This window comes from Rudaeicoccus suwonensis, assembly GCF_007829035.1.
Classification (GTDB): Bacteria; Actinomycetota; Actinomycetes; order Actinomycetales; family Dermatophilaceae; genus Rudaeicoccus; species Rudaeicoccus suwonensis.
Window position 1 is genome coordinate 114,378 of record NZ_VIVQ01000004.1, and the last position, 56,804, is coordinate 171,181.

General features: G+C 66.5%; 56 protein-coding genes (2 of these 56 cut by a window edge). 21 read left to right on the forward strand and 35 right to left on the reverse strand.

The annotated features are described in order from the left end of the window. The 4 genes from glgB to BKA23_RS16240 all read left to right on the forward strand — a co-directional run. Positions 1-687, forward strand: the 3' end of a protein-coding gene (gene glgB, locus BKA23_RS16225; protein ID WP_145230410.1) for a 1,4-alpha-glucan branching protein GlgB. 3,027 nt of this gene lie to the left of the window's left edge; only the last 687 of its 3,714 coding nucleotides appear in the window; its start codon lies beyond the left edge, outside the window; the stop codon is at positions 685-687. Then, a complete protein-coding gene (gene pgm, locus BKA23_RS16230) occupies positions 665-2,302 on the forward strand; it encodes a phosphoglucomutase (alpha-D-glucose-1,6-bisphosphate-dependent) (protein WP_145230412.1) in 1,638 nt (545 codons plus the stop codon). Before glgB ends, pgm begins: the two co-directional genes overlap by 23 nt. A gap of 83 nt (positions 2,303-2,385) precedes the next feature. Continuing rightward, entirely contained in the window at positions 2,386-2,988 is a 603-nt protein-coding gene (locus BKA23_RS16235; protein WP_145230414.1) for a nucleoside/nucleotide kinase family protein, read from the forward strand. After that, positions 2,985-3,509, forward strand: coding sequence for a P-loop NTPase family protein (locus BKA23_RS16240; protein ID WP_145230416.1), 525 nt, complete (start codon positions 2,985-2,987; stop codon positions 3,507-3,509). Before BKA23_RS16235 ends, BKA23_RS16240 begins: the two co-directional genes overlap by 4 nt. Here BKA23_RS16240 and BKA23_RS16245 read toward each other — a convergent pair. The 7 genes from BKA23_RS16245 to BKA23_RS16275 all read right to left on the reverse strand — a co-directional run bounded on the left by BKA23_RS16245 (position 3,475) and on the right by BKA23_RS16275 (position 10,296). Next, positions 3,475-3,936 (reverse strand): purine-cytosine permease family protein, encoded by a 462-nt coding sequence (locus tag BKA23_RS16245; RefSeq protein WP_145230418.1) that lies wholly within the window; start codon positions 3,934-3,936, stop codon positions 3,475-3,477. The genes BKA23_RS16240 and BKA23_RS16245 overlap by 35 nt on opposite strands. Positions 3,937-3,952: 16 nt before the next feature. Further along, the gene (locus tag BKA23_RS16250; RefSeq protein WP_145230420.1) at positions 3,953-5,191 is read right to left on the reverse strand and encodes an ATP-grasp domain-containing protein; all 1,239 of its coding nucleotides are present in this window, start codon (positions 5,189-5,191) and stop codon (positions 3,953-3,955) included. A 33-nt stretch (positions 5,192-5,224) separates the two neighbouring features. After that, complete coding sequence (locus BKA23_RS16255) at positions 5,225-5,971, reverse strand: esterase family protein (protein ID WP_425473784.1); 747 nt, start codon at positions 5,969-5,971, stop codon at positions 5,225-5,227. A 5-nt stretch (positions 5,972-5,976) separates the two neighbouring features. Beyond that, positions 5,977-6,984, reverse strand: a complete 1,008-nt coding sequence (locus tag BKA23_RS16260; RefSeq protein ID WP_145230424.1) for an alpha/beta hydrolase — start codon at positions 6,982-6,984, stop codon at positions 5,977-5,979. 9 nt (positions 6,985-6,993) lie between these two features. Then, the gene (locus BKA23_RS16265; RefSeq protein WP_145230426.1) at positions 6,994-7,941 is read right to left on the reverse strand and encodes a tetratricopeptide repeat protein; all 948 of its coding nucleotides are present in this window, start codon (positions 7,939-7,941) and stop codon (positions 6,994-6,996) included. A 27-nt stretch (positions 7,942-7,968) separates the two neighbouring features. Beyond that, entirely contained in the window at positions 7,969-9,681 is a 1,713-nt protein-coding gene (icmA, locus tag BKA23_RS16270; RefSeq protein ID WP_145230428.1) for a coenzyme B12-dependent isobutyryl-CoA mutase large subunit, read from the reverse strand. A gap of 75 nt (positions 9,682-9,756) precedes the next feature. Beyond that, a complete protein-coding gene (locus tag BKA23_RS16275) occupies positions 9,757-10,296 on the reverse strand; it encodes a MarR family winged helix-turn-helix transcriptional regulator (protein ID WP_145230430.1) in 540 nt (179 codons plus the stop codon). A 564-nt stretch (positions 10,297-10,860) separates the two neighbouring features. Between BKA23_RS16275 and BKA23_RS16280 the strand changes: the two genes are divergently transcribed. The 7 genes from BKA23_RS16280 to BKA23_RS16305 all read left to right on the forward strand — a co-directional run bounded on the left by BKA23_RS16280 (position 10,861) and on the right by BKA23_RS16305 (position 17,492). After that, complete coding sequence (locus BKA23_RS16280) at positions 10,861-11,661, forward strand: DeoR/GlpR family DNA-binding transcription regulator (RefSeq protein WP_145230432.1); 801 nt, start codon at positions 10,861-10,863, stop codon at positions 11,659-11,661. Then, positions 11,658-12,605, forward strand: a complete 948-nt coding sequence (gene pfkB / locus BKA23_RS16285; protein ID WP_145230434.1) for a 1-phosphofructokinase — start codon at positions 11,658-11,660, stop codon at positions 12,603-12,605. The genes BKA23_RS16280 and pfkB overlap by 4 nt, the downstream gene beginning before the upstream one ends. 35 nt (positions 12,606-12,640) lie before the next feature. Beyond that, a complete protein-coding gene (locus tag BKA23_RS17735) occupies positions 12,641-13,090 on the forward strand; it encodes a PTS sugar transporter subunit IIA (RefSeq protein ID WP_342783627.1) in 450 nt (149 codons plus the stop codon). Next, positions 13,087-14,631 (forward strand): PTS fructose transporter subunit IIC, encoded by a 1,545-nt coding sequence (locus BKA23_RS16290; RefSeq protein ID WP_170226639.1) that lies wholly within the window; start codon positions 13,087-13,089, stop codon positions 14,629-14,631. Before BKA23_RS17735 ends, BKA23_RS16290 begins: the two co-directional genes overlap by 4 nt. Positions 14,632-14,667: 36 nt before the next feature. Beyond that, entirely contained in the window at positions 14,668-14,946 is a 279-nt protein-coding gene (locus BKA23_RS16295) for an HPr family phosphocarrier protein (RefSeq protein ID WP_145230436.1), read from the forward strand. Positions 14,947-14,953: 7 nt separating this feature from the next. After that, positions 14,954-16,630, forward strand: coding sequence for a phosphoenolpyruvate--protein phosphotransferase (ptsP, locus tag BKA23_RS16300; protein ID WP_145230438.1), 1,677 nt, complete (start codon positions 14,954-14,956; stop codon positions 16,628-16,630). Positions 16,631-16,703: 73 nt separating this feature from the next. After that, complete coding sequence (locus BKA23_RS16305; protein ID WP_145230440.1) at positions 16,704-17,492, forward strand: DUF2127 domain-containing protein; 789 nt, start codon at positions 16,704-16,706, stop codon at positions 17,490-17,492. Positions 17,493-17,495: 3 nt separating this feature from the next. On the opposite strand, the gene BKA23_RS16310 is transcribed toward BKA23_RS16305, so the two are convergent. From BKA23_RS16310 to BKA23_RS16325, 4 genes are all read right to left on the reverse strand, one after another. Continuing rightward, positions 17,496-18,023, reverse strand: coding sequence for a GNAT family N-acetyltransferase (locus BKA23_RS16310; protein ID WP_145230442.1), 528 nt, complete (start codon positions 18,021-18,023; stop codon positions 17,496-17,498). Further along, positions 18,020-18,331: a thiamine-binding protein gene (locus BKA23_RS16315; protein WP_145230444.1), complete on the reverse strand. Its 312-nt coding sequence runs from the start codon at positions 18,329-18,331 to the stop codon at positions 18,020-18,022. The genes BKA23_RS16310 and BKA23_RS16315 overlap by 4 nt, the downstream gene beginning before the upstream one ends. A gap of 79 nt (positions 18,332-18,410) precedes the next feature. Beyond that, the gene (locus BKA23_RS16320) at positions 18,411-19,796 is read right to left on the reverse strand and encodes a hypothetical protein (RefSeq protein ID WP_145230446.1); all 1,386 of its coding nucleotides are present in this window, start codon (positions 19,794-19,796) and stop codon (positions 18,411-18,413) included. An 8-nt stretch (positions 19,797-19,804) separates the two neighbouring features. Next, positions 19,805-21,166, reverse strand: a complete 1,362-nt coding sequence (locus BKA23_RS16325) for a condensation domain-containing protein (RefSeq protein ID WP_145230448.1) — start codon at positions 21,164-21,166, stop codon at positions 19,805-19,807. A gap of 163 nt (positions 21,167-21,329) precedes the next feature. Between BKA23_RS16325 and BKA23_RS16330 the strand changes: the two genes are divergently transcribed. Next, positions 21,330-22,172: a glycosyltransferase family 2 protein gene (locus BKA23_RS16330; RefSeq protein ID WP_170226641.1), complete on the forward strand. Its 843-nt coding sequence runs from the start codon at positions 21,330-21,332 to the stop codon at positions 22,170-22,172. Between the two features lie 59 nt (positions 22,173-22,231). On the opposite strand, the gene BKA23_RS16335 is transcribed toward BKA23_RS16330, so the two are convergent. Then, positions 22,232-23,053 (reverse strand): ABC transporter permease, encoded by an 822-nt coding sequence (locus BKA23_RS16335; RefSeq protein ID WP_145230452.1) that lies wholly within the window; start codon positions 23,051-23,053, stop codon positions 22,232-22,234. Next, positions 23,050-24,066, reverse strand: coding sequence for an ATP-binding cassette domain-containing protein (locus BKA23_RS16340; RefSeq protein ID WP_145230454.1), 1,017 nt, complete (start codon positions 24,064-24,066; stop codon positions 23,050-23,052). The genes BKA23_RS16335 and BKA23_RS16340 overlap by 4 nt, the downstream gene beginning before the upstream one ends. A gap of 66 nt (positions 24,067-24,132) precedes the next feature. Here BKA23_RS16340 and BKA23_RS16345 point away from each other — a divergent pair, with 66 nt between their 5' ends. The 3 genes from BKA23_RS16345 to BKA23_RS16355 all read left to right on the forward strand — a co-directional run bounded on the left by BKA23_RS16345 (position 24,133) and on the right by BKA23_RS16355 (position 28,264). After that, on the forward strand, positions 24,133-25,440 hold the full coding sequence (locus BKA23_RS16345) for a glycosyltransferase (RefSeq protein ID WP_211841773.1): 1,308 nt from the start codon (positions 24,133-24,135) through the stop codon (positions 25,438-25,440). Positions 25,441-25,539: 99 nt separating this feature from the next. Then, the gene (locus BKA23_RS16350) at positions 25,540-26,940 is read left to right on the forward strand and encodes a condensation domain-containing protein (RefSeq protein WP_170226643.1); all 1,401 of its coding nucleotides are present in this window, start codon (positions 25,540-25,542) and stop codon (positions 26,938-26,940) included. A gap of 4 nt (positions 26,941-26,944) precedes the next feature. After that, entirely contained in the window at positions 26,945-28,264 is a 1,320-nt protein-coding gene (locus BKA23_RS16355; protein WP_170226645.1) for a condensation domain-containing protein, read from the forward strand. A gap of 46 nt (positions 28,265-28,310) precedes the next feature. Here BKA23_RS16355 and BKA23_RS16360 read toward each other — a convergent pair whose 3' ends face one another. From BKA23_RS16360 to BKA23_RS16375, 4 genes are all read right to left on the reverse strand, one after another. Beyond that, positions 28,311-29,789 carry a condensation domain-containing protein gene (locus BKA23_RS16360; RefSeq protein WP_170226647.1) on the reverse strand — a complete coding sequence of 493 codons (1,479 nt, stop codon included), beginning with the start codon at positions 29,787-29,789 and terminating at the stop codon, positions 28,311-28,313. A 121-nt stretch (positions 29,790-29,910) separates the two neighbouring features. After that, positions 29,911-31,605, reverse strand: a complete 1,695-nt coding sequence (locus BKA23_RS16365) for an NAD(P)/FAD-dependent oxidoreductase (protein ID WP_145230462.1) — start codon at positions 31,603-31,605, stop codon at positions 29,911-29,913. Between the two features lie 54 nt (positions 31,606-31,659). After that, entirely contained in the window at positions 31,660-32,619 is a 960-nt protein-coding gene (gene meaB, locus BKA23_RS16370; protein WP_145230464.1) for a methylmalonyl Co-A mutase-associated GTPase MeaB, read from the reverse strand. A gap of 26 nt (positions 32,620-32,645) precedes the next feature. Beyond that, positions 32,646-33,893 carry an acetyl-CoA C-acetyltransferase gene (locus BKA23_RS16375; protein WP_145230466.1) on the reverse strand — a complete coding sequence of 416 codons (1,248 nt, stop codon included), beginning with the start codon at positions 33,891-33,893 and terminating at the stop codon, positions 32,646-32,648. 23 nt (positions 33,894-33,916) lie between these two features. On the opposite strand from BKA23_RS16375, the gene mce reads away from it, so the two are divergent. Continuing rightward, positions 33,917-34,357 (forward strand): methylmalonyl-CoA epimerase, encoded by a 441-nt coding sequence (mce, locus tag BKA23_RS16380; protein WP_145230468.1) that lies wholly within the window; start codon positions 33,917-33,919, stop codon positions 34,355-34,357. Positions 34,358-34,474: 117 nt separating this feature from the next. Here mce and BKA23_RS16385 read toward each other — a convergent pair whose 3' ends face one another. The 3 genes from BKA23_RS16385 to BKA23_RS16395 all read right to left on the reverse strand — a co-directional run bounded on the left by BKA23_RS16385 (position 34,475) and on the right by BKA23_RS16395 (position 37,419). Further along, positions 34,475-35,227: an alpha/beta hydrolase gene (locus tag BKA23_RS16385; protein WP_145230470.1), complete on the reverse strand. Its 753-nt coding sequence runs from the start codon at positions 35,225-35,227 to the stop codon at positions 34,475-34,477. Between the two features lie 99 nt (positions 35,228-35,326). Next, complete coding sequence (locus tag BKA23_RS16390; RefSeq protein WP_145230472.1) at positions 35,327-35,644, reverse strand: hypothetical protein; 318 nt, start codon at positions 35,642-35,644, stop codon at positions 35,327-35,329. A 38-nt stretch (positions 35,645-35,682) separates the two neighbouring features. Next, positions 35,683-37,419: a 3-hydroxyacyl-CoA dehydrogenase family protein gene (locus BKA23_RS16395; protein WP_145230474.1), complete on the reverse strand. Its 1,737-nt coding sequence runs from the start codon at positions 37,417-37,419 to the stop codon at positions 35,683-35,685. A gap of 67 nt (positions 37,420-37,486) precedes the next feature. Between BKA23_RS16395 and nucS the strand changes: the two genes are divergently transcribed. Both nucS and BKA23_RS16405 read left to right on the forward strand, forming a co-directional pair. Continuing rightward, the gene (gene nucS / locus BKA23_RS16400; RefSeq protein ID WP_145230476.1) at positions 37,487-38,182 is read left to right on the forward strand and encodes an endonuclease NucS; all 696 of its coding nucleotides are present in this window, start codon (positions 37,487-37,489) and stop codon (positions 38,180-38,182) included. Between the two features lie 16 nt (positions 38,183-38,198). Further along, on the forward strand, positions 38,199-39,731 hold the full coding sequence (locus BKA23_RS16405) for a gamma-glutamyltransferase (RefSeq protein WP_145230478.1): 1,533 nt from the start codon (positions 38,199-38,201) through the stop codon (positions 39,729-39,731). A gap of 37 nt (positions 39,732-39,768) precedes the next feature. Here BKA23_RS16405 and BKA23_RS16410 read toward each other — a convergent pair whose 3' ends face one another. Then, a complete protein-coding gene (locus BKA23_RS16410; RefSeq protein WP_145230480.1) occupies positions 39,769-40,122 on the reverse strand; it encodes an STAS domain-containing protein in 354 nt (117 codons plus the stop codon). Between the two features lie 267 nt (positions 40,123-40,389). On the opposite strand from BKA23_RS16410, the gene BKA23_RS16415 reads away from it, so the two are divergent. Next, on the forward strand, positions 40,390-41,025 hold the full coding sequence (locus BKA23_RS16415) for a cob(I)yrinic acid a,c-diamide adenosyltransferase (RefSeq protein WP_145230482.1): 636 nt from the start codon (positions 40,390-40,392) through the stop codon (positions 41,023-41,025). Positions 41,026-41,046: 21 nt separating this feature from the next. On the opposite strand, the gene BKA23_RS16420 is transcribed toward BKA23_RS16415, so the two are convergent. Both BKA23_RS16420 and BKA23_RS16425 read right to left on the reverse strand, forming a co-directional pair. Continuing rightward, the gene (locus BKA23_RS16420; RefSeq protein WP_145230484.1) at positions 41,047-41,475 is read right to left on the reverse strand and encodes a DUF2550 family protein; all 429 of its coding nucleotides are present in this window, start codon (positions 41,473-41,475) and stop codon (positions 41,047-41,049) included. 9 nt (positions 41,476-41,484) lie between these two features. Beyond that, positions 41,485-41,754 carry a F0F1 ATP synthase subunit epsilon gene (locus tag BKA23_RS16425; protein ID WP_145230486.1) on the reverse strand — a complete coding sequence of 90 codons (270 nt, stop codon included), beginning with the start codon at positions 41,752-41,754 and terminating at the stop codon, positions 41,485-41,487. Between the two features lie 147 nt (positions 41,755-41,901). Between BKA23_RS16425 and BKA23_RS16430 the strand changes: the two genes are divergently transcribed. Then, positions 41,902-42,693: a TerC family protein gene (locus BKA23_RS16430; protein WP_246104708.1), complete on the forward strand. Its 792-nt coding sequence runs from the start codon at positions 41,902-41,904 to the stop codon at positions 42,691-42,693. Positions 42,694-42,766: 73 nt separating this feature from the next. Here the strand turns inward: BKA23_RS16430 and asnB are convergent, their stop codons facing one another. After that, complete coding sequence (asnB, locus tag BKA23_RS16435) at positions 42,767-45,409, reverse strand: asparagine synthase (glutamine-hydrolyzing) (RefSeq protein ID WP_145230490.1); 2,643 nt, start codon at positions 45,407-45,409, stop codon at positions 42,767-42,769. A 101-nt stretch (positions 45,410-45,510) separates the two neighbouring features. Between asnB and BKA23_RS16440 the strand changes: the two genes are divergently transcribed. Further along, positions 45,511-46,347 carry a hypothetical protein gene (locus BKA23_RS16440; protein WP_145230492.1) on the forward strand — a complete coding sequence of 279 codons (837 nt, stop codon included), beginning with the start codon at positions 45,511-45,513 and terminating at the stop codon, positions 46,345-46,347. A gap of 355 nt (positions 46,348-46,702) precedes the next feature. On the opposite strand, the gene atpD is transcribed toward BKA23_RS16440, so the two are convergent. The 11 genes from atpD to BKA23_RS16495 form a co-directional block, all read right to left on the reverse strand. Then, a complete protein-coding gene (gene atpD, locus BKA23_RS16445; RefSeq protein ID WP_145230494.1) occupies positions 46,703-48,181 on the reverse strand; it encodes a F0F1 ATP synthase subunit beta in 1,479 nt (492 codons plus the stop codon). A gap of 27 nt (positions 48,182-48,208) precedes the next feature. Continuing rightward, positions 48,209-49,123: a F0F1 ATP synthase subunit gamma gene (locus BKA23_RS16450; RefSeq protein WP_145230496.1), complete on the reverse strand. Its 915-nt coding sequence runs from the start codon at positions 49,121-49,123 to the stop codon at positions 48,209-48,211. Between the two features lie 44 nt (positions 49,124-49,167). Then, positions 49,168-50,805, reverse strand: coding sequence for a F0F1 ATP synthase subunit alpha (gene atpA, locus BKA23_RS16455; protein WP_145230498.1), 1,638 nt, complete (start codon positions 50,803-50,805; stop codon positions 49,168-49,170). A 78-nt stretch (positions 50,806-50,883) separates the two neighbouring features. After that, positions 50,884-51,699 (reverse strand): F0F1 ATP synthase subunit delta, encoded by an 816-nt coding sequence (locus BKA23_RS16460; RefSeq protein ID WP_145230500.1) that lies wholly within the window; start codon positions 51,697-51,699, stop codon positions 50,884-50,886. After that, positions 51,699-52,271, reverse strand: a complete 573-nt coding sequence (locus BKA23_RS16465) for a F0F1 ATP synthase subunit B (protein ID WP_211841774.1) — start codon at positions 52,269-52,271, stop codon at positions 51,699-51,701. Before BKA23_RS16465 ends, BKA23_RS16460 begins: the two co-directional genes overlap by 1 nt. A 31-nt stretch (positions 52,272-52,302) precedes the next feature. Then, positions 52,303-52,566 carry a F0F1 ATP synthase subunit C gene (locus tag BKA23_RS16470; protein ID WP_145230502.1) on the reverse strand — a complete coding sequence of 88 codons (264 nt, stop codon included), beginning with the start codon at positions 52,564-52,566 and terminating at the stop codon, positions 52,303-52,305. Positions 52,567-52,693: 127 nt separating this feature from the next. Beyond that, positions 52,694-53,530 carry a F0F1 ATP synthase subunit A gene (atpB, locus tag BKA23_RS16475; RefSeq protein ID WP_145230504.1) on the reverse strand — a complete coding sequence of 279 codons (837 nt, stop codon included), beginning with the start codon at positions 53,528-53,530 and terminating at the stop codon, positions 52,694-52,696. Continuing rightward, positions 53,527-54,009 (reverse strand): ATP synthase subunit I, encoded by a 483-nt coding sequence (locus BKA23_RS16480; RefSeq protein WP_145230506.1) that lies wholly within the window; start codon positions 54,007-54,009, stop codon positions 53,527-53,529. Before BKA23_RS16480 ends, atpB begins: the two co-directional genes overlap by 4 nt. Continuing rightward, positions 54,002-54,211 (reverse strand): AtpZ/AtpI family protein, encoded by a 210-nt coding sequence (locus tag BKA23_RS16485; RefSeq protein ID WP_170226649.1) that lies wholly within the window; start codon positions 54,209-54,211, stop codon positions 54,002-54,004. The genes BKA23_RS16480 and BKA23_RS16485 overlap by 8 nt, the downstream gene beginning before the upstream one ends. Positions 54,212-54,390: 179 nt before the next feature. Further along, positions 54,391-55,485 (reverse strand): MraY family glycosyltransferase, encoded by a 1,095-nt coding sequence (locus BKA23_RS16490; protein ID WP_145230510.1) that lies wholly within the window; start codon positions 55,483-55,485, stop codon positions 54,391-54,393. Between the two features lie 87 nt (positions 55,486-55,572). Beyond that, positions 55,573-56,804, reverse strand: the 3' portion of a protein-coding gene (locus BKA23_RS16495) for a serine hydroxymethyltransferase (protein ID WP_145230512.1). Its footprint extends 43 nt past the window's final position; 1,232 of the gene's 1,275 nt are visible here — the last part of the coding sequence; its start codon lies off the right edge, out of view; the stop codon is at positions 55,573-55,575.

The window sequence follows — 56,804 nt, forward strand, 5'->3', positions numbered from 1 at the left end:
GACGAGGTCGTGCACGGCAAGGGTTCGCTGCTGCGCAAGATGCCGGGCAACCGGTGGGAGCAGCTTGCCGGGGTGCGCTCCTATCTGGCCAACATGTGGAGCCACCCGGGCAAGCAGCTGATCTTCATGGGCACCGAGTTCGCCCAGGAGTCGGAGTGGGCCGACGGGCGCAGCCTCGACTGGTGGCTGCTGGACCAGCCCGCCCACCACGGGGTGCTCGCGCTCGTGCGCGATCTCAACAACCTCTACAAGCAGCATCCGGCGTTGTGGGAGCTGGACAACTCCCCCGCCGGATTTCAGTGGATCGACCCCTCCGGCGGCGACACCAACACCGTGTCCTACCTGCGCTACGGGCACGCGCCGGACGATGCAACCGCCGAGGAACGCCCCGTCGTCGCTTCGGTCGTGAACTTCAGCGGCGCCGAACACCGCGACGTGCGTGTCGGCCTGCCGCGCCCCGGCCGGTGGCTCGAGGTGCTCAACACCGACGCCGAGCTGTATGGCGGAGCCGGTCGCGGAAATCTCGGAAGCGTCACCGCCGAGCCGGTTCCGTGGAACGATCAGCCGTATTCCGCGGTGATGACGCTGCCTTCGCTGGCGGCCGTGTGGTTCGTCCCCGACACCGAGGTCACGGCCGAAAGCACCGACGACGAAGGAGCAGCCGATGACGACGTCACGAGCCGGTGAACCGGCGCAGCCACGCGACCTGGTCGACGTGGCCCATCTGGTCACGAGCTACTACACCGTCGACCCGGATCCCGACAACGTCGACCAGCAGGTCGTTTTCGGCACCTCCGGCCATCGTGGGTCCTCACTGAAGGGCGCCTTCAACGAGGCGCACATTCTGGCCACCACGCAAGCGATCGTCGACTACCGACGGTCCCAGGGGTATGACGGCCCGCTGTTCATCGGCCGCGACACCCACGGGCTGTCCGAGCCGGCGTGGGCGTCGGCTCTTGAGGTGCTCGCCGCGAACGACGTTGCGGTGCTGGTGGATTCCGGTGATGCCTACACTCCGACGCCGGCCGTCTCGCACGCGATCCTGCGAGCGAACGGTGGTCGGACCACCGGCTCCGGACTTGCCGACGGCATCGTCGTCACGCCGTCACACAATCCCCCGGCCGACGGCGGTTTCAAATACAACCCACCGCACGGCGGGCCTGCCGACAGCGATGCCACCAAGGTGATCGCTGCGACGGCCAACGACTACCTGCGGGCGGGTCTCGCTGGTGTGCGACGCATCCCGTTCGCGCGCGCCAGAGCGGCAGCATCGTCATACGACTTCATGGGCACCTACGTCGACGACCTGCCGAATCTCATTGATCTGCAAGCGATCAAGGCGGCCGGTGTACGCATCGGCGCGGATCCCTTGGGTGGTGCATCGGTCGACTACTGGGCTGCGATCGCCGATCGGCACGGTCTCGACCTGACCGTCGTCAATCCGTTGGTCGACCCGACGTGGCGGTTCATGACACTGGACTGGGACGAGAAGATCCGGATGGACTGCTCGTCACCGTCCGCGATGGCCTCGCTCATCCGGCGCCGCGACGACTTCGACATTGCCACCGGCAATGATGCCGACTCCGACCGGCACGGCATCGTGACGCCGGACGCGGGCCTGATGAATCCCAACCACTATCTGTCCGTCGCGATCCAATACCTGTATGGCGGAGCACGTCCTGGCTGGTCCAGCGACCGGGTCGGCAAGACGCTGGTGTCGTCGTCGATGATCGACCGCGTGGTCGAGTCGGTGGGAGCCACGCTCTGGGAGGTGCCTGTCGGTTTCAAGTGGTTTGTGCCCGGATTGCTCGACGGCACAGTCGGTTTCGGCGGTGAGGAGTCCGCGGGAGCATCCTTCCTGCGCAAGGACGGCACCGTGTGGACCACTGACAAGGACGGCATCGTGCTCGCGCTGCTCGCGTCCGAGATCCTGGCCACAACCGATCGTTCACCGAGCGAGCACTACGCCGATCTCGTTCAGCAGCATGGAGACCCGGCATACGCACGCATCGACGCAGCGGCCACCCGAGAGGAGAAGGCCAAGCTCGCGGCGCTGTCTCCGGACGATGTCAGCTCGACCACTCTCGCCGGCGAGGCGATCACCGCGAAGCTGACAGCCGCGCCGGGCAATGACGCGCCCGTCGGCGGGCTCAAGGTGACCACCCAGAGCGCATGGTTCGCGGCCCGACCGTCGGGCACCGAGGATGTCTACAAGATCTACGCAGAATCCTTCCACGGCCCGGACCATCTGTCACAGGTGCAGCAGGAGGCCAAAGAGATCGTCGCTGCTGCACTGCGCTGACAGTTTGCTGACATGCCACGTGCCGCAATCTCCGCAACGGCCAGGAGCGCGGCACGGCCGTGGTCGTCGGATAGCGTGGACCGGTGAGCAACTCGAGTGAAACACAGGCGCTGGGCAGGCTTTTCGTCATCTCCGGTGCCCAGGCTGCTGGCAAGTCGACCGTCGGGCAGGCCCTCGCGGCCGGTCTGACCAGGGCCGTCTTCATCGACGGCGACACCGTCGACGGTGTGGTGGTGTCCGGCAGTGAACCGATGACCGAGCCCGCGACCGTGGGCGCGGTCGAGCAGTTGTTTCTTCGGTATGCCGGGGCTCTCACCCTCGCCGACGTCTACCGCTCGGCCGGCTTCGACGCAGTGATCGCCGACAACATCTTCGGCGACTTTCTCGACGACTTCCTCGTGCTCGCCGCACCAGAACCGCTGCACTTCGTGATGCTCACTCCTAGCATCGATGCGATCTACGAGCGCGAGGAAGCCCGCCGCAAGAACGCCTACCGCGACGGCATCACCGTTGAAGGTCTGGTCGACACCATCGAGCGCGACACCGACCGCGTCGGGCTCTGGCTCGACAACACCGACCTGTCGGTGGCCCAGACGATCACCACGATCCTGCAGCGCCAGGACGAAGCACTCGTCGACACTGCGGAGTTCGAGCCCGAGTCGGCAGAGGCTGATCCAGTGCGGTGACACAGTCCACCGGATCCGCCACCACGCATCTTGTCGTCATCCGAGGCAACTCCCGGACCGGCAAGAGCACGCTGTCGATGGCACTTCGGGAGCGACCGATGTCGGTCGTCGGACAAGACCATGTGCGACGCATTGTCCTGAAGGAATCGCTCTCCGGAGAACATCTCGACACGGTCGAACTGCTTGACCTGATGGTGCGATTCTGCCTCGACTCGGGTCGCGACGTCGTCCTGGAGGGCATCCTCTACGCGGATTTGTACGGAACGATGCTCACCCGGCTGCTGGCCGACCATGTCGGCCACAATCACGTCTACTACCTGTCGGCGCCCTTCGAGGAGACAGTGCGACGGCACCGACTCAGCCCGGATACTGCCAATTGGACGTCCGACGACATGCGTCAGTGGTGGCATGACGAGGACCTGCTGGGGTTACCTGACGAGATCGTGCTTGATGCCGATGCGCCTGCAGCACAAGCGCTTTCGCGTATCACCGCAGATCTCGATGCTGAGGGCTCACGGTGACGTCGCGAGCGTATCGACGGTTCGGGCGCGACGCCGTGCTGAGTACAGACCCGACGAATCCGATCACCAGAGCCACAAGCACGCCGAGACCTGCACCAGCCCAACTGCCGGTCGCGTCACCCAGGCCGACCGGCCTGAGCAGAAAACCCTGCCACTGCAACCAACTGGTGCCTGTGGACTTGGTCACCAACTCCCATCCGACGGCTGTGCCGATCACGAGACGCGCCAACGGAATGGGCCGGATCGAGCCATAGCGACCACGCGCGTCATACAGATCGGCATCGGCATACGTGCGCCGCCGGACCAGATCGCCCAGGAAGACTCCGCACCATGCGCGATCGGCACGCCGACCGTCGTCAGGAATCCTTCGAACGGCCCGAGGAAGTCGCTGGCGAAGAAGACAACGACGATCCGTCGTGTCGGTCATCAGCGCAGCACTTCGGTCATCCCAGGAGCTTTTCCTCGTCCTTGGCCCACAGCCCGGTCAGCCCGCGGAAGTGCGCGAGGAAACGCTCGTGCTCGTGCGCCGGATAGGTCGATCGCACCGTCTCGACCAGCAGTCGGTCGAACTCGTCCGACAGCACCCAGTCCAGCACGAGTTCGTCGACATGCCCGAGCGATGTCTCGACGAACTCCCGGTAGTTCTCGACTTCGAAGTATTCGTCCGAAAGACGCTGGTAAGCATGCAGTTTCGCTGCATAGTCATCGCCACGATCGGCCACTGCGAACCACGGGTCGGTGTCGACCTGCGTGCGACAACGACGGTCGGTCACGGTGCAAAAGATCGACCATTTCAACAGCGACTTGATCGCCCAGGGGAAGTAGTAGTGCAGCGAGGTGATCGCGACATCCGGGCAGGCATTGGCGTAGTCGATCGGATAGACCACACCGTCCTTCACCAGCATCTCGCAGCTGTTGAACTCCCACCGGAAGAACGCGTTCACCGTCTGGGCGATCGTGCGCGTCTCCGCACCCACCTCGGGGGTGAGGAAGTCGTAGGCAACCTCGTAGCGATCGTGCATCGGCTCGTCGGGGCGGAACTTCATCACCATCGTCTCCGGCCCGATGGTGAGCGCCCTTGCAAACACTTCGAATCCGTCGACTGCCTTCTGCAGGTGCATCAGCATCTCGCCGGAATCGTCATACGCCGCGTGCAGCGCCTGCTCGTCCTTGATCATCGACACGCCCCGCCACGCGCCACCGTCGAAGGGCTTCATGAACATCGGATACCCGAGTTCGGCAGCGATGGCATCCAGGTCGAACGAGCGGTTGTACTTCGAAGACGTGTATGCCCAGCGAACGTTGTCGAGCGGGTTCTTGTAGGGCACCAACACCGTCTCGGGCACGTGCATCCCGAGCCGCATCAGCGCGCAGTATGCCGAGTGCTTCTCCATCGACTGAAAGGTGAACGGGGAGTTCAGCAGATAGACGTCGTCCATCAGCGCGACCTTCTTCAGCCACTCGCGCGGGTGGTAGTACCAGTGCGCCAGGCGGTCGATGACCAAGTCGGTGCGCGGCCGGTCACGCAGGTTGAACGGCTCGATGCTCAACCGCTCGGTGCGTATGTCGTGGGTCGTGCCGTCCGGCGCGGTGACCGGACCCACCCGCCGTGTGAGCTCCTCGAACGCTCGCGGCCAGTCCTCCTCTGCGCCGAGCAGCAAGCCGATCAGGTGCTCCGTCATACCGACAACCTCTCCTCGTGAACGATCACTGGGTCAGCAGAACCGTGGCAGGTGGTGCGCCAACTGCCGCTGCCACCACGGCCAGTCGTGCGCACTGTCGTGGCCCCACACGTCGATCTCGTGGGGAATTCCCTTGTCCGACAATACTTTTGCGAAGTCGATGGTCGACTGCAGCGACCTCGTCGGATGCGTCTCGAATGGCCCCTGACCCACCACCAGCAGGATGCTGGCGTTTGCGCGCACCCAGTCCAGGTGGTCGCCGGACATCCCGGACACGTAGTCCATCGGGTTGGCGAAATAGGTGGCGTCGCCGTGTTCGCCGTGACCGTTCCAGGTCTTGACGTCGTAGTTGCCGGACATGCCGATCGCGAGCGGTGCCAGATGCGCATGAGTGAGCGTGAAGTGGACCGCGTGATAGGCGCCCATCGAGACACCGGTCGTGATGAGCGGCGCGGATCCGCCGAGTTGCTCGTGCACCCATGGAACGACGGATTCCTCAAGCCAGCGCGTGTACAGCTGGTGGCCTTTGGCGCGCTCCTCGGTCGTCTGGGCATTGTCCGACCACGTCCACCTGTCAGCGGAATCCACGCAGAAGAAGCTGACCCGACCGGCATCGACCAACGATCGCACCGCGTCCACCATGCCATTGCCCGCGAAGTCCTCGGCCCGCCCGGCCTCGCTGGGAAACACCAGCACCGGTCGACCGTAGTGCCCGTGCCGAATGACGCCGAGGGTCGCGTCCGTTCCGGGCACAGGCAGTTCAACTCGTTCGTGGCTCACGTCACTCATCCTTGCGCACACCAGCTGTCCCGCAACAGCTTCGGCAGAATCGGATCCAGCCCGTCCCGCCAGTCGGTCATCGTGTGCTGGCCCGGTAGCTCGGCGGCGCGCACGTCCCAACCGTGCCGGGTCAGGGCGGCAGCCATCCGCTCGTTGTTGCCGCGGTTGCCCTCGGCTGCTCCCCAGGTCAGTGCGACCGACAACGTATGCCGCGGCGGTGGTGCCGACTTCAGTTGTCGCACAAGGGAACTGATCCGCGGATACCACCGGAAACCGGCATCTGAACGACCGCGCGGACCCGGTTCGAAGAACGACCCGGACTGACTCAGCACAGCACCGATCCGCGGGTCACCGGCCGACAGCAGCAGCGACGTGAGACCACCGAGACTGGAGCCCAAGACACCGACCGGGCCGCGCACGGCATACCGATCGGAGAGGGCGGTCAGCGCATCACGTGCCGACCGCAGATACGCGGCGGAGCCGGAATACCACGACATCCGCTGCCGGGCATCGGCGAGCACCAGCCGGAACGGCGGCAGATCGCCGGCGGCGATGTGCGCACCCGCCCACTGTGTGATGTCAGCGCCGTCGAGGTAGCCGCTGCCGTCGTGGCACCACAGCAGCGGAGCCGGGTCCGCGGCGCGCAAGCCGACCGGAATCCACACCCGTGCGGGGATTCCGCCGGCGAGCGTCGACGGAAAGACCGTCGTGGTCATCCGGCCCCTGACAGCGTCGGCGGAGAGCCATTGCGGTTCGCGATAGCCCCGGGCACGCCATTCGGACTTGTCACCGAAGCCGGTGCGAACGACGTTGCGGCACAACGGATCAAGCATCGAACTGCGCTGACCATCGTGGGTCGTCACCCAGAACTTGTACTCCAGGCGACGCACGCCCGCGGTCTCGACGCTGCGCGTCCACCAACCGTCGCGCCAACGACACGGACCGCCATACAGCGCGGCGTCGAGGGCGACCGCGGACCATCGCCGACTTTCGTCGCGCAGCCGCAGTTCCATCGCCTTGCGTCAGTACAACGCCGACATCAGCGCCGTGCGCGCCTTCTTGACGCGAGGGTCGGCAGGCCCGACGACCTCGAAGAGTTCGAGCAGATGCTGCCGCGCGGCATTGCGTTCGTCGCCGGTGGTCGCACGCACCAGGTCCACCAGCCGGGCGAAGGCATCCTCGACGTGGCCACCGAGCAGGTCGAGATCGGCCACGACGGTCTGCTTGTCGACATCGGTCGGTGCCTCGGCAGCGGCCTGTCGAGCCTGGGCGAGGTCGACACCGTCGGTGCGCTGCAGCAGCTTGACCTGGCCCAGGCCGAGCTTGGCGTCTTCGTCCTGCGGGTCTGCCTTGAGCGCTTCCTCGTAGGCCGCGACCGCAGCGGCGTAGTCGCCCCGCTCGATCGCGTCGAACGCACGCTGGTGGGTCTCCGGCAGCTCCGGCTCGGCGGGCTGATCGTCGTCGGCGGCGCCTTCGCCCGACACCTCGACACGGCCGGTGACTCCGTTGGCCGCCGCGGCCTCGAGGACCTTGTCCAGCACTTGCCGGATCGCGTCGTCGGGCTGGTCACCGACATACAGCGGCACCGGCTGACCCTTGAGTATGCCGAGCACCATGGGCACCTGCTGCACCTGCAGCGCCGAACGGATCTGCATCGCGACGTCGATGTCAGCGGTCGCCAGGATCAGCCGGCCGGCATACGAACGCACAAGTGCCGCAAGGGAATCCACATGGTCACGGCTCTGTTGCCTGCTGCCGGAGTAGACCGCCAGGATGACAGGAACCTGCACCGAGGACTCCACGACGTCGCCGAAGCTCGCGTCGTCGACCTCGATCACGACATTGTCGGCCGTTGCGCCACCGGGCTGAGCGCCGGCGCCGGACTGGGCACGGGAGGCTGCCGGCCGCGCGAGGCTCGACAGATCGACAGCGCCACGCAGCGACGCAGGAGTGATCGGCTTGTCAGTCATGTCCCTATTGTCTGCGTCGGCGGTTGCTCAGAAACGAGCGGGTTCGCGGTAGACGCCCCACACATCGCGCAGCGCGTTGCAGATCTCGCCCATCGTGGCCTCGACGCGGACCGCCGCCAGCATCGGTTCGATGAGATTGCCGTCGCCGCGAGCGACCTGCACCATCGTCGCGAGCGCCTGCTCGACGGCAGCGTTGTCGCGAGCAGCCTTGCGCTCGCTGAGCATTCGCACCTGCTCGCGCTCGACCTCGTGCGACACACGCAAGATCTCCAAGTCACCGGCGAGCGATTCGGTGTGCACATTGACCCCGACAACCTTCTTGTCGCCCTTCTCGAGTGCGACTTGGTACTGGAACGCAGCCTCGGCGATCTCGGACATGAACCAGCCGTCCTCGATGCCACGCAGCAGACCCGAGGTGATCGGACCGATCTCGTGCTGCACCTCGCCCTCCGCAGTGCGGGCACGGTCGAGCTCGCCCATCGCGCGGATCTTGTCGAAGATCGCCTCAGCCTCCGCCTCGATCTTGTCGGTCAGCGCTTCGATGTACCACGAACCACCAAGCGGGTCAGCGACATTCGTGATGCCGGTTTCGTCCATCAGCACCTGCTGCGTGCGAAGCGCAACCTCGGCCGACTGGTCGCTCGGCAGTGCAAGCGTCTCGTCGAGTGCGTTGGTGTGCAAGGAGTTGGTGCCCCCGAGGACGGCCGCGAGCGCCTCGACCGCGGTGCGGACGACGTTGTTCATCGGCTGCTGGGCGGTCAGCGAGACGCCTGCGGTCTGGGTGTGGAAACGCAGCCACTGGGCTTTGGCGGTCTTGGCGCCATACTCGTCGCGCATCCAGCGAGCCCAGATCCGGCGAGCCGCGCGGAACTTGGCGATCTCCTCGAAGAAGTCGATGTGGCTGTCGAAGAAGAACGACAGGCCGGGCGCGAAGACGTCGACATCGAGGCCGCGGGACAGGCCGAGTTCGACGTAACCGAAGCCGTCGGCGAGGGTGTAGGCGAGCTCCTGCGCGGCAGTCGAGCCGGCCTCACGGATGTGATAACCCGACACCGAAAGCGGTTTGTACGCAGGGATTTTCGCGGAGGTGTACTCCATCAGGTCACCGATCAGACGCAGATGCGGCTCGGGGGCGAAGAGCCACTCCTTCTGAGCGATGTATTCCTTGAAGATGTCGGTCTGCAGGGTGCCGTTGAGCACGGAGGTGTCGACGCCCTGGCGCTCCGCCGCGACGATGTACATGCAGAAGGCCGGCACCGCCGGGCCGCTGATCGTCATCGACGTGGTGACATCGCCGAGCGGGATGTCCTTGAACAAGACCTCCATGTCGGCGGCCGAGTCGATCGCGACACCGCAGTGCCCCACCTCGCCGAGACTCAAGGCGTCATCGGAGTCGCGGCCCATGAGGGTCGGCATGTCGAAGGCGACGGACAAGCCGCCACCACCGCGCTGCAGGATCAGCTTGTAGCGCTCGTTGGTCTGCACCGCGTTGCCGAAGCCCGCGAACTGCCGGATGGTCCATGGTCGCCCGCGGTAACCAGTCGGGTAAAGCCCTCGGGTGTAAGGGAATTCGCCGGGCCAACCGATCGATTCAGGCACCTCGTCCGGCCCGTATGCCGGGTCGACCTCCATGCCGGAAAGAGTTGTGAAATCCGCATCGCGGACCTGACCCTTCGCCTCAGCCGCGTCGTATGCGGCCTGCCAGCGCTGCCTACCGGTCTGCCCGTCGTGTTCGCCCATGTCCCCAAAATACTAGGACTTCCTAGTATTTGTCGCATCGGCCACAGCGGTCGACGGGCACCGGCAGGACCGTCGTCAGTCGCCGCTGGGAGAACTCTCGTCGGTCGCCGCCGGAAGGTCACCGGCATCGACACGTATGACGCGCAGCGTCTCCTGCAAGCGCCCATGTTGCCGATCATCAAGCGCGCTGAGACCGAACTCGATCTCGTGCAGTGCGGCCGTCGCCTGCTCCATGACCTGCCTGCCCGCGTCGGTGAGCCTGGCCAGCGTCCCGCGGCCGTCGCGCGGATTCGGCACTCGGTCGACCAGTCCGTCGGCCGCCAGTCGCTGGACGATGTTGGTGGCGCTCGTCGGATGAATCATCAGGCGCTCGCCGACCTTGCTCATCGGCAGTTCGCCGCGGCTCGAGAACGCCAGAAGGACGAGTGCCTCGTAGCGCGCGAAGGTCAGGCCGTATGCCGCGACGGTCGCGTCGAGTTCGGCCAGCAGCAGTTGCTGCACCCGCATGATCGAGGTCGCCGTGGCCATCGCCTGCACGGGCGAGGCTGCGCCCCACCGCTCCCGCCACAACTCGGCGGCCCGCTCGATCGGGTCGAAGGGCAGCCTCGGCGTCATTGCACCGAATGTAGTTGCCATTCCCGAGACGCCCAGGCGGCGTCCCATTCGTCGGCTACCCGCGTGGTGGCGTCGGCCGACTCGACCCCCGCGAGGTGTCGACATCTGCCGGTTGCCCCAGCGACCACCTCCACGAGATGTCAACATTCGCCGGTCTCCCCAGCAACCACCTCCACGAGATGTCAACATTCGCCGGTCTCCCCAGCAACCACCTCCACGAGATGTCAGCATCTGCCGGTTTCTCCAGCAGTGATCCGACGTATAGCGACATCTCGTCGCATGGCCCAGGTCGTCGCGGGACACACCTGGCTCGCGTACGACGTGGCCACCATCTCGCCCCACGGCTCAGGTCGTCGCGGGACACACCTGGCTCGCGCACGGCGTGGGCCACCATCTCGTGGGCCGTCATCTCGTGAAGCCACGTATCGCGTGGCAGGACGCGACGGCATCGTCTTCCCTCTCCCACGCCGTTGCCGTCGTCCCACCAGACCCGCTTGAGTCCGATTTGTTTGTTACTTGTCCGTTTCTATTGTTTTTGATCCGATCGCCAGGTACAACTGTCGTGTGCCAGATCACACTTCGACCACCAAGGGCTCCGGATCGCTCTATGCGCAGGAGCGCCAGTCGCGCATCCTGCAGATCGCCGCAACTGACGGCCGCGTCGAGGTCGCCGGTGCCGCCGAGCACCTCGGCGTCACCCCGGAGACCGTCCGTCGTGATCTCAAAGCGCTGGAGAGCAGTGGCCGGCTGCACCGGGTGCACGGTGGCGCGATCCCCGTCGAGAAGCTGGATTTCGAGCCCACCCTCGCCATACGTACCCAGGCACAGGCCGACGAGAAGGCACGCATCGCCGCGGCCGCCCTCCAACTGCTGCCCGAGGAGGGCACGGTCATCGTCGACGGCGGTTCGACCACCGCACTGCTGGCCGAAGGCTTTCCGCGCGATCGCAAGCTGACTGTCGTCACGGCATCCCTGCCACTGGCATCCGCCCTGCTGCCCCTGAGCAACGTCAGCCTGCATCTGCTCGGCGGATACGTGCGAGCACGCACCCAGACAGCCGTCGGCGACTGGGCTACCGCCGCCCTCGGCGAGCTGTATGCCGATCTGGCGATCCTGGGCACCAACGGTCTGTCCGTGGAACACGGCCTGACGACCCCCGACCAGCGCGAGGCCAGCGTCAAGCGCGCGATCATGACCGCCAGCCGCCGCCGTGTCGTGCTCGTCGACAGCACCAAGATCGGCGTCGACCACTTCACCCGGTTCGCGACGCTGGAACAGATCGACACCGTCGTCACCGATAGCGCTGCCGCCGCCAAGACCTGCAACGCCATCACCGCGGCGGGTCCGGAGGTGATCTGCGCGTGATCATCACCCTGACCCCGAACCCGTCGCTCGACCGCACGCTCAGCGTCGGCGACCTGGTGCGCGGCGAGGTCAACCGGGCCGTCGCCAGCACGCTCGAACCGGGCGGCAAAGGCGTCAACGTCACCCGTGCCTTGCTGGCCAACGGCTCCGACAGCGTCGCGGTCTTTCCGTGTGGCGGCAACAACGGCCGCCTGATGGAACTGCTCATCAGCGAGGAGCACGTCGCCACCCGCATCGTGCCGGTCGCCTCCGCGATCCGCGTCAACACCGCCATCATCGAGCCCGACGGCACGACCACCAAGGTCAACGAAGCCGGCCCGCACCTGAGCCCCGCAGAGGTCGCGTGCCTGCTCGACACCACCGAAGAACTGATCACCGGCGCCGGCTGGCTGGCGCTGTGCGGCGCTCTCCCGCCAGGCCTGCCCGACGACTTCACCACCCAGGTCGTGCGTCGGGCCCGAGCCGCGGGAGCGTCGGTGGCCATCGACGCTTCGGGCGCCGCACTGCGCGCGGGCGTCGATGCGTGCCCGCAGCTGATCAAGCCCAATCGCACCGAGTTGGCCGAACTTGTGGGCCGCGACCTCGAAACGGTCGATCAGGTCTGCTCGGCCGCTCGTGATGTCATCCGAGAAGGCGTCACCACCGTGATCGTCAGCCTCGGCAAGGACGGCGCTCTCGCCGTCGGCGAAAGGTGCGCCATACATGCGCACGCCGTCGCCCCGAAGCCGAAATCGACTGTCGGAGCTGGTGATTCGCTGCTCGCCGGCGTGCTGTCAGCGCTCGACAGCGGCCACGATCTGGCCGAATCCCTGCGCACGGGCGTGGTCTGGGGCACCGCCGCAGTCCAACTGCCCGGCTCCCGTATGCCGACCCCGGCTGACCTGGCCGGAGTGCACGCCACGATCACCACCGACCTCGACGGATCCCGTCGGCTCACCGACTGAAGCAACCGGATTTCACCACCAGAAAAGGAATGACCATGTCCATCATCACCCGCGACCAGGTGCTGCTCGACCTGCACGCTGCCGACCGGCACGATGCCACCCGGCAGATGGCGCAGACCCTCGCCGACGCCGGGCGTGTCACCGATCTCGACTCCTTCCTTGCCGACGTGCGCGCCCGCGAGGAGCAGATGGCCACCGGGCTGCCGGGAGGTATCGGCATACCCCACGCCCGCAGCAGCGCCGTCTCCGAACCGTCGCTCGTCTTCGCGCGCAGCGCCGGCGGCATCGACTGGGGCGCCGAAGACGGCCCCGCCACTCTCGTCTTCCTGATCGCCGCGCCCGAAGGCGGCGGTGACGAGCACCTGAAGATCCTCGCCGCGCTCGCGCGCAAGCTGATGCGTGCGGACTTTCGCACGTCACTGGCCGAGGCCGCAGACGCCGATGCAGTCGTCGAGATCGTGACCACGCAGGTGGTGGCGGCATGAAACTCGTCGGAGTCACCTCATGCCCCACGGGCATCGCGCACACCTACATGGCTGCCGAAGCACTCGAGCAGGCAGCCAAGGATGCCGGCCACGAGATGCAGGTCGAGACCCAGGGCTCTGCGGGGTCCACCCCGCTGTCCCCGGAGGTCATTGCCGCGGCCGACGCCGTCGTCTTCGCGCACGACCTCGAGGTCAAGGACCGTGGCCGGTTCGCCGGCAAGCCGACGGTCGACGTCGGCGTCAAGAAGGCCATCTCCGATGCAGCCGGTCTGATCGAGCAGGCCGTCGGCCTGGCCGAACGCGGTGAACTCGGTGCCGCATCGGCCGCGGCTCCCACCGGCGGTGGTCTGGTGACCAAGGTCGAGGAGGGCGCCTCCGTCGGCACCCGGATCCGGCAGTGGCTGATGACCGGTGTGAGCTACATGATCCCGTTCGTCGCTGCGGGCGGCATCCTGATCGCGTTGTCCTTCATGCTCGCGCAGGTCGCCGGCGGCAAGCGCGGCGCCATCGACGTGACCAACTACAGCCTCACGACACCGACCGGCCTGTCCGCGAGCTACAACCTGGTCACACACTTCAACGCCGGATCCGGGATGCACTGGGCCGGCCTGCTGTTCGTGATCGGTGCTGCATCGTTCAGCTTCCTGGTGCCGATCCTGTCCGGCTTCATCGCCTTCGGGATCGCCGACCGTCCAGGCATCACGCCCGGTATCGTCGGCGGCTTCATCGCCGCAACGATGGGCACCGGATTCCTCGGCGGTATCGCGACCGGATTCATCGGCGGCTTCCTTGCCTTGTGGATCAGCCGCTGGAAGGTGCCCAAGGGCGTGCGCGGCGTGATGCCCGTCGTCGTCATACCGCTGCTGTCGACGGTCATCACCGGCGCCGCGATGATCATCGTGCTCGGCCGTCCGCTGAAGTGGCTCACCGACGCGCTCACCCACGGCCTGGACGACCTGTCCAAGGGCAGCGGGATCGTGCTCCTGGGAATGGTCCTCGGCGCGATGATGGCCTTCGATCTCGGTGGCCCGGTCAACAAGGTGGCGTACACCTTCGCGACCACCGGTCTGGCCGCCGTCGGCACCGCCACCGACGCCCCTCAACTGCGGGTGATGGCTGCGGTGATGGCCGCCGGCATGGTTCCCCCGCTCGGTATGGCGCTGGCCACCGTCGTGCGCAAGCAGTTGTTCACCGAACCAGAGCGTGAGAACGGCCGAGCGGCCTGGTTGCTCGGGGCCTCCTTCATCACCGAGGGTGCCATCCCGTTCGCCGCAGCGGACCCATGGCGTGTCATCGTCTCCTCGATGGTCGGATCGTGCGCCACCGGCGGTCTGGTGATGGTCTTCAACTGCACGCTGCGCGCACCCCACGGCGGCATCTGGGTGGCTCCGCTGATCGGCAACGCACTGCTGTTCGTCCTGGCTGTCGTGATCGGGGCCGTCGTCACCGCGTTCGTGGTAATCCTGTTGAAGGCGCAGCGCGCCAAGGCGATCACCGCCGGCGCGCAGACTGTGGCCGAACCGGCCGCAGCGACAGTCTGAAGCCCGAACTGCCCTGAGAAGAAAGTGAATCCGAACATGACTGCTGTCACGCGCACCGTTGAGATCGCGTCCGCCGTCGGCTTGCACGCGCGCCCCGCGGCGTTGTTCGTGCAGGCTGCCGGCGGCACCGGCCTCGACGTCACGATCGGTCGGCCCGGCGACGAGGCCGTCGACGCGACGAGCATCCTGGCCGTCATGGCCCTGGGTGCCCGGCATGGTGAGACCGTCGAACTCAGCGCGACCGGCGACGGCGCCGAGGGTGCTCTCGACGACCTGGTCACGTTGCTGTCGACCGATCTCGACGCCAAGGAGTGACTCGTCGATGAGTGCACATCTGCAGGGGGTCGCCGTCAGCCCCGGGTCCGCGATCGCTCCGGTGGTGCTGGTGGGATCCGCCCCCGCCATACCGATGGACGAACCGCGCACCACTGACGTGGCGGCGACCCAGGAACGTGTTGCGCAGGCCTTCGACTCGGTGGCCGAAAGCCTCGAACGCCGGGCAGAGTCGGCGACCGACACCGCGCGCGAGATCCTGCAGATGACGGCACTCATGGCCCGCGACAAGACGCTGCGCAAGGCGGTCGACGAGCGGATCGCCGCCGGCTCCGGCCCACTGACCGCGGTCAGTGCCGGAGTCGGGCAGATCTGCGACTCGTTCCTGGCCCTCGGCGACTACTTCGCCGAGCGCGCCACCGACGTGCGGGATGTCGGCAATCGGGTCGTGGCGCGGCTGAGCGGCAGCGCGGATCCCGGCATCCCGCTGCTGGAATCGCAGTGCGTGCTGGTCGCTGAGGACCTCGCGCCCGCCGAGACCGCGACCCTCGACCCGGCGCTCGTGCTGGGCATCGTCACCGAGGCGGGCGGGCGCAACGGTCACACGGCGATCCTCGCAGCACAGCTCGGGATTCCGGCGGTCGTGCAGGTCGCCGGAGCCACCGAGCTGGCCGAAGGCACCCTCGTCGCCGTCGACGGCGACACCGGTCAGGTCACCGTCGATCCGGACGGCGACCTGCGAGATGCCTTGCAGCACAAGGTGACTGCGCGCAACAACGCGATCGGTCGACACCACGGCGCCGGCCGCACCAAGGACGGTCACCCGGTCGCACTGCTGGCCAACATCGGCACCGCGAAGGATGCCGAGGCCGCCGCTACCCAGGACGTCGAGGGCGTCGGACTGTTCCGCACCGAGGTGCTCTTCCTCGGCCAGCAGAGTGCGCCAACCGTCGAGGAGCAGACGGCGATCTACAGTCGTGTCTTCGCGGCCTTCGGCAGCAGGCGCGTCGTGGTACGCACGCTCGACGCCGGCGCCGACAAGCCGCTGTCGTTCGCCGATCTCGGCGCCGAGGACAATCCGGCGCTCGGCGTCCGCGGACTGCGGATGAGCCAGGCCTGTCCCGACCTGCTCGACAACCAGTTGGCGGCCCTCGCCGCGGCAGCGAAGGACACCGATGCCGCAGTCAAGGTGATGGCGCCGATGGTGGCCACCGTCGACGAAGCGCGCTGGTTCGCGCAGCGCGTGCACGAGCACGGACTGCCCGAGTCCGGCGTCATGATCGAGGTGCCGGCGGCCGCGTTGCGCGCCGAAACCGTGCTGGCACAGGTCGAGTTCGGCTCCTTGGGCACCAACGACCTGGCGCAGTACACCATGGCCGCCGACCGCACCCACAGTGCGTTCTCCGACCTGCTGGACCCGTGGCAGCCGGCCGTGCTCGATGTCATCGCCGCGGCGTCGGCCGGAGCATCCTCCGCCGGGCGGCCACTCGGCGTCTGCGGCGAGTCCGCCGGTGACCCGTTGATGGCCTGCGTCCTGGCCGGGCTCGGCGTCACCAGCCTGTCGATGGCCCCGGCCAAACTCGGCCTGGTCCGTTTCGCGCTCGCCACGCACTCCCTCGACACCTGCGCCCAGATGGCCGACGCGGCACGGTCCGCGACGTCACCGGCTGAGGCGCTCGAAGCCGCTGCCGCGCTGGCCGACGCGGGTCTGCGGGACCTGCTGTGACGGGTACCGGCGCACCGGATGGGGTGCGCCGGTATCGCCATACAGCCCGGTCGCCCGCTTAGTATCGGCCTGCGTGAAGGACAAACAGACCCGCCGCGCACGTTCGGATCATCGCTGGAATCTGAGGTCCTGCGCGCGGCACGGACACCTGACGTATGCCGTCACCGAGCCCGACCTGCGGGAGCGGCTGCGTGCCGACACCACCCAGGGCGAAGCCTGGCGCTGCCTGCGTTGCGGCAGCTACGCGCTGGGGCCGACGCACGGCGAAGGCCCCGCCGACCAGGCGCCCACTCCCCTGCGCGGACGCGCACTGCGCGATGCCTTCGTGATGCGACTGCTGGCGATCGAGCGTTTCGTGCGCGGCATCTTCCTGCTGATCTTCGCCTACGCGGTGTACAAATTCGACGGCGCGAAGAACTCCATCCACCGAGTCTTCGACGAAGACTTCCCGGCCGTGCAGCAGTTCGCGAACAAGTTCAACATCGACATCACCGACGCCGCCCCGACCCGCTGGGTCAACAAAGCATTCGACGCACATCACACGACGCTGGTGCTCATCGCCGGCGGTCTGCTCGCCTACGGCCTGCTGGAGATGCTCGAAGGCGTCGGCCTCTGGGTCATGCAGCGCTGGGGTGAGTATGTCGCCGTCGTGGGCACGTCGATCTTCCTGCCCTACGAGATCTACGAGATGAGCGACAAGTTCAGCGCATTCAAGCTCGTGCTCTTCCTGGTCAACGTGGCGGCCGTGGTCTGGCTGATCTGGACGAAGCGGTTGTTCGGCGCGCGCGGTGGTGCTGTGGCATACGAGAAGCAGCGCGAGTCGGAGTCGCTCATCGACGTCGAGCGTGCCGCGGCTGCCTGACGGTCACCGGGCGGTGGCGCGCAGCATTCGGATCTCGTCGCACTCCAACTCCTCGTCGCGCTTGGTCGCTCCGTCGACGACGAATCCGAGTTTGCGATAGAACGCCTGGGCGCGGGTGTTCTCCCGCACGACCCAGAGGTATGCCGCAGCTCCTCCCAGCGTCTGCTCGACGAGTTGCTGCGCGACTCCTGTGCCGTGGAACTGCGCCAGGACGTTGAGCGCCATCAACTCCTGCTCGACCGGCCTTTCGTCGTCACGGCCCCCGCCCACCGAGCAGAAGCCGGCGAAACGGCCGGTCGGGGCGTGCACTGCCAGCCGCGCACGCCGCACGGTGCCATCCGGGGCGACGGCGTCGGCTCCGGCTGCGATGCGCGCCTCCCAGCCGGCTATGCGCGGCTGCAGTTGCATGGCATCGAGGTAGTCCTGGCTGCACATGCCGGCATACGTGTCGCGCCATACCTGCAGATGCAGCGCGGCCACCTCGGCCGCGTCACCCACGCGGAACGGCCGGATCACGAACTGCGCAGTCACTCCTGCGCCCGCGACAGCTGTTCTTCGAGACGTTCGACCTTGGCAGTGAGCTGACCCGAAAAGCCTTCGCGCATGTCGGCTTTGAGCACCAGACCGACCCGCGGGCTGTATGCCGCACACGCCTCGCACGCAGCCTTGATCACGGTCATGCACTCGTCCCAGCCGCCCTCGATGGTCGTGAACATCGAACTGGTCTCGTTGGGTAGGCCTGAGTCGCGCACCACCTTCACAGCGGCGGCGACCGCCTTGCTCACCGACCCGTCGGGGTCGTCGGTGGTCGAGGGTGCGATGGAGAACGCGAACAACATGGGACCCAGCCTACGAGGATGCGTGCCGTGCCGGAGAAAGCCCAAGTTCCTGGCGCCGTGTGAGGCGCAGGACCGGTTGTCAGCTCCAGATGTTCAGCGGTGTCAGGCCCCACCGCTCACACTCGAGCAGCACCAGTCTTGCGAGACTCCCGTTGTCACCGATGAGATCCGGCTGCAGGCTCTCGACCGTGAGCGTCATCCGGTCACCGAACTCCTGCAACCAGGTCGTCACGCCCCCTCCTGCCGACTGCATCAGCTCCTGCGTCACATTGCGGTGCACGCCGCGGCACATCATCGAACGCGCCGGAGGGCCGCCGAGCCCGGTCAGCGGTGGCTTCATCCGGCCGACGTTGGAGCAGGTCACCAGTGCCGCCGGCATCCGTTCGGCCACCCGCTTGAGCAACCAGTGCGGCAGCACCCGCAGCAGTGGCTCGAGTTGCTGGCCCACGTCGGCGCGCTGCGGGTCGGCCGCGCGCGTGAACTCGGCCTTCGATGCTGCGCGCACCGGGCCGAGATCGGCATACATCTTGTCGGTGCAGTGGACCGGAACCGAAGCACTGCCAAGCACATTCGAGCGCCAGTCGTCCGGTCCGCGACGTGTCGTAGGCAGCACTACCGAGACCGTCGAACCACTGGGGACACGGCCGCTCGCGACCATCAACCCCGCGCTGAATGCCATCAGCAGACTGTTGGCGGTGCCCCCGCGCGTGGCAGCCGCTTGCTGCCAGTCGGCGACCGACAGGTCGACGACACAGAACGGTGGAATGTAGTCAGAGCCCGGAATCCCTCGCATCGGCAACGTCGGCTTGCTTCGCAGCGGCGTCTGCACCGCCTCGTGCGCAGGAGCCTCCGGTGCGGCAATCCGTGCCTTGCGCTGCGCACGTGCCGTGCGCACCGCTCGACCGATCGCCCGGCCGGCTGCGGCCAACTGGCGACGGGCGTCGCCCAGGTCATCGCGGGTACGCACCGCGTGCGCACCGGCCGTGTCGTCAGGCAGACAGGGCACCGCTGCGCCGGTGACCGCGGCCTCGATCGACCGGACGATGAGCGAGCCGTCGCCGATGCAGTGCCGGGTGGTGAACGACACCAGTTGGCTCCCGTCCGACACCGGCGCGGCAGCCAACCGCCACCCTGGTCCGCGCACCGGGTCCAGGTGATCGCGCAGCCGATCGTCGAACCACCGCATCACGTAACGGGTTTGGACCACGTCGGTGTCGACTCGCAGGTGATCGACGACGGGCGCCGGCACCCACCGCGACCGTGCCTGCGGCACCGTCGCCGGGGCGACCAGTCGGCTCATCGGCCCGGCCAGCATCCGGTCGTGCATCAACCCGAGCTGTGCGGCTGACAGTGGCTCGTCCAGCCACCAGGTGTGCTGTGAGGTCAACGGCACGCCCAACACCTGCTCGCCTAGGAAGTATGCGTCGTCGCCGAAAGTCATCCGGTTGTCGATCACGTCTGACACGGGTGTCCTCACCAGAATCGGGGTTGCAGCGACCACTTGGCCGCCTCGTCGATGACCGCCTGCTGGAGAGAGTCCGTGTCAGGCAGTCGGTCCGGATCCATGCTCAACACGCTGAGTGTCGCGGCTCCGTCCGACGTCGTCAGCCAGGCGGTGATGCCCCCACGGGCAGTCCGCAGCTGCTGCACATCTGCACCTCGCACAAGCATCCGGGCTGTCGTTCGTGCGGCGACATCGCCGCCCAATGTGGATACCTCAGAGGGCAATTCGCCGACGTTCGAGCAGGTGCACACGGATACCGGTTGCGAGAGAGCGATGCGCCGCAGCAGTGCGTGCGGCAGCAGCCGGATGGTCGGGGTCAGCATGCGCAGTATGTCGGTGTGGTCGCGCTCGGGGTCGGTCGCGCGTGTCAGGGCATCTCGCACCGCGACCCGGATCGGCTGCAGATCGGTCGGACGGTCGGCCGCGACAGGCACAGCCACCGTGGCACCGATCGTGGCGATGGCCCGCCGATCGCCGGGTGCGCGCTCTGCCACCGGCATCGACACCGGGATCGTCGTGCCCGCTGTGATGCGCCCCACCGACTCGAGCAGCCCCACAGACAACGCAATCAGCAGCGAATTAGAGCTTCCACCGAAGGTTTTCGCGGCGTTCACCCACCGTTCTTCGTCGAACTCGGCGACGACCCACGCCCCGGCAACTGCACGCGCTGTGGGTGCGATCTGCGCCGCAGGCTCGGGCTGCGGCATACGTTCGCCCGAGCTCCGCGCATCAGGCGAGCGGCGACTGCGCCATACGGTCCGGATCGCAGCGACCAACCCGCGAACGGCCGACACGATCTGCAGCACTGCGTCGCGGGCATCCGCCCACTTCGACACACGTGCAGCGGTAGGCGAATCATCGGGCAGACGACCCGTGGCCGCTCCGGTCACCGCCGTGATCACCGCCGCGTAGAAGCCGCTCCCGTCGACTACCGCGTGCGACGCAACCAGGCTCACCACGTGCCCGCCGTCACGCAGCGGAGCAGCGGAAATGCGCCACGCACAACCGGATTCGAAATCGAGCGGGGCGTCGATGCAGCGTTGCGCCCACTGCAAGATGTCAGAGCCGTCGATCGGCTCACCGAAGGACACCAGCGGCCGCGGCGGCTCGGCGGCCATCCACCGGTCCCGCGCGAACGGGACCTTCGCCCGCGACAACCGTCGGGTCAACGGACCCTCGCCGAGTGCGCGCGCCACTGTCTCGAGCCGCGCCCGGTCCAGCGGCGAGTCGAAGCGCCACAGCATCTGATTGTCGATCGGCATCCCGAGTGCCCGATCGGCGAGGACGAAGGTCTCCTCGGCGGCGGTGAGCCTGTTCAGATCCGGCGGCATGGGCGACATGATGCCGCAATCGGCTGCTCTGCTGCGCACTGGCGAGTGTCCAAATATGCTGCCACTGCTCATGCTTCGACCGATAGAGCGCATGAGCATGCCGCGATCGTGTGGCCTGTCTCACACCGCCGGCGCCACGTGCGAAGCCTTTAGGATGACCGCCATGTCTCAGCCGACTGTCTCGGTCGTGATTCCGACTCTCGATGAGCAGGACTCCATCCGCAGGTGCCTCGACCGCCTGCTTCCGCAAGCCGATACCGACACCGACATCGTCATCGTCGACAACGGCTCAACCGATGACACCGTCGCCATCGTCGAGTCGTATGCCGCAAACGACTCGCGGGTTCGGCTGATCCACGAGAGTGCTCGCGGTGTGGCACAGGCGCGCACCGCCGGATTCGAAGCCGCCACAGGCGAATTGCTCGCTCGTATCGACGCCGACACGCTCGTTCCGCCGGGTTGGCTCAGGGGTTACCGCGCGTTCTTCACCGCCGACCACGATCACGCGTGGGCCTGCGCGATCGGTCGGGGCACGCCCTACGGCGTGCCTCTGTCGAGATTCCGCCCGGATGCACCGGTGTCGTGGGGCACGGTCAAACCCTGCCGCGTGACCTTCGGAGCGAACATGATGCTGCGCCGTTCGGCCTGGGATCAGGTCAAAGCGGATCTCCTGACACGTCAAGGCATCTACGAAGATGTCGACCTCGGTCTGTGTCTGCGCGCTGCGGGTCTGCAGACCGCATTGCTGACAGGTATGACGGTCGGCGTCTCGCCACGGCGGTGGTTTGACAATCCGATCGACTCGTGGCGCTACCTCAGTGGTTGCCCGCGCACGTTCTACGCACATGGTCAGCCGGTCCTGGCCTCCGCGATCTACGCGGCATTGGTACCGGTCAACGCGATTCACACCCTGCGTTGGATCGTGCTGAGCGCGTATGACGAGAAGGCACAACGCTTTTCGTACCGCCAACTGCGCACGCGCCGGGTTCCTCGCGTTCTGCCCTGAGACTGGCTACGCCGAGCAACTCTGTCGGACGCGGCCGTTGTACGCCGATGCACGAGAGGTCATCCCTTGCGAATGAACGCCCGCACGGTGACCGGCGCCATGACAGCCATGATGACCACCACACCGAGCGTCGACCACACGATGTCGATGCCGGCATGACCGTGATTCGCGAGCTCTCGCGTCGCCGTGACCAGATGCGACACCGGGTTGATCTCGGCGAGCCACTTGATCCACCCGGGCATATTCGTCGTAGGCACAAGGGCATTCGAGATGAACGTCATCGGCATGAGCACGAACATCGAGGCGCCCTGCACCGCTGCCGGGCTGCTCATACGCACTCCGAGGTAGGCGAAGACCCAACTGAGCGCGAACGAGGTGAACACCACCAGGGCGCAGCCGACGAGAAGTCCGGGCCAACTGTGCGGGCGATAGCCCATCGCCAGCCCGACCGACACCGCCATCACGGTCGCGACCACATACCGCACGATGTCTGCGGTGAGCGCACCGATCAGCGGCGCGACGCGTGCGATCGGCAACGACCTGAAGCGATCGAAGACGCCTTTGTCGATGTCCTCGCACAACTGCACTCCTGTGCCGACGGCCGCAGTCACTGCGATCTGCACAAGCACGCCCGGAATCAGTTGGGGCAGATAGCTGCTCACACTTCCGGCGATCGCGCCGCCGAAGATCCCGGCGAACATGGCGGTTGACACCACCGGCAGGGCGATGACGTCGAAGAGCCGGGCCGGGTTGTGCCGGATCTTCAGCAGACCCCGTCCGGCGAGAGTCATCGAAGCACCGAACGTGGCCCGAACTCCCGGATGCGCACCCGTCGTCGCCACCGCGCGTCGACTGCGACGCGTTTGGACAACCGTGGTCATGCGCCGACCTCCTGCTCAATGACGGCCGCGCCACTGTCATCGGTGTCGGAGCTCGATCCGCCGGTGAGACTCAGGAAGACCTCATCCAGCGTGGGTTTGTGCACTCCCACCTCCTCGATGTGAACTCCCCTGTCTTGCAACAGGATCAGCGCCTCTGTAACCAACGCGGTGTCTTCGACGGGCACGGCGACCTCTCGGTTGTCCTGGGTTTGCGGCTCGTGACCGGTCAGCTGGTGCAGCACCTGGCGCACGACAGGCATGTCGTCGTGGTCCGTAGGGACCACACGCAGCGTTGCCGGCGCGAGTGAACTCTTCAACTCGTCGGCCGTGCCCTGCGCCACGATGCGGCCACGGTCGATGACCACGATGTTGTCGGCCAACTGGTCGGCCTCTTCGAGGTACTGCGTGGTCAGCACGAGGGTCGATCCGGCCGCAACCAGCCGTCGGGCGGTGTCCCACATCTGTTGCCGGGTGCGCGGATCAAGTCCGGTGGTCGGCTCGTCGAGGAAGATGAGGGGCGGCTCGGCGATCAGGCTGGCGGCGAGGTCGAGACGACGGCGCATGCCTCCCGAGAACGCCCTGACCGGCCGGTCCGCCGCCTCGCCCAGAGCGAACTCGTCGAGCAGTTCCACGCCACGTCGCCGGGCCGCCGCGCGCGAGTGCCCCTGCAGCCGACCGAAGATCATCAGATTCTCCCGGGCCGTCAATTCCTCGTCGACAGAGGCATATTGGCCGGTCAGTCCGATCAACGAACGCACCCGGTGAGACTGCTGCACCACGTCGTGCCCGAACACCCGCGCGGTGCCGCCGGAAGGTTTCAGCAAGGTGGCCAAAACACGAACGGTGGTGGTCTTTCCGGCACCGTTCGGTCCGAGCAGGCCCAGCACCGAACCCGCCGGGACGTCGAGGTCGATGCCGTCGACAGCCACGAAATCACCGAAACGACAGGTGAGTTGTCGCACCTCCACGGCCTTGTCGCCCAGGGACTGCAGAGGTCTCGGGTTGTCCGTCATGACCGACATGGTGCCGTATGACGAAGCCAACACCCGAAGTGATTCTTGTCATGGAACTCTTGGCGCATGCAGATTCTCATGCCGTTCCTCGGCAGTCGCGGCGACGTTTCACCCGGTGTGGCTCTCGCGATCGAGCTTCAGCGACGCGATCACGACGTGGTGCTCGGGGTCCCGGCGAACCTCCTGCAACTGGCCCGTGACTCCGGCGTCGACGCGGTCGAGATGGGGCCGGACTCGCGTGAGTTGCTTCGCTCGGATCTCGTGCAGCGACGCATCAAGTCGGCCAATCCGGTCCGAAAATGGCGTGCCCTTTCAGAACTCGGCTGTTTCGGGTGGGGCGAACTCGCACCTCAACTGGCGAGGTACGCCGCCACGACGGACGTGATCGTCTCGTGTCTGCTCGGTGAGGAGGTGGCCAGGGCGATCGCCGAGAGGTATGCCGTCGCCCAGGTCGCCCTGCACTACTATCCGATCCGGCGGTCCGAGTCGACGTCGGTGGTTCCTCCCGCGCCTGTCGCGCCACGTTTGCTGCAGCATGTCGCCGATGCTGCGCTGGAACGCTCCTGGCGGTTGATGACCCGCAGCGGCGAGGATGCCGTCCGGTCGTCGCTGCACCTGCCACCGTCACGAACGCCCCTTCCGGCGCGAATGATCGGATCCGGGTCGCTGGAGATCCAGGCTGTCGACCCGCTGCTGTTTCCCGGACTCGCCGAGGAGTGGGGCAGCCGGCGACCGCTGGTGGGCTTCCTCGATCTCGACGACGCGACACATGAACGCGTCGATCGTCCAACCGCAACGCACGACACCGGCCTCGGTAGCTGGTTGAGTGACGGAAAGCCCTGCGTCTATTGGGGTTTCGGCAGTATGCCGGTAAAGGACCCTCGCGCTACAGTCGCTCTGATCCGTGAAGTCTCGACGCACCTCGGCGTCAGGGCGCTCGTCGCAGCCGGGTGGTCAGATCTGGCTGATGCAACCGAGGCCGATGTGCGGATCGTGGATGCCGTCGACCACCGCACCGTGTTCCCGCGGTGCGCTGCTGCTGTCCACCACGGCGGTGCTGGCACGACAGCCGCAACGCTGCGGGCCGGGATCCCGTCGTTTGTGGCGTGGTTCAGCGCCGACCAACCGCTGTGGGGACGCCGCCTCGCCGCCTGCGGCGTGGGCGCATCGGCGCCTTTCCGCACGCTCACCGCAGCGAAAGCGATCGAAATCCTGCGACCACTGCTCCAGCCCGCCAGCCGCGCTCGGGCAGCAGAGGTCGCCGAATCGCTGATACCGGCCGAGCGTGCCGTCGCGGCGACGGCCGACCTGGTGGAACTAGCGGGAGCCCGGCACTCGTCTACATCGCAAGGAGCGATATTCGCCACACCCTGAAGTGCACTTGACAGTCGTACTGTCCAGTAACATTTTCCACGCGCTCGAAATCGACACGCCTTGGCCGCAGTTGACCATCCCCCTGGAGGGCCGACGCTCGTGGAATACACCGAACTCGCCGACTATTCGGTCTTCGCCGGTGACGTGACCCTGTGGTCCGCTTCAGCCGACACCGCGCTCGCCGCAGTCGACCAGCGTCCCGTCTCGCCGCAGCACGAGACCCACGTCACCGCTCGCAACGACGGCGATCCGGACTGGATCGGCACGGTCTTCGAGATCCGACTGCCCTTCGACGCAGATGTCCTGCGGGCGACGCTCGAGGCCTGGCACAGCCGGCACGAGTCCTTCCGCACAACTGTCCGGATCACTCCTAACGGCCTGCAACGACTGACCTTTCGGGCCGAAGACGTCACGGTCACCGGGCGCCCTGCCGGCTCGCACCAGACCGTTGAGCGGGTCTATGACGTCGTGTCCCGCTTCTTCGACCGCACGATCAGCCCCAGCACCTGGCCGCACCTGGTCGCCGCGACCGTCGTGCCGGACGATCAGGAGGACGGTCCGCGATTCCTGCTGGCGTTCGCCGCTGACCACTCGGTACTCGATGCCTATTCGCAGGTGATCGCCATCTCCGAACTCGACCAGCTGTATGCCGCGATCCTGCACGACATACCGCCCAGCCTCGACCCCCCCGCGGCGAGCTACATCGACTTCAGCGCTGAGGAATGCGGCATGGCCGCCCTGGCCATCCAGGGCAACGACACCACCGAACGCTGGCGGTCGTTCCTCAGCGTCGACGAGCGGTGTTTCCCCGGCTTCCCGCTTCCCACCGCCGACCACAACGGCAGCTGCACCCTCCCGCAACGCAGTGCCAGCCGACAGATCGTCGCTCCGGAGGTCGCCGACACACTCCATGCCGTTGCACGATCGTGCGGGTTCGGCATGCAGCCGGCGATCCTGGTCGCCCTGGCCCGTGCCATCGCCGCCACCACCGACGGTGCTCCGCTGCGAATGGTGATGCCGATGCACACCAGATCCGAGCGCTATCAGACATCCATGGGCTGGTTCGTCGGAATCAGTCCGCTGACCCTCGACCTGACCGGCGCCGCCGACCTCAAACAGGAGTTGCAGCGCGCGGAGGACGCATCGGCATACATTCGGACCGATGCGCAGATCCCGTTCGCGACGATCGCCCAGCTGCTCGACATCCGATCGTGTCCGCGCTTCGTCGTGTCGTATGTCGACATTCGACACCTGCCGGGCGCGGCGCAATTCGACGCGCAGCGGGCCCGCGCGCTGCGCAGCATCCGCTACTCCGACGACGAGGTCTACCTGTGGATCGTGCGGGCGCGTGGCGGTATCAACGTGTCGGCACGGTTCCCGAACAACATGGCGGCGGCTGACAGCTTCGAACGTTTCCTGGCCGCATTCACAGAGGCTGTGCACCAGTTGGCCGGCGTACCCGTTCCGGAGGCCGCACAGGTGCGCGTGCCCGCGGTCTGACCACATGCTGCTGACCTCGGCCGAACTGGCGGACGTGCCCGAAGGTGTTCTGCTGCAATGGATTCCGGCACCCTCGTCGGAGGGCATCATCGTGCCGGAAGCACCACCCACCTTCAATCAGCTCAACCACACGGGCACCGCCCGTGAACATGGCGGGTGGCTGTGCGTGCTGTTCGACCTGCCCGGCGCCTTCGACGAGATGACCTTGCGGGATGCCTACACCAGTCTGCTGCAGCGCCACGACGGCTTGCGCAGCACCGTCGGCTTCTCTGGTATCTCGCCGCAAACCCGTTGCCACCAGGGCGAATTCAGTTGGCGTCGTGAGAACCACACACTTCCCGGCGATCTCGCCGACCGGCGGCACGCACTTGCGCGCATCATCGACGAAACGACAACGGCTCGACGCTTCCCGGCATACCTGCTGGGCGCGATCGTCGGTGAGCGCGTCACCGTGGTCGTTGCGTGCGACCACGCACACGTGGATGCCGTGTCGATGGCTCTCATCGTGCGCGATCTGGCCGAGTTGTATGCCGCGCGGCAGTCTCGTCGAGCAGCGGACCTTCCGAACACGGCGGGCTTTCTCACGTACGCAGCAGGCGCGGCGAAGGACACCTTCGACCCGTCCGACCCACGACTGCCGCAGTGGCATGCGTTCTTCGACCGACACGATCGTGGCCTGCCCCGCTTTGCGCTTCTGACGAATCCTTCAGACAACACTTCAGATTCGACTGTGGAGCTGCGACAAGTGCTGACCGCCGCGCAGACGCAGGCCGTGGCGCAGCATGCTCGCAACCATGGCGCCGGCATGCTGGCAACACTGCTGTGCGCTAGCGCGGAGGCTGCCGTGGCGATGGGCGGCCCCGACACCTTCGAGACCTTGGTGCCGGTGACTACGCGCACCGAGCCCCGGTGGCGCGACACGATCGGCTGGATGGTGACCAACGGCCCCGTCGCGATCGAGGTGGGAGCCACGACCGCTCAGACACTCACCGCCGCGCAACGACAGGTCGAGACGGCGATCGAGCTGGGCCGGATGCCGCTGGCAGACGTGATCGGCAGTTATGCACCCGGCTTCAGCGCCACCGGCGACGTCACGATGGTGTCCTATCTGGACTACCGCCGTATCGACGGCCACCACTTGCATGACCAGCTAAGAGCACAACAGCTCAGCGCCTCGTCGCCGGCTACGGACGTGCAGACCTGGTGGGTCCGCAACGAGGACGGCCTCGCACTGCGGTGTCGATTCCCCGGCACCCATGAAGCCGCGTCAGTGGTGCCGCAATGGCTCGACCACACCTGCGAGCGCTTGGCGCAGTGGTGCTGAAAACCATTGCCACGACTGCACGTTGCCATCGCAGCACGCAGATGTGTCACCGAACGACGGGGACGCGCAAGGCGTCCTTTGCGGCTGCCACGTCGACAACCTCGCCGCGAGCGACGGCTGCCATCAGCGCGGCGATGGCACCCAGATAGCTTTCGACATTGGCCCGCGCGACCTCGGTGTCCGGGAAGCTCACCATCGTGTAGGTGTCCGTCGAACGGCGATTGATCCACATCGACAGGTCACCGGTGTTGCCCGGGCCACCGAGAGCGTGGATCTCATCTGCGACCGGGTGCTCCCCGCCGGGGAAAGACCGCATGTCGATGTACGACACGATCGGCGGCACCGCTGTCGGTGCGACCTTCACCCCACCCACACGAGCCACCCTGTCGACGATGGCACGAGCAGGCACCCCGGCCGCGACACGCGAAGATCGGATCGACTTCTGCAACGACGGAATGAGATCGACGAATGTAGCGTCGGGCTTCACTTTGGTCGCCACCGGCACCAGGTTGATGAACCATCCTTGCGCTCGCCGGTATGCCGGATCTGACCGGGTGGCAACGGCATTCAGCGCGAGGTATGACGTTCGCCCCGCCAGTGCCACGTCGATCAGCGCCAGTATGGCGAACAGCCCGGCGCTGACGCCGCCGCCCGAGCTCTTGCACGCCTTCTCGAAGTCGGCCATCTGCGCACCGTCGACCAGCACCCGGTCGACCCGCACCGAACGCGCGGTCTCCCCCGGCGTGAGCCCGAGCTCGACAGCGGTGGAGGGCAGCTTGTTGCGCACCTTGAACAACGCCTTGGCCCACACGCGGACGGCCGGTGACCACAACGACAGGTGCTCGGTGGCTGCACGCTCGTGTTCGCTGAAATCGACGTAACTACCGACCTTCGCCATCGACTCCGAGGGCCCACCGGCCTCGTGGTCGTACAGATTGAACAGATCCTCGACGCCCAGCAGCAGGGAAACGCCGTCGGTGTGTGAGTGGTCGATCCCGTAATACACGGTGAAGCCGTCCTCGCCGTGGTCGATCGCCCCGATGACGAATGCCGGCCATTCGAGCGGGCTGGTGTTCACCGAAAATCTCGATGCCACCAGTTCGCGCACCTCGTCGGAGGTTGCGGCGTGCCCGCGTGACACCAGCTCGAGTTCGACCTGCTCCGGATCGACCGCGCGACGAGTGAGGGTCACCGAATGAGAGTCGCCAGAAGTGTTTTCGCTGGTCGCCGTATCGAACCAGGTCAGCAGGGTTCCGTGCCCGGTCACGAAACAGTTCGCTGCGCGAAGCCACGCGTCACGGTCCAGCGGACGCGGCACCCGGAAGGCGAAGGCCAGCCACGGCGACCAGTCGACTCCCTTGGCACGCCGGTCGGCGGCGGTGCGGATGTGCGACTCCTGCAGCAGTGAAGGGCGAGCGGTCGACACCGGCGCATGGTGCGCAGCGGCGAGTGCGTCGGCGGTCGGCACGACCTCCAGGATCTCGCCCGGTCGCGGGGACCACTCCTCGATCGACGTCATCTGCATTGCCTCGGATGCTCCTTCTGCAATGGGGATTTCGCGGGCACGGTCGAGCATCGTGGCCGCTTCGGGGATCGCCTGCTCACCCTACTGGCGGGTCACCTCGTCGTGGCCGATGGCGCCGCGGTCATGGTTGCGCGCTCCTCGAACTACTCTCCAGGTGGGCGTGCACGAGAGGTATGACGGCGGCGCCTTCACCGCTGGCCGAGGCCACCCGCTTCATCGACCCGGCCCGGATGTCGCCCGCCGCGAAGACGCCCGGCACAGTGGTCTCGAAGGCAGCAGGTGGCGCGCCGTCGACCCAGGCTTCCGTCGGCACGTCCCGCCCGGTGAACACGAAACCAGCGCTGTCCCGGGCCACGTCCTGCGGCAGCCAGTCGCAACACGGCTTCGCACCCAGCAGCAGGAACAGACCGCCGCAGCCGACATTGGTGCGCGCACCGGTGTTCTTGTCGAGCACGGTGATCCACTCGAGACGACCACCGCCGCCACCGTCGACGACTTCGGCGCACGCCTGGACCGCTATTCGCGGATTGGCGTCGATCTCCTTGATCAGATAATCCGACATCGTCTCGGTGAGATTCGGCCGGCGGATCACGATGGTGACCGACCGCGCGAAGCGCGCCAGGTGCACGGCCGCCTGACCGGCGGAGTTGCCGCCACCCACGACATGCACGTCCTTACCGACGCAGTCGCGCGAGGCGCTCGTCGCCGCGCCGTAGTTGACGCCCAGCCCGACGAAGCTTTCCAGCACCTCCACCCCCAGGCGCCGGTAGGCGACACCGGTTGCGATGAGCAGCGAGGTCGCACGCACCTCGCCGTCGCCGACATCCAACCGGTGGGTCTGCCCCTCGTCCTCGGCCAGGTCGACGCCCAGCACCGGGCGCGCCGGATACAGCTTCGCGCCGAACCGGTTGGCCTGTCCCCGGGCGCGCTGCGCCAACCGCATCCCGGAGATGCCCCTCGGGAAACCCAGATAGTTGCGGATCATCGAACTCGTGCCCGCCTGACCGCCGATGGCTTCGGCGTCGAGCACGATCGTCGACAGCCCTTCGGACGCGCCATACACGGCGGCTGCCAGACCGGCGGGCCCGGCGCCGACGATCGCCAGGTCGTAGATCCGGCCGTCCTCGACGGGTTCGCGTGCCCAGATCATCCGGCCGAGATCACCGATCGTGGGCTGCACCAGCACGTCGGGCGTGACCGGCGAGGTCAGCAACGGGTAGTCGGTCCACGTGTCCGGGTCGGCGTCGATGCGCTCGAGCACCGATCGTCCGATGGGTGTGTCCGGAGCAATGATCTTGCTGGGCATCCCGTGGCGTTCCAGGAAGTCACGCAGTTGCGCTGCCTGCGCATTGATCACCGGCGCGACGATCCGGATCGACTCCACGACCGGGCCACCGGCGGTCCAACCCCAGTCCGAGAGCAACTCGGTGACCGCGGTGTGGAACTCCTCGTCGCGAGCGCCTCGCGGCACGCCCAGCGGAGCGTCGATGCGTCCGGCCGCCTGCGCATCGTGCACCTGCTCGACAGTCGCACGGAACTCGCCCCACGCGATCATCACGCACCGCTTGCTGGTCGGGCTCACCGCGTGCACGCAGTCCAGCGCGACCAGGCCGGACGCATCCGGCAGGTAGAACTCGGCGCAGACCAGCGCGATCGGGATGTGCTGGGCGATCAGCGACTGGGTCTGCGCCATGGCCGCACCGAGGCCGGAGACACAGACCACCTGGTAGTCCGCGGCATACCGACCGAACTCGTGCTCGAGTGTCTCGCGACAGGTCTCGCCGATGAGCAGGATCGCCGGCGTACGTGGCTTCATGAGGCAAACCCTAGTGACGTGAGCCGCATCCGGAGCGACCTGCCATCGGCCGTCTCACAACTGCGCGAGCACCTCGTCGGCGGCGGCATACGGGTCGGTCTCACCCGAGACGAGGCGCTCCGCCAGAGCGGTGACATCGGCCCCGCCGGACAGGTCACCCATGCGAATCCGTAGCTCTCGCAACGCAATCGACTCGATCTCGTCCTGGGCCCGGCGCACCCGCCGACGTTGCAACTCGCCGTTGCCGGCCATCCACTCCCAGTGTTTGTCCAGCGCCGCGAGCACATCGTCCAGGCCCTCGCCGCGCTCGGCCACCAGGCGTTCGACCGGCGGCCGCCAGAGCCCCGGCTCGGTGCGATCGCCCAGGCTGATCATGCCGCGGATGTCGCGCACGGTGACCTCGACGCCGTCGCGGTCGGCCTTGTTGACCACGAAGACGTCGCCGATCTCGAGGATGCCGGCCTTGGCGGCCTGGATCCCGTCGCCCATGCCCGGCGCGAGCAGCACCATCGTGGTGTCGGCCAACCCGGCGACCTCGACCTCGCTCTGCCCGACACCGACGGTCTCCAGGAAGATCACGTCGCAGCCCGCGGCATCGAGCACGCGCAGAGCCTGCGGCGTCGACCATGACAGGCCGCCGAGATGGCCACGGCTGGCCATCGACCGCATGTAGACACCTGAGTCGAGTGCATGGTCGATCAGCCGGATCCGGTCGCCGAGCAGCGCTCCGCCGGAGAACGGCGAACTCGGATCGACGGCCAGCACACCGACCCGCCTGCCACGCCGCCGGAAGGCGCCGACCAGGGCGCTGGTCGTGGTCGACTTGCCGACACCGGGGCTGCCGGTGAGGCCGATGATCCGGGCGTTGCCCGTGTATGGCGCAAGCTGCGCCATCACCTCGCGCAGCCGAGGGTCGGCGTTCTCGACGAGGGTGATCAGGCGTGCGACGGCTCGCGGCGAACCCTCACGGGCAGCCGTCACGAGCGACGGCACGTCGACGTGACGGCGCGGCATACGTATGGCGGGAGGTCTCGGTGCGCTCAGCGCGCGTCGGACAGCGCGTGGTCGCTGCTGAGCTCGACCCGCTGCGGCACCCTGATGATGAGGGCATCGCCCTGACCACCGCCACCGCACAGAGCGGCCGCGCCGACGCCGCCACCACGACGGGCCAGCTCGAGCGCGAGGTGCAAGGTGATGCGCGCGCCCGACATACCGATCGGGTGACCCATGGCGATCGCGCCGCCGTTGACGTTGACGATGTCCTCGTCCAGGCCTAGCTCGCGGGTCGACACGATGCCGACCGCGGCGAAGGCCTCGTTGATCTCGACCAGATCAAGGTCGGTCGGCGCGATGCCCTCCTTCTCGCAGGCCTTGCGGATCGCGTTGGCCGGCTGGCTCTGCAGGCTGGAGTCGGGCCCGGCAACCACGCCGTGCGCGCCGATCTCGGCCAACCAGCTCAGTCCGAGCTCCTGCGCCTTCGCCTGACTCATCACGACGGTCGCGCAGGCGCCGTCGGAGATCGGCGACGACGACCCGGCGGTGATGCTGCCGTCCTTGCTGAACGCCGGACGCAGTCCCGCGAGCGACTCGGCAGTGGTCTCAGGACGGATGCCCTCGTCGGACCGGAACTCGATCGGGTCGCCCTTGCGCTGCGGGATCTGCACGGTGACGACCTCGTCGTCGAAGAGCCCGTCCTTCCAGGCGCGGGCGGCCAACTGGTGGCTGCGCGCACCGAAGGCGTCCTGCTCCTGGCGGCTGACCTCGGAGGCACCGCAGTTGGCGGACTCGGTCAGTGCACCCATCGCCTGGTCGGTGAAGGCATCCCACAGACCGTCGAGGGCCATGTGGTCCTGCATCGTGACGTCGCCGTACTTGAAACCGGAACGGCTGCCCGGCAGCAGGTGCGGCGCCTGACTCATCGATTCCTGGCCGCCGGCGACGACCACATCGAACTCACCGGCGCGAATCAGCTGTGCTGCCAACGCAATTGCGTCGACACCGGACAAGCAGACCTTGTTGATCGTCAGCGACGGCACGTCCATCGGAATGCCTGCCTTGGCCGCGGCCTGACGCGCGGGCATCTGCCCGGCACCTGCGGTCAGCACCTGGCCCATGATCACGTAGTCGACCTGGTCGCCGCTGATGCCGGCCCGCTCGAGTGCGCCCTTGATGGCGAATCCCCCCAGATCGGCCCCGGAGAATCCGGAGAGGGAACCCATCAGCTTGCCCATCGGGGTGCGGGCGCCGGAGACGAGGACAGGGGTGCGTGCTGGGTCGGACTGTGTCATGCATCTCACTTTAGTCTTGGCGTATGACGCACCTTCCGACGCACCTGTTCGAAGCCATCGACCACGTCGGCATCGCGGTCCCTGACTACGACGAGGCCATCGCGTTCTACCGCGAGGTCTTCGGCATGCAGGTCACCCACGAGGAGACCAACGACGATCAGGGCGTTCGCGAAGCCATGCTGGCGCCCGGCTCAGCAGGCGGGGCCGCCCTGCAGATCCTGGCTCCGTTGTCGCCGGAGTCCACGATCGCCACGTTCCTCGACCGGTCCGGGCCCGGCCTGCAGCAGCTCGCCTACCGGGTGCGGTCGATCGAGGAGGTGTCAGAGGTGTTGCGTGCCAAGGGAGTTCGCCTGCTGTATGACGCTCCCCGCCGCGGCACCGCCGGCAGCCGCATCAACTTCGTGCACCCCAAGGATGCCGGTGGCGTCCTGGTCGAACTGGTCGAACCTGCCGACGCGCACTGATCGCGGTCACTGCGGTGGCCGAACGCCGCCGAACACATTCCCCCGCGCGAAATTCGACACCACGCACGCAATACCCGCCCCACGGTCGAATCTCGCGGAGATGCGCTGAGGCGATAACTACTGCGCCACAACGAAATCCGCAGACACCTCGGTCGGCAACGGCGTTGTCACGTCCGGCACCACGACCCGCACGATCTCGTCCAGCGCCCGCCGCACATACGTCTCTCCGACCCACAGATGCTTCGCGCCCTCGACCGCGACGACCTGCGCCTGCGGGATGGCGGCGAATCGGCGGCGAGCCTCCTCCGGTCGCAGGTAATCGTCGAACTCCGGCACCAGGCACACCACCGGCTTGCCCGAATCCGCCCAGCGGGCAAGGTGTTCCGGCTTCGAGAAGCGCAGCGGCGGCGACAACAGGATCAGCCCCTCGATGGATGGGTCATCGCCATACATCAGCGCCAGGTCGGTGCCGAACGACCAGCCCACCAGCCATCGCCGCGGCAGCGCCGGAGCCTCGGCGAATTCGGCGAACTCAATCGCGGCCGCGACATCGAAACGCTCCGATCGCCCCTCGTCGAAGACCCCCTGCGATGTCCCGCGCGGCGAGGTCACCCCACGCAGGTTGAACCGCAGCACCGCGATGTCGGCCAGCGCCGGCAGCCGGAGCGATGCCTTCTTGAAGACGTGACTGTCCATGAAGCCGCCGTGGGTCGGCAGCGGATGCAGTGTCACCAAGGTCGCCACCGGGTCGGCAGCCTCCGGCAAGGCGAGTTCGCCGACGAGAGTGAGGCCGTCCGCCGTCTGCAACTCGATGTCCCGACGATCCGCACGCAGCACCGTGTTCGACCGGATCTGGCTCAACTCAGTCATCTCGTCAGTTCTCCTCCTGTGCGCGCTGTCCCGGCAGCGTGAACCTGCGGTCCATGCCGAACCGCCGGCTGTATGCCGAAGTCCGGCCCTGCCTCGTTCTCATCGCCACGAGCCCTGCGGTGGGCGGCGGTCGCGAGCGCCCCAGCAGGTGGCATGCCAGTGCCGACGGTCAGCCACATCGCCCAGACCGTCGGCGGGCCAGACGACCACGTGTGCGATGGCCGACTCCAGCGCCTGCTGGCATCCGGGGCACACGTAGGTACGTCCGGCGGTATTGCCTCGGACCTCGCGCACCCGCCAGCTGCCACCGGCATACGACTCGGTCCGCAGACCGGTCTCGAGCACACGCGAGATGTCCGGACGCGCACCGCCGGCCCGCGCGGCTTTCGATGGCCGTGGCCGGTTGCGTCGGGGCATGGGGATAACGGTCTTCGTCGGATCGGTGGTTCGCCGGGTCAGCGGAATGTGCGCTGCGCGAGTGCGTGCTCGAGCAGCAACGGGTTCGGCGCGACGGCCGGGTCGACACCTGCCTGCTCCAGCAGCGAGTCGGCGACGGCGTCGGCACCGATGGCGTCCAACATCGCGAACGGGCCTGTGGGATAACCACATCCGGCGCTCATCGCGGTGTCGATGTCCTCCGCCGTGGCGTATCCGGAGTCCAGCATCGCGACCGCGTCGTTGAGGTGCGGAAACAGCAGCGCGTCCACCACCAGACCGGGCCGGTCCTGCGCGACGACCACAGTGAGCCCGGCAGCTTCGAGAGTGGCGCGCGCCACCGCGAGCGCGGTGGCCGACGTCGTCAGCCCGCGACCGAGTTCGGCAACCTGACCGCCGCGCGTCGACTGGTGCAATCGCACGGGCATCACCCGCGGCGCCTCGCCGGCGACTTCGGAGCCGCCGGACGCGGAGTCGGAGTCGACATCGAGATCCTCCGCGGCCCAGCGGCTGGCGGGGTCCGCCGCCAGCACGATCGCATCCGCGGACAACGCCTCGACCACCTTCGGAAACCACACTCCTGGCGCCGCCCCACCGCAGCACCCGCAGCCCTGTTCCGCGGAGTCGTCGCCGACATTGCCGCCCGTGGCATCCGTCAGGCACTCCCCGTCGTTGCAGTCCTCGCAGCAGTTCTCACTACCGGCGAGCACCACCAGACCGGCCTCCACAAGACCGGAGGTGTCGGTGCCCGGGTCGCTCACGATCCGCACGTCGAGTCCGCCGCCGCCCAACACCTGCGCGAACGCGTCTGCGAGTTCACCGGATCCGACCACCGCGACGACGCCGACGGCCGCGCCGGCTGAATCCTGCTGCCGGTCTGCCACCGTGCCGGATCCCGGCTTGTCGTATTCGTAGAAACCGTGGCCGGTCTTGCGGCCGAGCCGCCCCGCGGTCACCAGGTTCGTCAGCAGCGCGGGAGGCGCGTCGCTCGGACGCTTGGTTGCGGCATACAGCACGTCGCACACCTCTTTGACGACGTCCAGCCCGATGAGGTCGGACAACGTTAGCGGGCCCATCGGCAGACCGATGCCGATCCGGCCGGCGTTGTCGAGATCCTCGCGGGACACGCGGCCGTTTTCGTACAGCCGGATCGCTCGCGCCAGATAAGTGATGAGCAGGGCGTTGGCGACGAATCCGGCGCGGTCACCGACGACCACTGGCTTCTTGCCGAGACGTATGGCGAGGTCACGCACCCCGTCGACGACCTCCTGCGACACCAGCAGAGTCGTGATGACCTCGACCAGCGCCAGCACCGGCGCGGGGTTGAAGAAGTGCATGCCCACGACCCGCCGCGGGTGCTTGGTGCCCGCGGCGATCCGGGTGAGCGACAGGCTCGAGGTGTTCGATGCCAGCACCGCGTCCGCGCTGACGATCTCATCGAGACGAGAGAAGATCGACTGCTTGATCTCCAGTTTCTCCGGCACCGCCTCGATCACCAGGTCCGCGTCGGCGAGGTCTGTCAGCTCCGACGTGAAGGTGATGCGCCCCAGCACCTCGTCCGCAGCGGTCTGCTCCAGTTTGCCCTTGCTGACAGCGCGACCCAGCGACGTGGTCACGAAACCCCGCCCGCGCTGGGCGAGTTCGTCGCTGCCGTCGACGGCATACACCTGCAGGCCGGCCTTGGCGAAGACTTCGACGATGCCGGCACCCATGGTGCCCAGACCGATGACCGCGACTGTGCGGAACTGAGGAGTCATGACGCCAGTGTCTCAGCACCGGCCGACACGGCTGTCGGGGCGCCCGCCGCGTATTAGGCTCCGGGGCGTGCGAGTCGTGATTGCCAGATGCAGCGTGGACTACGTGGGCCGGTTGACCGCCCATCTGCCACTGGCGACCAGGCTGCTCATGGTCAAGGCGGACGGCTCCGTGCTGATCCACAGCGACGGCGGCTCCTACAAGCCGCTGAACTGGATGTCACCGCCGTGCGCGATGGCCGAGATCGCTCCGACCGCCGACGAGACCGACGAGGGCGTGGTCGCCGTGTGGTCGGTGCAGCACGCGAAGACTGAGGACCGCCTGCACATCCGCCTGCACGAGGTGCTGCACGACAGCAGCCATGACCTCGGCATCGACCCCGGCCTGGTCAAGGACGGCGTCGAGGCACAACTGCAGGCGCTGCTGGCCGATCACATCACCACTCTCGGCGAGGGCTACAGCCTGATCCGCCGCGAATACATGACCGCCATCGGCCCGGTCGACATCATGTGCCGTGACGCCTACGGAGCCACGGTCGCGGTGGAGCTGAAACGGCGTGGCGACATCGACGGTGTCGAGCAGTTGACGCGTTACCTGGAGTTGCTCAACCGCGACCCGCACCTCGCCCCGGTCAGCGGCGTGTTCGCCGCGCAGCAGATCAAACCGCAGGCGCGCGTTCTCGCCGAGGATCGCGGAATCCGTTGTGTCACCTTGGATTACGAAGCCCTCAAGGGCATGGACGACGCCGGCTCCCGGCTCTTCTGATGCAGCCGGTGCACGTATGACGTCCGCCCGCGCCGCGATCGCGGCCCCGAACGCACTCGCCGCTCAGGCGGGGCTCGATGTCATCGCGGCCGGTGGCACCGCCGTCGATGCGGCGATCGCAGCCCAGGCCGTCACCTACGTCACCGAACCAGGCATCGTCAGCGCGCTCGGTGGCGCCTTCGTCAACGTGTGGCCGGCGAATGCCGACCCGCAGGTCATCGACGGCAACTGCGAGATGCCCGGCCGCGGCGCAGCCCACGAGCGCTTCGGCACCGGGTTGCGGAATCTGCATCTCGACTACGGCGGTGGCATCACGATCAACGCCGGAGCTGGATCTGCAGCGACACCAGGGTCTTTCGCGGCATACGAGCTGGCACGTGCCCGATTCGGCGCGGCGCCGTGGGCCGACATCCTGGCGCCGGCGATCGCGGCCTGCCGCACGGGATTCCGGCTCGGCCAAGCCGCGGGCAGCTATCTGCGTTTGGTCGGCCCGCAGCTCTACGGCTTCGACCCGGTCACCCGTGCCCAGCACTTCGTCGACGACGAGCCGGTTGGCCCGGGCGCACGTATGACGAACACCGACCTCGCCGACACACTCGAAATCGTTGCGGCGGAGGGCAGTTCGGCGCTCTACACCGGTGACATCGCCGGCGCCATCGCCGCCCACGTGCAGCTCGAGGGCGGTCTCATCGGTGCCGCCGACCTGTCGGCCTACACAGCGGTATGCCGACCCGCCGGCCGCACGAGGCTGCACGACTGGGATGTCGCGCTCAACCCGCCTCCCTCGATCGGTGGCCCGGTGCTCACCGCCATGCTGCGCCTCCTTGCACGTCGGTCGCTCGCACCCGACGAGCTCATCGCGGTGCAGACCGAGGTGCTGCAATATCGCCACAGCCACCTCGACCGCGCCGCAGATCTGACGGAAGCCGGGGCCGAGCTGTTACGTGCCCTGCAGACGAACAACCTGGCGTCGTTGCCGACGTCGACCGACACCGCTCACGTCTCCGTCGTCGACTCCGAGGGCATGGCCTGTGCGATCACCACGTCGGCGGGCTATTCCTCCGGCGTGACGATCCCCGGCACCGGGCTGATCCTCAACAACTGCCTCGGTGAGCCCGAGCTCAACCGGCGCGGTCTGCACGCCCTGCCGCCGGGCACCCGGCTGGCGTCGAACATGGCGCCGACGACCGCACGCTGCGACGACGGCGCCGTGCTCGCGATCGGCAGTCCCGGCGCCGACCGCATCACCACGGCGCTGATGCAGGTGCTCGGGAGGTACTGCCTCACCGGCGACAACCTGCAGGCGGCAATCGACGCACCCCGGTTGCACGCGCAACCTCAGCAGTCCGAGGACGGTCCCAGAATCCGCATCGACTATGAGCCGGACGACGAGATCGCGTCGGCCGTGGCTCAGCTGGACTGCGATTCCATGCTGCACGAGCCGTTGGCGATGTTCTTCGGCGGCGTCGGAGCAGCCCTGCGCACTGCGAATGGTGATCTGCTGGCAGCTGCGGACCCTCGCCGAGCCGCCGCAACCGCCATCGGCTGACAAACCGGCGGGATCACCGCCCAGACCTGGCAGCCGATCAGGCAGGTAGCGCCGCCCCACGAGACGTGGACGCAGGTGCCGACGACGGATGTGTCACCGCGAGCACCCGATTGAGCTTGGTGGCACGCAACAGTCGTTCCAGGCGCGGCGAAGCATCCGCCAGCACCAGTTGCCGACCAGCGCGCAACGCGCGGTGGTGCGCGCCCACGATGACACCCAAACCGGTGGCGTCACCGATCTCGGCCTCACCGAGGTGCAGCGTCAGCGTACCTACGCCGTCGTCGACAGCCCGGCTGAGCGCGTTGCGCACATCGGCGACCGAGTGGACGTCGAGCGGTCCACGAACCGCGATCTCCGATCCCGGTCGCAGGATCGTGATGGTGGTTGACATGGTTTCGAGATCCCCCGACCTGACCATCGCCTGCCACCTTTCGTGTCGGCCGACTCGTGAGCCGGATCCGCCAGCCACGCCCCCGTGGTGTGACCCACACCATTGACGCACGCGTATCCTCGCTGACTTGCCAAGCCATGGTCACAATTCGATAACCGTGTGTAACGGTCGCGCCGACTACCGCGATAAGGGCGTCGTTGCGAGACGTCCCGCACGGCGATCCGTCCCGCACTGCGAGCCACGCACCGATCTGACACCATCGAGGTCATGGTCATCCTGAGTCGTATCTACACCCGCACCGGCGACGACGGGAGCACCGCCCTCGGCGACTTCAGTCGCACCAGCAAGAACGACCCACGGCTGACGGCCTACGCCGACACCGACGAGACCGGCAGCTGCATCGGGGTCGCCATTGCGTGCGGCGGCTTGCGTGACGATCTGGACACCATGCTCACCCGGGTCCAGAACGAACTCTTCGACGTGGGCGCGGATCTGTGCACCCCACTGGTCGCCGAACCCGAGTTCCCGCCCCTGCGCGTCAAACAGCCCTGGATCGACGACCTCGAAACCGACTGCGACCGCCTGAACGGCGAGGTCGAGACACTTCGCTCGTTCATCCTTCCCGGAGGCACCCCCGGAGCTGCGCACCTGCACGTCGCGCGAACGGTGGCTCGTCGCGCCGAGCGGTCCGCGTGGGCAGCGATCGAGGCGTATGGCGACGCGGAGGTTCCGGCCGGTGGCGAGCGCGAAATCGGCGGCGTGAATCCGTTGACCGCGATGTACCTCAACCGCTTGTCGGACCTGTTGTTCCTGGCAGCCCGAGTGGCCAACCTGCAACGCGGCGGCGACGTCCTGTGGCAGCCCGGCGGCGGCCGAGAGACGGCGCCGGACAAAGAACGCTGAGCGCCTGAGTGAGACTTTCGCTCAGGCGACGTTGGCGTTGAGTCCGGGCGGCGCGGATTCCGACCACGACCGCAGCGCGGTGTAGTCGCCCGAAGCAAGGCAAATGGTGATGGAGCCACCGTCGACGCTGCATTGCACCTGGACCGGGTCGATGATCGCCAGTGGCCGAGTGCCCTCCAACGGGCTGGGAGCGCCGAGGTCGAGATCCCCTCTGCGCCATACCTCTCGGGGACGCACACCGACGCCGATGATCGAGTGCCACTGAACGCTGGCCGTGGTGAGCCGGGCCATTCCCAGATGCCAACCGTCGCTACGGGAGACCGCCAGCAGGAGCATGGGCTCCCCGCGTGAGATCAACCGGCGACGCACGATGAGCGCGATCATCGCCGCCAGGACCAGCAACGCAAGGCAGGCAAGTACGACCCCCAGCCCATCGAGAGTCGCGATCACTGAAGAACGTCAGCCGTCGAGGCCCGGGGCGTCGACAGTCTGCGCGACAACGGTCACCTTGTCGTGATCCACCGACAGGAAGCCGCCGTCCACAGTGAGCGTCCGGCGCTGCCCGTCGACGGTGTCCAGGTGCATTTCGCCCGAGTCGAGCACAGCGAGCAACGGCGAGTGGCCCGTCAAAATGCCGATGTCTCCTTCGACCGTCCGGCAGGACAACTGCTTTGCTTCACCGGACCAGACTTCACGATCTGCGGCGACGATTTCAACGGTGAGGCTCACGGGCAGCGGCTCCTATGACGGGATATGAGTCGGACTCGCCACGGTGCTCGACGAGATCTGTGGCCAGTCTACCGGGCCGCACGAGTGCCTCGATCCAGGTGTCCAGGGCCACGGGGGGCGCGGAACGCTTCGACCGCGGCGAGCGTTGTGCCCGGCATCATGGACTTCTTCTCGAGCCCTGACCTCTGGATCGCTTTCCTGACGCTGTTCGCCCTGGAGCTCGTGCTCGGTATCGACAATGTCGTCTTCATCTCCATCCTGACCGGCCGTCTGCCGGAGCACCAGCGCCCGAAGGCGCGCATCGTCGGACTCTCGCTCGCTCTGGTCATGCGGATCGTGCTGCTGGTGGTTGCATCCTGGATCATCGGTCTGACCGCCACGATCATCTCCATCGGCAGCGCGGACGCCCTCGCGATCTCCGGCCGTGACCTCATCCTGATCGTGGGTGGCTTGTTCCTGGTCTACAAGGCCGTGACCGAGATCCACGAGAAGCTCGAGGGCGGCGAGCACGAGCACGCAGCGGGCGGGGCGGGCGCCAGCACCTTCGCCAGGGTCATCGTGCAGATCCTGCTGATCGACGCGGTCTTCTCACTCGACTCGGTGATCACCGCGGTCGGCATGGTCGACCAATTGGCCATCATGGTGGCGGCCGTCGTGCTGTCGATCGGCCTGATGATGGTGCTGGCGGGCCGGATCAGCGATTTCGTCAACGAGCATCCCACTGTCAAGATGCTGGCGCTGAGCTTCCTGGTGCTGATCGGCTCGACGCTGATTGCCGAAGGCTTCGACGTGCACCTCGACAAAGCCGTGATCTATGGTCCGATCGCCTTCGCCATCGCGGTCGAGGCGCTCAACCTGACCTACCGCAAGCGGCAGGCCGCGCGAGAGGGAGTCCCTCGCGACCCGGTGCGACTGCACTCGCGCTATTCCGACGACTGACCGGCGCCCGACGACTGACGGCGTTCACCCCGGCACTGGGGCGAACGCCGTCATCGTCAGGTGGTCTGGCAGATCAGAGTTCGACCACGATCGCCATCGGGGTCTGCTCGGTGCTCTGCCCGAGGGGGTTGTCAGCGAACATCTCCTCGAATCTGGTCCAGTCCCCCTTCACGTCGGACCCGAGCACGTTGCGGCCGATGTCGTTGGCGTCCATCACGACCGTCCCGCCGAAGGTGTCGCGATATGCCTGCGGAGCACGCTCACGAATTGCGGCCGACAAACGGGATGCCACCTGGTCGGGGTCCTTGGGTGCCAGCTTGGCCGAGACGTTGGAGGGATACGCCGAGTATTCCGTCGGACCGTCGATGGCGCGTATGTCGTTGCCGACCAATTCGTAGAACAGCCCTCGTCTGCCGATCGCCTTGCCGACCGCGCCCCCGGCGCTGGCGTAGAGCACTCGCGGCAGACCGACTTCCTGAATCGCCAGTTGCATGGTGAACGGTGATCCGAGGCCGATGCCCGCCGGCGTGCGCGTGACGTACTTCGACAGAATGCGCGCCGAACGGCCGACGTTGATGTCCCAGATGAAGTACGACCGACCCTGCGTGATCGCGACGATCTTCTCGGAGATGAAGAAGAACCACCGCTTGCCAGCGAGCGCAGCCTGATGTTCCGGGTCGGCCTCCAGCGCAGCGAAAAAAGCGTCGATGTGCTCGTTCACCCGAGCATCGAGGTCGTCGTCACGACTGACCAGTTCGGTGCGCAACGGGTACCGCCGCACGCTCGCGCCCGACGCGGTCGTGAGATCCAACTGCTTGTCGGCGTTGGCTTCGAGGTCGGTCTTGAGGCGAGGCTCGGCGTCTGCCTCGTCCGGTTGCTCGTCGAAGAACTCACGCAGCCACAGCTCGACGTTGAGCAGTCGCCAGAAGGTCATCGAGTCAAGGGTGTTGGTGCCCTTGATCCAGCCCTCGAATGCGTGCAGCACCTCGGTCTGGTCGAAATAGGGCCTGCTGGCAAAGGATTCGGAGAGGAAAATGTTGTAGAAGTAGTTCTTCAACCGCATGAACCACTCGGACTGCGGAGTGGTGAAGCCGATCTTGTTGCGGCGACGGTTGATCAGATCGGGCAGCAGTCCACGGGTCGCATCGCGCAGCACCCGCTTGTTCCAGCCGTCCTTGATGATCGCTTCGTCGGACAGACTGAAGATGAACTTCACGACCTCCTTGTCCAGGAACGGCACACGGCCCTCCAGGGAGAACCGCATCGTGTTCTTGTCCTCGTAGCGCAGCAACGAGGGCAGCGAGCCGATGAACAGATCTTCGATGAGGCGCTTCTTGAGGTTGGCGCCCTCGACGGAATAACGCTCTGCGGCATACGTCGTGACGAAATCGTCGCCGAGCAGGCGCTCGCCCGGGATCGACTTGTTGCCCTTGAGCTTCGACTTCAGCTTGAACCGGCCCAACCGGTAGAGCACGTCCAGGCTCTTGCTGAGTTCGAGCGCCGCGGCGGTCGCGCCCTGGGCGCGCAGCTGGCGCAGGTAGACGAAGTAGTAGGGAATGTACCCAGCCATCATCTCGTCGGCGCCCTGACCGTCGAGCAGCACCGTGACGTGCTTGGTCGCCTCGCGCATGACCTGGAACTGCGCATAGGGGCCGGAGGAGATCAGCGGCTCCTCCTGCGTGCGGATGAAGTCGCGCAAGTCGACCTTGAACTCGTCTGCGGTCGGCAGGATCTTGTGCGAATCGACGTGACCCTTGCAGATGTCGAGCACGGCATCGACATACTTCTCTTCGTCGTTGTCTGAGCCCGGGAACACCGCAGAGAACGTATTCTGTTGCGCGCCAACGGATTTCGTCGTCGCGTCGCCGTCGTTCAGCAGCTTGTTGATGATCACGGCCACGGCGCTGGAATCCAGGCCGCCGGACAATGACGTGCCGACAGGCACCTCCGATTGCAAGCGCAGCCGGACCGCCTCGGTCAACCGCTGCTTGTACTCCGCCGCGGCAGCGTCGTCATACGGGCGCTGCTGGGTGGCGAGTTCGGCGAGCTCTTCACGCAGCCGGGTGTAGAACCCGCGCTGTATGCCGGAGGCGTCCACCGAGAGGTACTCCCCCGGCTCGAGCCGCTCGATGCCCTGGAAGAAGGTCTCGCGGCCGTCCTCATGGATCCGGAAACGCAGGTAGCGGTAGATCGACCGGTCGTTGGGGCGGCGGTCGTAGACGCCGGTCGCCAGGATCGACTTGATCTCGGAGGAGAAGAAAAGCGTCTCACCGACCTGGGCAACATAGACCGGCTTGATGCCGAAATGGTCGCGGCTGAGCGTGAGGCGCTGCTCCTGTGCGTCCCAGATCGCCAGGCCCCACATACCGTTGAACCGGTCGAAGGCATCCGTGCCCCACTCGGCGAAGGCGTGCAGCACCACCTCGGTGTCCGAGTCGGTGCTGAAGCTGCGGCCCAGCTGCTCAAGCTCGGTTCGCAGCTCGAGGTAGTTGTAGACCTCACCGTTGTAGCTGAGGACGTAGCGGCCGTCGGCGGTCGACATCGGCTGTTGACCGTGCGCCACGTCGATGATCGACAGTCGGCGGTGGCCCAGTGCGACAGGGCCGTCAGCGAACGTCCCCGCACCGTCGGGACCACGGTGCTCCTGGCAGTCGTTCATCCGCTGGAGGATCTGCGGGGTGCCTGCGGGCCCGAAATAGCCGACGATTCCACACATGGGGGCCAGCTTATTTCGTGGCACGTGATCCGACCTAAACGGCCACGAGACTCCCAGCGACCCTGCCGGATCCGGCCATGCATCCGTGACAGCATGGCGCGGTGATCGGTCCGCTCGGCGCAATCATCGCCGCCCTCGCGTATGGCGCTGCCACGATCCTGCAGGCCATGGGCGTGCGGCGTATGGCGCAACAGCCGGCCGACACCACGCTCCTGCAGCGGCTGATGGCCGGACGGCTGTACGCCGTGGGCCTTGCGTTGGACGGCCTCGGTTTCGTGGCCTCGTTCGCGGCGTTGCGCACGCTGCCGTTGTTCCTGGTCGAGTCGATGCTGGCGTCGTCGGTTGCGGTGACCGCGATCCTGGCCGTGTGGCTGCTCGGCGTTCGCCTGAGCCGCCGTGAAATCATCGCTCTGGCGGTGGTCGGAGCCGGCCTGGTGATGCTGGCAGTGAGCGCGCACGAGGGCCACGGCAAGCACCTCGGGCACCGGGGCAACTGGGGTCTGGTGATCGAGTCACTGGTCGTCGGCGTGATCCTCGCGGTCGGCTGTCTCGACAAGACCCCCGGACGCTCTTCGCTGACGCTGGCGGTCGCCAGCGGTCTCGGCTTCGGCATCACCGGCATCGCCGCGCGTGTGCTGGCTTTCGCCGACCCGTGGTGGAAGACGGTCACTCACCCGGCGCTGCTGGCCATGGCCATCGCGGGAGTGTTCGCCATCGTGGCCTACGGGTTCGCGCTCGAACGCGGGCGCACCACGAGCGTCGCCGCGATCACGTTCGCAGTCGAGACGGTGCTGCCGGCATTGATCGGTCTAGTGTTTCTGGGCGACAAGGTGCGCCACCACTTCGGTCCTGTCGCCGTGGTCGGATTCGTGGTCACCCTCGCGGGCTGCTTGGCACTCGCTCGTCGCGCCGAGGTCGACGACGACGCCACCACCTGAGCGGCGGCACCGCGAGCAGCACCGCGCAGCACCGCGCAGCCAGCCTTTCGACGGTGACCTGGCACCAGGTGTTGTTGTCCACGACGGATAACGACCGCAACCGCCAGGTCAACGCGCCACGGTGGCGACCCGGCAGACGCGCCGGGCGCACAACGGCAAGCGCAGACGCGGGTGCACAACAGCAGACGCGCCGGGCGCACAACGGCAAGCGCAGACCCGGGCGCACAACGGCAAGCGCAGACGCGGACGCACAACAGCGAGCGCAGACGCGGGTGCACAACAGCAGACGCGCCGGACGCCTGGAGGCGTCCGGCGCGTCGGCCGTCAGTCAGATCTGCTGTGCGCTACGGCTGGATCAGTCTTCCTTGGCCAGCTCGGCAGCCCTGCGCTCGACGTCGTCGAGACCACCGCACATGAAGAACGCCTGCTCAGGCGTCGAGTCGTAGTCACCGTCGGCGATCTTGGTGAACGCCTCGATGGTGTCCTTCAACGGAACGGTCGAACCCTCGATGCCGGTGAACTGCTTGGCAACGTAGGTGTTCTGCGACAGGAAGCGCTGGATCCGCCGCGCCCGGGCAACCAGCACCTTGTCCTCTTCGGACAGTTCGTCGATACCGAGGATCGCGATGATGTCCTGGAGCTCCTTGTTGCGCTGCAGGATTCCCTTCACACGCACCGCGGTGTCGTAGTGGTCCCGCGAGATGTAGCGCGGGTCCATGATGCGCGAGGTCGACGTGAGCGGGTCCACCGCGGGGTAGATACCCATCGAGGCGATGTCACGGGACAACTCGGTGGTGGCATCCAGGTGGGCGAAGGTCGTCGCCGGCGCCGGGTCGGTGTAGTCATCTGCAGGGACGTAGATCGCCTGCATCGAGGTGATCGAGTGACCACGGGTCGAGGTGATGCGCTCCTGCAGAATGCCCATCTCATCGGCCAGCGTCGGCTGGTAACCCACCGCAGACGGCATGCGGCCGAGCAGCGTCGACACCTCGGAACCGGCCTGGGTGAACCGGAAGATGTTGTCGATGAACAACAACACGTCCTGGTTCTGCACATCACGGAAGTACTCCGCCATGGTCAGCGCAGCCAGCGCCACTCGCAGACGGGTGCCCGGCGGCTCATCCATCTGGCCGAAGACCAGCGCCGTCTGGCCAAGCACTCCGGCTTCGTCCATCTCGACCATGAGGTCATTGCCCTCACGGGTACGTTCGCCGACCCCGGCGAACACGGACACACCACCGTGGTCGCGGGCGACACGCGCGATCATCTCCTGGATCAGCACGGTCTTGCCCACTCCGGCACCGCCGAAGAGGCCGATCTTTCCACCCTGCACGTACGGCGTGAGCAGGTCGATGACCTTGATGCCGGTCTCGAACATCTGGGTCTTGGACTCCAGCGCGTCGAACGCCGGCGCCTTGCGGTGAATACCCCAACGCTCCTTGACCTCGATGGTCTCGCCGTCCGCGAGGTTGAGGCAGTCACCCGTGGTGTTGAACACCTTGCCGAGTGTCACCTCACCGACCGGGACGGTGATCGGGCCGTTGGTGTCGGTGACCTCCTGGCCGCGAACGATGCCGTCGGTGGGCTGCAGCGAGATCGCGCGCACCATGTTGTCGCCGATGTGCTGGGCGACCTCGAGGTTGATGCGCTTCTTGCCTTCACCTTCGACGTGCTCGCCGGTCAGATCGACGTCGAGAGTCAGCAGGTTGTAGATGTCCGGCATCGAGTCGATGGAGAACTCCACGTCGACGACCGGGCCGATGACACGCGAGACGCGGCCGATGCCTCCGCTGGACTGCTCCGCCGCGGGGGCGGGGCTGGCAACAGTGCTCATGATGTTTCTTTCTCCTCGTATGGCGCGTCAGGACGCGTCCGCGAGTGCGCTGGCGCCACCAACGATCTCGCTGATCTCTTGGGTGATCTCAGCCTGCCGCGCCTGGTTGGCGAGACGGGTGTAGGTCTTGATGAGTTCTTCTGCGTTGTCGGTCGCCGACTTCATCGCCCGCTGGCGGGCTGCCAGTTCGGAGGCCGCCGACTGCAGCAGCGCGTTGAAGATCCGCGCAGTGATGTACTGCGGAAGGAGCGCGTCCAGCACCTTGTCGGCACCGGGCTCGAACTCGTACAACGGCAGCGGGCCGGAGTCGGGCACGCCGTCGCCGTCACTGTCGAGGTCACCTTCGACGACCTCCAAGGGCAACAGGCGGACGACCTGGGGCTCTTGGCTGACCATCGACACGAAGCGGGTGTAGACGAGATGGACCTCATCGACGCCGCCCTCTTCGCTGCCCTTGACGAACTCACCGGTGAGCACGTCGCCGATCTGCTTCGCCTGCTCGAACTGCGGACTGTCGGTGAAACCGGTCCACTCGCGTTCGAACTCCCGGCGACGGAATTTGTAGTAACTCACCGCCTTGCGCCCCACCAGGTAGACGGCAACGTCCTTGCCCTCGCCCCGGAGCCGCTCGATCAACTCGGCGCTGGTCTTGATCGCGTTCACGGAGTAGGCCCCCGCGAGACCGCGGTCACTGGTGAAGATCAGCACAGCTGCGCGCTTGGGATTGTCGCGCTCCGTTGTCAGCGGATGGTCGGTGTTGCTGTGCGTCGCGACGGCCGAACAGGCACGGGTGAGCGCGATGGCGTACGGCGTCGACTGAGCGACCGCGTGCCGTGCCTTGACGACGCGCGAGGCCGCGATCATCTCCATGGCATGTGTGATCTTCTTGGTGGCCTGGACAGACCGGATGCGTTGGCGGTAAACCCGCATCTGCGCGCCCATCGGTCCCCTTCCCTAAATGTCGGAGTAGCAGTCAGCGGAGGCCGTCAGGCCTTGTGCTGCTTGACGATCTTGGCCTGGTCGATCTGGTCCTGGGCGATCTCATCGTGCGATTCGGCGCCCTCACCACCGTGTTGCGGACCAGCCTGGAACTCCGGCTTGAACTCCTTCATCGCCGCCTCGAAGGCGGCAAGACCGTCGTCGTCGATCTTCGAGGTCTCGCGGATGGCGTCCAGGGTTGCCTGGTTGTTGCGGTGCAGGTAGTCCAGGAACTCGTTCTCGAAACGCGGGACATCCTCGACAGCGACATCATCGAGTTGACCGGTCGTGCCGGCCCAGATCGACGCGACCTGGTTGGGCACGGAGTACGGCGCGTTCTGCGGCTGCTTGAACAAGGACATCAGCCGCTCACCGCGGGCCAACTGGTGACGGGAGGCCGCGTCGAGGTCGGAAGCAAACATGGCAAACGCCTGCATCTCACGGAACTGTGCGAGGTCCACCTTGATCGAACCGGTGACCGCCTTCATGGCCTTGGTCATGGCGGCGCCGCCGACACGCGACACCGACACACCGACGTCGATGGCCGGACGCTGGTTGGCGTTGAACAGATCGGACTGCAAGAAGATCTGACCGTCGGTGATCGAGATGACGTTGGTCGGGATGAACGCCGAGACGTCACCCGCCTTGGTTTCGATGATCGGCAGGCCGGTCATCGAACCCGAACCGAGGTCCTTGGACAGCTTCGCGCAACGCTCGAGCAGGCGGCTGTGCAGGTAGAACACGTCACCCGGGTAGGCCTCACGACCCGGCGGGCGGCGCAGCAAAAGCGACATGGCGCGGTAGGCGTCGGCCTGCTTGGACAGGTCGTCGAACACGATGAGGACGTGCTTGCCGTCATACATCCAGTGCTGGCCGATGGCCGAACCGGTGAACGGAGCGAGGTACTTGAAGCCGGCCGGGTCACCAGCAGGAGCATTGACGATGGTGGTGTATTCCATCGCGCCGGCGTCCTCAAGGGTGCGGCGCACCTCAGCGACCGTGGAGTTCTTCTGACCGATCGCGACGTAGATGCACCGGACCTGCTTGTCCGGATCACCGGTCTCCCAGTTTTCCTTCTGGTTGATGATCGTGTCGGTGGCGATCGTGGTCTTGCCGGTCTGGCGGTCACCGATGATCAGCTGTCGCTGACCACGTCCGATGGGCGTCATGGCGTCGATGGCCTTGATGCCGGTCTGGAGCGGCTCGTGCACCGACTGACGCTGGACCACGGTCGGTGCCTGGAGCTCGAGCGCACGCCGGGCGTCCGGCTTGATGTCGCCCAGACCATCGATCGGCTGACCGAGCGGGTCGACCACACGGCCGAGGAAGGCATCGCCGACCGGAACCGAGAGAACCTCGCCGGTGCGCTTGACCTCCTGGCCTTCCTCGATGCCCCCGAAGTCACCGAGGACGACGACACCGATCTCGTGCACGTCGAGGTTGAGTGCGATGCCCAGCGTGCCGTCCTCGAACTGCAGCAACTCGTTGGTCATCGCGGAGGGCAGGCCCTCGACGTGGGCGATTCCGTCGGCGGCGTCTGCGACGGTACCGACCTCCTCACGGCTGGCGGCGCCTGGCTCGTAGGCCCGGACATATCCGTCCAGCGCGTCCCGGATCTCGTCGGGACGGATCGAAAGCTCCGTCATGTCTTCTTCTCCTTCTGAGGGGCGGTGGGTCGCCCACGTGGTTCAAAAAGTGTGTGTGCCGTATGCCGGGGCGACTGCTCAGCCCGCCATGGCCCGGCGCGCTTCGTCCAACCTGGTCTGGATCGTGCCGTCGATGACCTCGTCGCCGATCTGCACACGCAGACCGCCGACGACTGCCGGGTTGACGACCACGTTGAGCTGGACGGTCCGCCCGTAGATCGCCGTCAGTGCCGCGCTCAGGCGATTGCTGTGCTCGTCACTCAGCGTCCGTGCGGTGGTGACCGTGGCCACCAACTGGTGACGAAGGTTCGCAGCCGCGTTGATGTAGGACTGCAGCACGCGCTCGAACCGCTGACCGCGGGGGTGCGCGGCCGCCTGGCGGACCAGTGCGACGGTTTCCGAAGCGGCCTTGCCGTCGAGCAGCGTGGAGGCAAGATCTGCCTTGTCCGCACCGCTGCGCTGCCGATTGCTGAAGGCGTCACGCAGCCCAGGGTTGCCTGCCACCGTGCGCTCGAAGCGGAAGAGTTCGCTTTCGACCTGCTCCAGGCGACCGTCCCGCTCCGCCCCGGTGAGGACCGCCTGCACACCGAGGGAATGAACCGCATCGCTGAGATCACGAGGATCGGACCAGCGCTGCTCGACCGCTGCGCGCAGGACGGCAGCGGAATCCGCCGCCAGCTTGCCGGAGAACAGCCGATCGGCCAGCCCCGTCTTGGTCGAAGGTGGTGTGGCCGAGTCACTCAACGCACGCCGCAACGGGCCACTGTCGTCGAGCACCGTTCCGACGGCGAGCAACTCACCGCCGATCACGCCGGCAGCGGACGCCGGATCGCGCAGCACCTCAGCGAGCGACTTCTCGCTGGCCACCCAGGATCCGCGGGAAGCGCCCTGCATCAGACGCCCGCCTCGGTCGACGTGGAGCCGACCTTCTCGGGCTTGATGTTGCCGGACTCCAGCTCGACGAGAAAACGCTCGACGATGGCGTGCTGCCGATCGTCATCCTGCAGCGCCTCACCGACGATGCGCCCGGCAAGTTCGGTCGACAGCGCGCCCATGTGCTGCCGCAGCTGAACCTCGGCCTGCTGGCGTTCCTGCTCGACCTGCTTGTGCGCCGTCTCGACGATCCGCTCGGACTCGGCCTTGGCGACCTCTCGGCTCTCACCGACGATCTGAGCGCCTTCCTCGCGGGCCTTCTGCCGGATCTGGCCCGCCTCGGTCTGCGCGTCGGTGAGCGCGGAGTGGTACTTCTCGCGCTCGGCGTCGGCGGCGGCCTTGGCCTCATCGAGCTCTTCGAACTGGTTGCGGATGGTGTTCTGGCGGTCGGTCATCGCCTTGCTGACCGGCGGCAGCACCCACTTCCAGAGCACACCGAGAATGATGATGAACGCAATGAACTCGGCGATCAGCGTGCCATTGGGCAGCAGCGGGTTGCTCGTCGACGAGGCAGCGACAGCTTGGTGAATCACGGGAGGTTCCCTCTCGTCGGGGACGGGCTAGTTACTTGCCGAGGACGAAGACGAACAACGCCATGAAGGCCAGGTTGATGAAGTACATAGCCTCTGCCAGACCGACGGTCAGGAAGAAGATGGTCATCAAACGGCTCTGGGCCTCGGGCTGACGGGCAACGCCGTTGATCGTGGCGCTACCGGCGAGGCCGTCACCGATGGACGCACCGATGGCGCCACCACCGAGGGCGAGGCCACCACCAACGAAGGCGCCGGCGGTCTTGATCGCCGAGTCGATGCTGGTTGAGTCTGCCATGTCACTCCTTGATTTCGGATGCCGACACCATGTCGGTCACCGCGTGTGTTTCGGATGGGTCCTGCAGTTCGTGGTACAGCCGTGCACGTTCATTCTCGATGCACCGTGAGCGCATCACTTTGCGGGGTCAGTGTGCTCCCTGCAACTCCGGACGGTTACCCGTCACCCCTGAGGTCTCGTCGACCGTGGTCACATCCTCGATCCTGCCCTCGACATCGGTGACGGCAGTGAGGTCCTCAGAGTGTTCTTCGGCGTGGTCGCTCGCCATACCGAAGTACAAGATTGTCAGCAGCGCAAAGATGAACGCCTGGATCAAACCGATGAAGAGGTCGAACAACTTCCAGACGACGTTGGGCCCCCAGAGGATGTAGCTCGGGAACAGCGCGATCATCGAGATCATGATGCCGCTGGAGAAGATGTTGCCGAACAGTCGCAGGGCGAGAGTGATCGGCTTGGTGATCTCTTCGATCAGGTTCAGCGGGAACAGGATCGGGTACGGCTGGAAGTAGTGCTTGAAGTAGCCCTTCACCCCACGCTCGCGAATGCTGTAGATGTGCACTCCCACGATGACGAACAACGCCATGGCATAGGTGAGGTTCACATCGGCCGTGGGCGAGACCAGCTTGTCGTCGGTCGGGATCATCTCCAGCCAGTTGCTGATCAGAATGAAGATGAACAGCGTGATCGCCAACGGAACCACGAACGGGTTCACCTTGCCCAACGAGTCCTCGACCTGCTTGGTGACGGTCTGGACGAGTGACTCCCAGAAGAGCTGAAGTTTGGTGGGGACCTTGCGGCCGACGTTGCGGCGCATCCACAGACCCAGTCCGATCACGATGAGTCCGGCGATCGCAGTCGACCACATGGTGTCGGCGTTGAAGGTCATACCGAAGGCGGTGAAAGTGATGTGGTGCCCAGGGTTGATGTCGGTCGAGGTAGCCAGAGAGGCGATCTCGTGCGTCATATCTTCTTAAGCTCCTTCAACAGGGGCAGACCGGTGGCCATCAGGATGATCATGTGGAAAACAGCAAGCCCGACGAGGACGGCGGCTCCCCCAGACGACCAGAAGAACGCGCAGATCGCTCCGGCGATCACGGTGATCACCATGAGCCTGCCGGCCGATGATGCGCCGTACTGCTTGCGGGAGAACTCTTCACCGCTCTCGACAGCACGCAACAAGGTGGTCTCTGTGAACAACTGGTTGGCCAGTGACAGGAAGATGCCGACCGAGGCGAAGACGCCGATCGGCCAATGCTTGTAGACCGCCGCGATGTAGATGGTGGCGGCCGCGAGCACCACGGCGAGGATGATGACTCGCCGCTGGTTGCGCAAGGCGCGCACAACGACAGATGACTTCACAGCGTCGTCGCCTCCGTCGTCGGGTGATACTGAAATCCGGCCGGACTCCTGCGGGTCATCGCCGGCGACCTCGCGCTCAGCCATGGTCGCTCCCGTTGAGGAACGGGCGGATGCGTAGCCAGGACACGATGCCTCCGAGAATGACCCCGGCGGCCAGTCCGATGAGGACGAAGACCGGCGAGGTTCCGGTGAGTGAATCTAGGACGTAGCCGAGGACCAGACCTGAAACGACGGAGCCGACGACAATGCCGCCGATGCCGACGAAATCCCAGGCGCCAAGACCCATATCGCGGTTGTCATCGTACATCACCGCACACGGCCCTTAGGCTGCTGAACCGCGCAAACATGGGCTGTAAAACCAGCCAACCGAACGCGTCGGACAGGTCGTCCGGGACGTACGTCGGTGGTCTTCATCGGTCTTCCCATCGGCGGTATCAGCTTTGATCCAGCTGATTGTGAAAGCTATCACAAGCGCGGTTTGCGGCCTAATCGAGGCAGACCCAGGGTGAGCGCGACGGCCATCACCATCAATGAGACGAGGATGGCGGATGCGGCATACGTCGGCAGGTAGTTGAACGACAGCACGCCGCCGGACACCGACGCCGACCACAGGTACAGCAGCAGCACGGCACGGCGGTGCGGATGCCCCATCTGCAGCATCCGGTGATGCAGGTGCTTCTTGTCCGGATGCCAGAACTTTCCGCCACGCCGGACGAACGCGAGTATGACGTCCAGGATCGGCAGCGCAAGGATCAGCACCGGCACGGCGATCGGCAGCAGGATCGCGACCTTCGAGGTCTGCTGGGCCGTGCTGTCGACCGGGCTGAAGCTGCCGGTGAACGAGATGGTCGCCGCCGACAACATGAGCCCGAGCAGCAGCGCCCCCGCATCGCCCATGAACAGCTTGGCGGGATGGAAGTTGTGCGGCAGGAACCCCAGGCAGCAACCGACCATCACCGCCGACAGAAAGGACGCCTGCGAGAACACGTTGTCGTCGGACGGGCGCGTGGAGTAGGTCCAGATGAAGAACGCCGTCGCCGCAATCGCGACCGTCCCAGCAGCAAGACCGTCCAAGCCGTCGGCAAAGTTGACCGCCTGAGTCGTGGCAATGACGACGAGCACTGTCAGAGCGAGCAGCACCGGTTGCGGGAGCACGGTCTGGGTGCCCAGGATCGGCAGGAAGAGCAACTGCACTCCGCCGAAGCCGGACATCACGATGGCGGCCAGGACCGTGCCGGCGACCTTGGTCATCGGGTCCAGGTCGCGGAAATCGTCGATGGCGCCCAGGGCCGTGATGATCGCCGCCGCGGCCAGCACCCGGATCAGGTCGGCATTGCCGAACAGCGTGCCCAGATACGGCAACCGACTGGCCACGAGCATCGCTCCGGCGAAACCGAACAGCATCGCCAGCCCGCCGAGCCGGGGAACCGGCACGGTATGGACGTCACGGCCACGCACCGGCGTGAATGCGCCGAAATGCACCGCAAGCCACCGGACCCCCGGCGTCGTGACGTAGGTGATCGCTGCTGCGACGATCGCGACGAGCAGGTATTCACGCACAGCTTGCGGGGTTCCGTTCCGGCGTCGACTGTTCGGGACGCCCGCCGCCAAACCTGGCGGCGGGTCGATGACGAACAGGCAGTCGCATCAGCGGGGGTAGGCGGGGAAACGCTCGACGAGTTCGCTCACCTGAGCGCGCACATCGCGTGCGACCTGGTGCTCGGGGTCGCCGTCGCCCTGCGTGATCGCGGTGTGGATCAGCTCGGCGATCAGCTTCATCTCCTCGGTGCCCATCCCCTGCGTCGTCACCGACGGAGAACCGACACGTATGCCGGAGGCGATGTTCGGCTTGGCGGGATCGAACGGGATGGCGTTCTTGTTGAGCACGATCCCGGCGGCGTCGGCACGCTTCTCCGCGTCGGCGCCGGTGACCCCGATGCCCTGCAGGTCGTGCAACGACAGATGGGTGTCGGTGCCGCCGGTGGTCGGGCGGATGCCCCTCTCCCCCAACGACGTCGCGAGCTGCTGCGCATTGGCGATGACCTGGGTGGCGTACTGGGCGTACTCAGGAGTCGCGCATTCTTTGAAGTTGACAGCCTTCGCCGCGATCGTGTGCATCTGCGGGCCGCCCTGCATCATCGGGAAGACCGCCTTGTCGATCGCTTTGGCGTGCTCCTCCTTGCAGACGATCGCGCCGGACCGCGGACCGCGCAACACCTTGTGGGTGGTGAACGACACGACATCGGCATACGGCACGGGGCTCGGGATCGCCTTGCCGGCGACCAGGCCGATGAAGTGGGCTGCGTCGACCCAGAAGATCGCGCCGACCTCGTCGGCGATCGCGCGGAAACGCGCGAAGTCGATCGTCCGCGGGATGGCTGAACCACCGGCGAGCAGCACCTTGGGGCGGTGCTCCTTGGCCAGGCGCTCGACCTCGTCGTAGTCGATGTCCTCGGTCTGCCGGTCGACGCCGTAACCGATGGCGTTGAACCACTTGCCCGAGAAGCTGACCTTGGTGCCGTGCGTCAGGTGACCGCCCATCGGCAACGACATCGCCAGGATCGTGTCGCCGGGCGACATGAACGCGCCGTAGACAGCCTGGTTGGCGCTGGCACCGGAGTGCGGCTGCACATTGGCGTGATCGGCGCCGAACAACGCCTTGGCGCGCTCGATCGCGATCGTCTCGGCCTTGTCGACCTCGGAGCACCCACCGTAGTAGCGCCGGCCGGGATAGCCCTCGGCATACTTGTTGGACAGGGTTGATCCGAGTGCGGTGAGCACGGCCGGGCTGGACATGTTCTCGCTGGCGATCAACTGCAGGCCGCTGCGCAGCCGACCGAGCTCGGACAGCAGCACACCGGCGATGTCGGGGTCGAAGG

Coding starts and splice junctions, on each gene's coding strand:
- BKA23_RS16325 (WP_145230448.1), bottom strand. CDS start 21,166: ATGCCGCCGGATCTGAACAGGCTCACCGCCGCCGAGGAGACCTTCGTC.
- BKA23_RS17735 (WP_342783627.1), top strand. CDS start 12,641: ATGTCCATCATCACCCGCGACCAGGTGCTGCTCGACCTGCACGCTGCC.
- atpD (WP_145230494.1), bottom strand. CDS start 48,181: ATGAGCACTGTTGCCAGCCCCGCCCCCGCGGCGGAGCAGTCCAGCGGA.
- BKA23_RS16375 (WP_145230466.1), bottom strand. CDS start 33,893: ATGACACAGTCCGACCCAGCACGCACCCCTGTCCTCGTCTCCGGCGCC.
- BKA23_RS16260 (WP_145230424.1), bottom strand. CDS start 6,984: ATGGAACTGCGGCTGCGCGACGAAAGTCGGCGATGGTCCGCGGTCGCC.
- atpA (WP_145230498.1), bottom strand. CDS start 50,805: ATGACGGAGCTTTCGATCCGTCCCGACGAGATCCGGGACGCGCTGGAC.
- BKA23_RS16460 (WP_145230500.1), bottom strand. CDS start 51,699: ATGCAGGGCGCTTCCCGCGGATCCTGGGTGGCCAGCGAGAAGTCGCTC.
- asnB (WP_145230490.1), bottom strand. CDS start 45,409: ATGTGTGGAATCGTCGGCTATTTCGGGCCCGCAGGCACCCCGCAGATC.
- BKA23_RS16365 (WP_145230462.1), bottom strand. CDS start 31,605: ATGAAGCCACGTACGCCGGCGATCCTGCTCATCGGCGAGACCTGTCGC.
- pgm (WP_145230412.1), top strand. CDS start 665: ATGACGACGTCACGAGCCGGTGAACCGGCGCAGCCACGCGACCTGGTC.
- icmA (WP_145230428.1), bottom strand. CDS start 9,681: ATGGGCGAACACGACGGGCAGACCGGTAGGCAGCGCTGGCAGGCCGCA.
- BKA23_RS16340 (WP_145230454.1), bottom strand. CDS start 24,066: ATGACGGACAACCCGAGACCTCTGCAGTCCCTGGGCGACAAGGCCGTG.
- BKA23_RS16335 (WP_145230452.1), bottom strand. CDS start 23,053: ATGACCACGGTTGTCCAAACGCGTCGCAGTCGACGCGCGGTGGCGACG.
- BKA23_RS16485 (WP_170226649.1), bottom strand. CDS start 54,211: ATGGGTCTTGGCGCCTGGGATTTCGTCGGCATCGGCGGCATTGTCGTC.
- BKA23_RS16290 (WP_170226639.1), top strand. CDS start 13,087: ATGAAACTCGTCGGAGTCACCTCATGCCCCACGGGCATCGCGCACACC.
- BKA23_RS16395 (WP_145230474.1), bottom strand. CDS start 37,419: ATGACTCCTCAGTTCCGCACAGTCGCGGTCATCGGTCTGGGCACCATG.
- BKA23_RS16295 (WP_145230436.1), top strand. CDS start 14,668: ATGACTGCTGTCACGCGCACCGTTGAGATCGCGTCCGCCGTCGGCTTG.
- BKA23_RS16245 (WP_145230418.1), bottom strand. CDS start 3,936: ATGACCGACACGACGGATCGTCGTTGTCTTCTTCGCCAGCGACTTCCT.
- BKA23_RS16410 (WP_145230480.1), bottom strand. CDS start 40,122: ATGTCAACCACCATCACGATCCTGCGACCGGGATCGGAGATCGCGGTT.
- BKA23_RS16480 (WP_145230506.1), bottom strand. CDS start 54,009: ATGGCTGAGCGCGAGGTCGCCGGCGATGACCCGCAGGAGTCCGGCCGG.
- BKA23_RS16450 (WP_145230496.1), bottom strand. CDS start 49,123: ATGGGCGCGCAGATGCGGGTTTACCGCCAACGCATCCGGTCTGTCCAG.
- BKA23_RS16360 (WP_170226647.1), bottom strand. CDS start 29,789: ATGCAGATGACGTCGATCGAGGAGTGGTCCCCGCGACCGGGCGAGATC.
- BKA23_RS16470 (WP_145230502.1), bottom strand. CDS start 52,566: ATGGCAGACTCAACCAGCATCGACTCGGCGATCAAGACCGCCGGCGCC.
- BKA23_RS16315 (WP_145230444.1), bottom strand. CDS start 18,331: ATGTTGTTCGCGTTCTCCATCGCACCCTCGACCACCGACGACCCCGAC.
- BKA23_RS16265 (WP_145230426.1), bottom strand. CDS start 7,941: ATGACTGACAAGCCGATCACTCCTGCGTCGCTGCGTGGCGCTGTCGAT.
- ptsP (WP_145230438.1), top strand. CDS start 14,954: ATGAGTGCACATCTGCAGGGGGTCGCCGTCAGCCCCGGGTCCGCGATC.
- BKA23_RS16345 (WP_211841773.1), top strand. CDS start 24,133: ATGCAGATTCTCATGCCGTTCCTCGGCAGTCGCGGCGACGTTTCACCC.
- meaB (WP_145230464.1), bottom strand. CDS start 32,619: ATGCCGCGCCGTCACGTCGACGTGCCGTCGCTCGTGACGGCTGCCCGT.
- BKA23_RS16275 (WP_145230430.1), bottom strand. CDS start 10,296: ATGACGCCGAGGCTGCCCTTCGACCCGATCGAGCGGGCCGCCGAGTTG.
- BKA23_RS16405 (WP_145230478.1), top strand. CDS start 38,199: ATGACGTCCGCCCGCGCCGCGATCGCGGCCCCGAACGCACTCGCCGCT.
- BKA23_RS16355 (WP_170226645.1), top strand. CDS start 26,945: ATGCTGCTGACCTCGGCCGAACTGGCGGACGTGCCCGAAGGTGTTCTG.
- BKA23_RS16330 (WP_170226641.1), top strand. CDS start 21,330: ATGTCTCAGCCGACTGTCTCGGTCGTGATTCCGACTCTCGATGAGCAG.
- mce (WP_145230468.1), top strand. CDS start 33,917: ATGACGCACCTTCCGACGCACCTGTTCGAAGCCATCGACCACGTCGGC.
- BKA23_RS16385 (WP_145230470.1), bottom strand. CDS start 35,227: ATGACTGAGTTGAGCCAGATCCGGTCGAACACGGTGCTGCGTGCGGAT.
- BKA23_RS16415 (WP_145230482.1), top strand. CDS start 40,390: ATGGTCATCCTGAGTCGTATCTACACCCGCACCGGCGACGACGGGAGC.
- BKA23_RS16390 (WP_145230472.1), bottom strand. CDS start 35,644: ATGCCCCGACGCAACCGGCCACGGCCATCGAAAGCCGCGCGGGCCGGC.
- atpB (WP_145230504.1), bottom strand. CDS start 53,530: ATGACGCACGAGATCGCCTCTCTGGCTACCTCGACCGACATCAACCCT.
- BKA23_RS16250 (WP_145230420.1), bottom strand. CDS start 5,191: ATGACGGAGCACCTGATCGGCTTGCTGCTCGGCGCAGAGGAGGACTGG.